This window comes from Pelagimonas sp., from assembly GCF_050633425.1.
Taxonomy (GTDB): domain Bacteria; phylum Pseudomonadota; class Alphaproteobacteria; order Rhodobacterales; family Rhodobacteraceae; genus Pelagimonas.
The window spans coordinates 1-57,671 of record NZ_JBOEGM010000002.1 but is presented as its reverse complement, the minus strand read 5'-3'; the positions used below and the strand labels follow the sequence as shown (position 1 = coordinate 57,671).

The 57,671-nt window shown below is 54.5% G+C and carries 48 protein-coding genes and 1 pseudogene (1 of these 49 running past the window's edge); 15 read left to right on the top strand and 34 right to left on the bottom strand.

The features are described 5' to 3' along the window. The 5 genes from aceF to ACRBB0_RS00245 form a co-directional block, all read right to left on the bottom strand. Window positions 1-446 carry the start of a dihydrolipoyllysine-residue acetyltransferase gene (aceF, locus tag ACRBB0_RS00265; protein WP_431372377.1) on the bottom strand. The gene continues 805 nt to the left of window position 1, outside the view, so the window shows 446 of its 1,251 coding nt (coding positions 1-446); its start codon is at window positions 444-446; its stop codon lies beyond the left edge, outside the window. Between the two features lie 22 nt (window positions 447-468). After that, window positions 469-3,126 (bottom strand): pyruvate dehydrogenase (acetyl-transferring), homodimeric type, encoded by a 2,658-nt coding sequence (aceE, locus tag ACRBB0_RS00260; RefSeq protein WP_431372376.1) that lies wholly within the window; start codon window positions 3,124-3,126, stop codon window positions 469-471. A 231-nt stretch (window positions 3,127-3,357) separates the two neighbouring features. After that, window positions 3,358-4,725 carry a DNA recombination protein RmuC gene (rmuC, locus tag ACRBB0_RS00255; RefSeq protein WP_431372375.1) on the bottom strand — a complete coding sequence of 456 codons (1,368 nt, stop codon included), beginning with the start codon at window positions 4,723-4,725 and terminating at the stop codon, window positions 3,358-3,360. After that, complete coding sequence (gene mutL / locus ACRBB0_RS00250; RefSeq protein ID WP_431372374.1) at window positions 4,722-6,557, bottom strand: DNA mismatch repair endonuclease MutL; 1,836 nt, start codon at window positions 6,555-6,557, stop codon at window positions 4,722-4,724. The genes rmuC and mutL overlap by 4 nt, the downstream gene beginning before the upstream one ends. A gap of 279 nt (window positions 6,558-6,836) precedes the next feature. Further along, a complete protein-coding gene (locus ACRBB0_RS00245) occupies window positions 6,837-8,057 on the bottom strand; it encodes a urate hydroxylase PuuD (RefSeq protein WP_431372373.1) in 1,221 nt (406 codons plus the stop codon). A gap of 101 nt (window positions 8,058-8,158) precedes the next feature. Here ACRBB0_RS00245 and ACRBB0_RS00240 point away from each other — a divergent pair, with 101 nt between their 5' ends. Continuing rightward, complete coding sequence (locus tag ACRBB0_RS00240) at window positions 8,159-9,076, top strand: LysR family transcriptional regulator (RefSeq protein ID WP_431372372.1); 918 nt, start codon at window positions 8,159-8,161, stop codon at window positions 9,074-9,076. Here the strand turns inward: ACRBB0_RS00240 and ACRBB0_RS00235 are convergent. Beyond that, window positions 9,073-10,464, bottom strand: coding sequence for an aspartate aminotransferase family protein (locus ACRBB0_RS00235; RefSeq protein WP_431372371.1), 1,392 nt, complete (start codon window positions 10,462-10,464; stop codon window positions 9,073-9,075). The genes ACRBB0_RS00240 and ACRBB0_RS00235 overlap by 4 nt on opposite strands. 164 nt (window positions 10,465-10,628) lie before the next feature. Continuing rightward, window positions 10,629-11,303 (bottom strand): GntR family transcriptional regulator, encoded by a 675-nt coding sequence (locus ACRBB0_RS00230; RefSeq protein WP_431372370.1) that lies wholly within the window; start codon window positions 11,301-11,303, stop codon window positions 10,629-10,631. 155 nt (window positions 11,304-11,458) lie between these two features. Here ACRBB0_RS00230 and ACRBB0_RS00225 point away from each other — a divergent pair, with 155 nt between their 5' ends. The 5 genes from ACRBB0_RS00225 to ACRBB0_RS00205 are packed head-to-tail and all read left to right on the top strand — an operon-like array spanning window position 11,459 to window position 17,015. Continuing rightward, window positions 11,459-12,544, top strand: a complete 1,086-nt coding sequence (locus ACRBB0_RS00225; protein WP_431372369.1) for a polyamine ABC transporter substrate-binding protein — start codon at window positions 11,459-11,461, stop codon at window positions 12,542-12,544. A 57-nt stretch (window positions 12,545-12,601) separates the two neighbouring features. After that, entirely contained in the window at window positions 12,602-13,951 is a 1,350-nt protein-coding gene (locus ACRBB0_RS00220; protein WP_431372368.1) for an ATP-binding cassette domain-containing protein, read from the top strand. A gap of 48 nt (window positions 13,952-13,999) precedes the next feature. Next, window positions 14,000-14,890 carry an ABC transporter permease subunit gene (locus tag ACRBB0_RS00215; RefSeq protein ID WP_431372367.1) on the top strand — a complete coding sequence of 297 codons (891 nt, stop codon included), beginning with the start codon at window positions 14,000-14,002 and terminating at the stop codon, window positions 14,888-14,890. Continuing rightward, the gene (locus ACRBB0_RS00210; RefSeq protein ID WP_431372366.1) at window positions 14,887-15,705 is read left to right on the top strand and encodes an ABC transporter permease; all 819 of its coding nucleotides are present in this window, start codon (window positions 14,887-14,889) and stop codon (window positions 15,703-15,705) included. The genes ACRBB0_RS00215 and ACRBB0_RS00210 overlap by 4 nt, the downstream gene beginning before the upstream one ends. Continuing rightward, window positions 15,702-17,015: an NAD(P)/FAD-dependent oxidoreductase gene (locus tag ACRBB0_RS00205; protein ID WP_431372365.1), complete on the top strand. Its 1,314-nt coding sequence runs from the start codon at window positions 15,702-15,704 to the stop codon at window positions 17,013-17,015. The genes ACRBB0_RS00210 and ACRBB0_RS00205 overlap by 4 nt, the downstream gene beginning before the upstream one ends. Here ACRBB0_RS00205 and ACRBB0_RS00200 read toward each other — a convergent pair. The 7 genes from ACRBB0_RS00200 to ACRBB0_RS00170 form a co-directional block, all read right to left on the bottom strand. Then, window positions 17,012-17,926 carry a DMT family transporter gene (locus tag ACRBB0_RS00200; RefSeq protein WP_431372364.1) on the bottom strand — a complete coding sequence of 305 codons (915 nt, stop codon included), beginning with the start codon at window positions 17,924-17,926 and terminating at the stop codon, window positions 17,012-17,014. The genes ACRBB0_RS00205 and ACRBB0_RS00200 overlap by 4 nt on opposite strands. Before the next feature lie 135 nt (window positions 17,927-18,061). Then, on the bottom strand, window positions 18,062-18,439 hold the full coding sequence (locus ACRBB0_RS00195) for a hypothetical protein (protein ID WP_431372363.1): 378 nt from the start codon (window positions 18,437-18,439) through the stop codon (window positions 18,062-18,064). A 16-nt stretch (window positions 18,440-18,455) separates the two neighbouring features. Beyond that, window positions 18,456-19,229, bottom strand: a complete 774-nt coding sequence (locus tag ACRBB0_RS00190; RefSeq protein WP_431372362.1) for a DUF6478 family protein — start codon at window positions 19,227-19,229, stop codon at window positions 18,456-18,458. A gap of 102 nt (window positions 19,230-19,331) precedes the next feature. Continuing rightward, window positions 19,332-20,078 (bottom strand): dihydroxy-acid dehydratase, encoded by a 747-nt coding sequence (locus ACRBB0_RS00185; protein ID WP_431372361.1) that lies wholly within the window; start codon window positions 20,076-20,078, stop codon window positions 19,332-19,334. A gap of 153 nt (window positions 20,079-20,231) precedes the next feature. Beyond that, window positions 20,232-21,191, bottom strand: a complete 960-nt coding sequence (locus tag ACRBB0_RS00180) for an MBL fold metallo-hydrolase (RefSeq protein WP_431372360.1) — start codon at window positions 21,189-21,191, stop codon at window positions 20,232-20,234. 128 nt (window positions 21,192-21,319) lie between these two features. After that, window positions 21,320-21,862: a hypothetical protein gene (locus tag ACRBB0_RS00175; protein ID WP_431372359.1), complete on the bottom strand. Its 543-nt coding sequence runs from the start codon at window positions 21,860-21,862 to the stop codon at window positions 21,320-21,322. Window positions 21,863-22,000: 138 nt separating this feature from the next. Then, the gene (locus ACRBB0_RS00170; RefSeq protein ID WP_431372358.1) at window positions 22,001-24,175 is read right to left on the bottom strand and encodes an esterase-like activity of phytase family protein; all 2,175 of its coding nucleotides are present in this window, start codon (window positions 24,173-24,175) and stop codon (window positions 22,001-22,003) included. A gap of 178 nt (window positions 24,176-24,353) precedes the next feature. Between ACRBB0_RS00170 and ACRBB0_RS00165 the strand changes: the two genes are divergently transcribed. Next, on the top strand, window positions 24,354-25,694 hold the full coding sequence (locus tag ACRBB0_RS00165; RefSeq protein WP_431372357.1) for a WG repeat-containing protein: 1,341 nt from the start codon (window positions 24,354-24,356) through the stop codon (window positions 25,692-25,694). Between the two features lie 58 nt (window positions 25,695-25,752). Here ACRBB0_RS00165 and ACRBB0_RS00160 read toward each other — a convergent pair whose 3' ends face one another. The 3 genes from ACRBB0_RS00160 to ACRBB0_RS00150 all read right to left on the bottom strand — a co-directional run bounded on the left by ACRBB0_RS00160 (window position 25,753) and on the right by ACRBB0_RS00150 (window position 29,118). Next, the gene (locus tag ACRBB0_RS00160; protein ID WP_431372356.1) at window positions 25,753-27,714 is read right to left on the bottom strand and encodes a vWA domain-containing protein; all 1,962 of its coding nucleotides are present in this window, start codon (window positions 27,712-27,714) and stop codon (window positions 25,753-25,755) included. Continuing rightward, window positions 27,711-28,244 carry an RNA polymerase sigma factor gene (locus ACRBB0_RS00155; protein ID WP_431372355.1) on the bottom strand — a complete coding sequence of 178 codons (534 nt, stop codon included), beginning with the start codon at window positions 28,242-28,244 and terminating at the stop codon, window positions 27,711-27,713. The genes ACRBB0_RS00160 and ACRBB0_RS00155 overlap by 4 nt, the downstream gene beginning before the upstream one ends. An 85-nt stretch (window positions 28,245-28,329) precedes the next feature. Next, the gene (locus ACRBB0_RS00150) at window positions 28,330-29,118 is read right to left on the bottom strand and encodes an alpha/beta hydrolase (RefSeq protein ID WP_431372354.1); all 789 of its coding nucleotides are present in this window, start codon (window positions 29,116-29,118) and stop codon (window positions 28,330-28,332) included. An 84-nt stretch (window positions 29,119-29,202) separates the two neighbouring features. Here ACRBB0_RS00150 and ACRBB0_RS00145 point away from each other — a divergent pair, with 84 nt between their 5' ends. From ACRBB0_RS00145 to ACRBB0_RS00125, 5 genes are all read left to right on the top strand, one after another. Next, on the top strand, window positions 29,203-30,669 hold the full coding sequence (locus ACRBB0_RS00145; RefSeq protein ID WP_431372353.1) for an NAD-dependent succinate-semialdehyde dehydrogenase: 1,467 nt from the start codon (window positions 29,203-29,205) through the stop codon (window positions 30,667-30,669). A 697-nt stretch (window positions 30,670-31,366) separates the two neighbouring features. Beyond that, the gene (locus tag ACRBB0_RS00140) at window positions 31,367-32,368 is read left to right on the top strand and encodes an ABC transporter permease (protein WP_431372586.1); all 1,002 of its coding nucleotides are present in this window, start codon (window positions 31,367-31,369) and stop codon (window positions 32,366-32,368) included. A gap of 65 nt (window positions 32,369-32,433) precedes the next feature. Further along, window positions 32,434-33,294, top strand: a complete 861-nt coding sequence (gene nikC, locus ACRBB0_RS00135) for a nickel transporter permease (RefSeq protein ID WP_431372352.1) — start codon at window positions 32,434-32,436, stop codon at window positions 33,292-33,294. 5 nt (window positions 33,295-33,299) lie between these two features. Then, window positions 33,300-34,157 (top strand): ABC transporter ATP-binding protein, encoded by an 858-nt coding sequence (locus ACRBB0_RS00130; RefSeq protein ID WP_431372351.1) that lies wholly within the window; start codon window positions 33,300-33,302, stop codon window positions 34,155-34,157. Further along, window positions 34,154-34,900 (top strand): ABC transporter ATP-binding protein, encoded by a 747-nt coding sequence (locus ACRBB0_RS00125; protein WP_431372350.1) that lies wholly within the window; start codon window positions 34,154-34,156, stop codon window positions 34,898-34,900. The genes ACRBB0_RS00130 and ACRBB0_RS00125 overlap by 4 nt, the downstream gene beginning before the upstream one ends. A 191-nt stretch (window positions 34,901-35,091) precedes the next feature. Here the strand turns inward: ACRBB0_RS00125 and ACRBB0_RS00120 are convergent, their stop codons facing one another. Together ACRBB0_RS00120 and ACRBB0_RS00115 are read right to left on the bottom strand one after the other, a co-directional pair. Beyond that, a complete protein-coding gene (locus ACRBB0_RS00120; RefSeq protein WP_431372349.1) occupies window positions 35,092-36,678 on the bottom strand; it encodes an ABC transporter substrate-binding protein in 1,587 nt (528 codons plus the stop codon). A 77-nt stretch (window positions 36,679-36,755) separates the two neighbouring features. Beyond that, the gene (locus ACRBB0_RS00115) at window positions 36,756-37,904 is read right to left on the bottom strand and encodes a mandelate racemase family protein (RefSeq protein WP_431372348.1); all 1,149 of its coding nucleotides are present in this window, start codon (window positions 37,902-37,904) and stop codon (window positions 36,756-36,758) included. Between the two features lie 68 nt (window positions 37,905-37,972). Between ACRBB0_RS00115 and ACRBB0_RS00110 the strand changes: the two genes are divergently transcribed. Next, on the top strand, window positions 37,973-38,809 hold the full coding sequence (locus ACRBB0_RS00110; RefSeq protein WP_431372347.1) for a FadR/GntR family transcriptional regulator: 837 nt from the start codon (window positions 37,973-37,975) through the stop codon (window positions 38,807-38,809). A gap of 95 nt (window positions 38,810-38,904) precedes the next feature. Here the strand turns inward: ACRBB0_RS00110 and ACRBB0_RS00105 are convergent, their stop codons facing one another. Next, window positions 38,905-39,612 carry a FadR/GntR family transcriptional regulator gene (locus ACRBB0_RS00105; RefSeq protein ID WP_431372346.1) on the bottom strand — a complete coding sequence of 236 codons (708 nt, stop codon included), beginning with the start codon at window positions 39,610-39,612 and terminating at the stop codon, window positions 38,905-38,907. Between the two features lie 458 nt (window positions 39,613-40,070). Continuing rightward, a pseudogene (locus ACRBB0_RS00100) lies at window positions 40,071-40,367 on the bottom strand (aldehyde dehydrogenase (NADP(+))); the annotation flags it as partial. Between the two features lie 860 nt (window positions 40,368-41,227). Between ACRBB0_RS00100 and kdgD the strand changes: the two are divergent. Continuing rightward, window positions 41,228-42,130, top strand: a complete 903-nt coding sequence (gene kdgD, locus ACRBB0_RS00095) for a 5-dehydro-4-deoxyglucarate dehydratase (RefSeq protein ID WP_431372345.1) — start codon at window positions 41,228-41,230, stop codon at window positions 42,128-42,130. Window positions 42,131-43,055: 925 nt separating this feature from the next. On the opposite strand, the gene ACRBB0_RS00090 is transcribed toward kdgD, so the two are convergent. Further along, the gene (locus tag ACRBB0_RS00090; RefSeq protein WP_431372344.1) at window positions 43,056-43,448 is read right to left on the bottom strand and encodes a hypothetical protein; all 393 of its coding nucleotides are present in this window, start codon (window positions 43,446-43,448) and stop codon (window positions 43,056-43,058) included. 803 nt (window positions 43,449-44,251) lie between these two features. After that, on the bottom strand, window positions 44,252-44,698 hold the full coding sequence (locus ACRBB0_RS00085) for a hypothetical protein (protein ID WP_431372343.1): 447 nt from the start codon (window positions 44,696-44,698) through the stop codon (window positions 44,252-44,254). Window positions 44,699-45,556: 858 nt separating this feature from the next. Here ACRBB0_RS00085 and ACRBB0_RS00080 point away from each other — a divergent pair. Next, window positions 45,557-45,685, top strand: a complete 129-nt coding sequence (locus ACRBB0_RS00080; protein ID WP_431372342.1) for a hypothetical protein — start codon at window positions 45,557-45,559, stop codon at window positions 45,683-45,685. 233 nt (window positions 45,686-45,918) lie between these two features. Here ACRBB0_RS00080 and ACRBB0_RS00075 read toward each other — a convergent pair whose 3' ends face one another. The 11 genes from ACRBB0_RS00075 to ytfQ form a co-directional block, all read right to left on the bottom strand. Beyond that, entirely contained in the window at window positions 45,919-46,200 is a 282-nt protein-coding gene (locus ACRBB0_RS00075; RefSeq protein WP_431372341.1) for a hypothetical protein, read from the bottom strand. Between the two features lie 111 nt (window positions 46,201-46,311). Beyond that, complete coding sequence (locus ACRBB0_RS00070; protein ID WP_431372340.1) at window positions 46,312-46,497, bottom strand: hypothetical protein; 186 nt, start codon at window positions 46,495-46,497, stop codon at window positions 46,312-46,314. Between the two features lie 47 nt (window positions 46,498-46,544). Beyond that, the gene (locus tag ACRBB0_RS00065) at window positions 46,545-47,666 is read right to left on the bottom strand and encodes an alanine/ornithine racemase family PLP-dependent enzyme (RefSeq protein ID WP_431372339.1); all 1,122 of its coding nucleotides are present in this window, start codon (window positions 47,664-47,666) and stop codon (window positions 46,545-46,547) included. Continuing rightward, window positions 47,663-48,778, bottom strand: a complete 1,116-nt coding sequence (locus tag ACRBB0_RS00060; protein ID WP_431372338.1) for a DUF1611 domain-containing protein — start codon at window positions 48,776-48,778, stop codon at window positions 47,663-47,665. Before ACRBB0_RS00060 ends, ACRBB0_RS00065 begins: the two co-directional genes overlap by 4 nt. Before the next feature lie 153 nt (window positions 48,779-48,931). Continuing rightward, window positions 48,932-49,633, bottom strand: a complete 702-nt coding sequence (locus ACRBB0_RS00055; protein ID WP_431372337.1) for a hypothetical protein — start codon at window positions 49,631-49,633, stop codon at window positions 48,932-48,934. Between the two features lie 103 nt (window positions 49,634-49,736). Further along, window positions 49,737-50,090 (bottom strand): hypothetical protein, encoded by a 354-nt coding sequence (locus tag ACRBB0_RS00050; protein WP_431372336.1) that lies wholly within the window; start codon window positions 50,088-50,090, stop codon window positions 49,737-49,739. A gap of 1,131 nt (window positions 50,091-51,221) precedes the next feature. Then, window positions 51,222-52,010, bottom strand: coding sequence for a FadR/GntR family transcriptional regulator (locus tag ACRBB0_RS00045; RefSeq protein WP_431372335.1), 789 nt, complete (start codon window positions 52,008-52,010; stop codon window positions 51,222-51,224). After that, window positions 51,956-52,948, bottom strand: a complete 993-nt coding sequence (yjfF, locus tag ACRBB0_RS00040; protein ID WP_431372334.1) for a galactofuranose ABC transporter, permease protein YjfF — start codon at window positions 52,946-52,948, stop codon at window positions 51,956-51,958. Before yjfF ends, ACRBB0_RS00045 begins: the two co-directional genes overlap by 55 nt. Next, window positions 52,945-54,003 carry an ABC transporter permease gene (locus ACRBB0_RS00035; protein ID WP_431372333.1) on the bottom strand — a complete coding sequence of 353 codons (1,059 nt, stop codon included), beginning with the start codon at window positions 54,001-54,003 and terminating at the stop codon, window positions 52,945-52,947. Before ACRBB0_RS00035 ends, yjfF begins: the two co-directional genes overlap by 4 nt. Continuing rightward, window positions 54,000-55,526 carry a sugar ABC transporter ATP-binding protein gene (locus ACRBB0_RS00030; protein ID WP_431372332.1) on the bottom strand — a complete coding sequence of 509 codons (1,527 nt, stop codon included), beginning with the start codon at window positions 55,524-55,526 and terminating at the stop codon, window positions 54,000-54,002. Before ACRBB0_RS00030 ends, ACRBB0_RS00035 begins: the two co-directional genes overlap by 4 nt. A 93-nt stretch (window positions 55,527-55,619) precedes the next feature. Then, entirely contained in the window at window positions 55,620-56,570 is a 951-nt protein-coding gene (gene ytfQ / locus ACRBB0_RS00025) for a galactofuranose ABC transporter, galactofuranose-binding protein YtfQ (protein ID WP_431372331.1), read from the bottom strand. Window positions 56,571-57,671 lie beyond the last annotated feature (1,101 nt).

The window sequence follows — 57,671 nt, the reverse complement described above, 5'->3', positions numbered from 1 at the left end:
CGCAGGATACGACCCTTGCGGCCCGAACCGTTGACCTTGTTAAGGTCAACCTCAACCCGGCGGGCAAAGGCCCGAACCGATGGCGAAGCATGCACTTTGGAGAACCCCGCATCCGTGACCGGCGCGGCAGCCACCGGAGCAGGCGCAGCAGCAGCCGGTGCGGCAGGAGCAGGCGCGGCCTTGGGGGCCTCCGCAGGGGCCGCAGCGGCACCCGACCCTTCAAGGATCAGTACCAAAGCGCCTTCACCAACCTCGTCACCTTCGGCAACCTTGATCTCTTTGACAACACCGGCGGCAGGCGATGGCACTTCCATCGTTGCCTTGTCAGATTCGAGTTCAATAATCGGGTCTTCTTCGGCGATGGTATCACCGACGCTGACCAATACGGCCACAACGGGAACCGCGTCGAAATCACCGATATCGGGAACTTTTACTTCAATAGTCATAGTTTATTCCTCCTATCCGCAATCACACAAGACGCGGGTTCGGCTTTGCGCCGTCAATGTCGTATTTTGCCAAAGCTGCTTTCAGGTCTTTCTCGCTCACCACGCCATCGCGGAAGAGATCGACCATAGCCGCCGCTGCGATGTGGTTTGCATCCACCTCAAAGAACCGGCGCAGGTTCACGCGGCTATCTGAGCGGCCAAAACCGTCGGTGCCCAAAACCGTGTAGCGACCCGGCACACAGGCACGGATTTGCTCGGCGTAGTTCTTCATATAGTCGGTGGCCGCGATGATCGGCCCTTTGGCATTGGCGAACTGCTGCGCCACAAAGGACGTTTTCGGCTCTGCCAGCGGGTTCAGACGGTTGTGGCGGGCCACATCCTGGCAATCACGCGCCAATTCGTTCAGCGAGGTCGCCGACCAAATATCCGAGGTCACGCCAAAGTCTTCTTTGAGCATTTCAGCCGCTTTGATCGCCTGAACAAGGATCGTGCCCGAGCCCATCAGGTTCACATGCTTTTTCGCCGGTTTGGCGGTTTTGGACATGCGATAAAGGCCTTTGATGATGCCCTCTTCGGCACCCATCGGCATTTCAGGATGGCTGTAGTTTTCGTTCATCAGGGTTAGATAGAAAAACACGTCTTCTTGATCCTGATACATCCGTTTCATGCCGTGCTGAACGATCACCGCAACCTCATAGCTAAAGGTTGGGTCATAGCTGATGCAGTTTGGAACGGTGCCCGCAAGGATGTGGGAATGGCCATCTTCGTGCTGCAAGCCTTCGCCGTTCAACGTTGTCCGACCAGCGGTGCCACCAAGCATAAAGCCGCGTGCGCGGCTATCGCCCGCCGCCCAAGCCAGATCACCGATCCGTTGGAAGCCAAACATCGAGTAATAGATGAAGAACGGGATCATCGGCACACCGTGGTTGGAATAAGACGTCGCCGCCGCAATCCAATCGGCCATAGCCCCGGCTTCGTTGATGCCTTCCTGAAGAACCTGACCGGTTTCAGATTCCTTGTAGAACATCATCTGGTCACGGTCTTCGGGTGTGTATTGCTGACCCTTGGGGTTATAAATCCCGACCGAGCGGAACAACCCTTCCATGCCAAAGGTACGGCTTTCGTCAGGTACAATTGGCACGATGTTTTTGCCGACTTTCTTGTCACGCAACAGCGTCGTCAAGATACGCACAAAGGCCATCGTGGTCGAAATTTCGCGATCACCCGTGCTTTCCAGCTGGGCTTTGAACTTATCCAACTCAGGGATTTCAAGCGCAGGTGCACCAGTAAAGCGTTTGGGGAATTCCCCGCCCAAATCTTTGCGACGATCCGCAAGATAGGCCTTTTGCGCGTTATTCAACGTGACAAACGGCACTTTGCCTTTCAGGTCTTCATCGCTGACCGGAATGTTGAAACGGTCGCGCATGGCCTTGAGCTGATCTTCCGCCATTTTCTTTTGCTGATGGGTGCTGTTTTGCCCCTCACCGGCGGTGCCCATGCCGTAACCTTTGACGGTTTTGGCAAGAATGACAGTCGGCTGATCCTTGGCTTCGCTCGCGCGTTTGAAGGCATTGTAAACCTTCTTCGGCTCGTGACCGCCACGGCGCAGCGCCCAGATTTGATCATCAGTCCAGTCTTTGACCAGTTCAGCCGTCTCTGGGTATTTGCCAAAGAAATGCTCGCGGATATACGCGCCATCTTTGGATTTGAAGGTCTGGTAATCGCCGTCAACGGTCTCTTCCATCAACTGACGCAACTTGCCGCTGGTGTCATTTTCCAGCAGTTCGTCCCAACCTTTGCCCCAAAGCAGTTTGATCACATCCCAGCCAGAGCCGCGGAAATTGCCTTCGAGCTCTTGCACGATTTTGGAGTTGCCGCGCACCGGTCCATCTAGGCGCTGCAAGTTGCAGTTCACAACAAAGATCAGGTTATCGAGACCTTCGCGCGCTGCCAAATGGATCGCGCCAATCGATTCCGGCTCGTCCATTTCGCCGTCACCAAGGAAACACCACACCTTGCGGTCTGCCATGTCGATCTGACCACGGTTGTGCATGTATTTCATGAACCGCGCTTGATAGATCGCCATCAACGGGCCAAGCCCCATCGAGACTGTTGGGAACTGCCAATAATCCGGCATCAACCAAGGGTGCGGGTAAGAGGACAAGCCGCCACCCGAAACTTCGGAACGGAAGTTTTCAAGCTGCTCTTCGCTCAACCGGCCTTCCATAAAGGACCGCGCATAAATACCGGGGATCACGTGGCCTTGGAAAAACACCAAGTCGCCGCCGTGAATCGCGCTTTTGGCACGCCAGAAATGGTTCAAACCAACATCATAAAACGCAGCGGAAGACGCAAATGACGCAATATGCCCGCCGTATTCGCTGCTCTCTTTGTTGCGGCGCACGACGGTTGCCATCGCGTTCCAACGGTTAATGGTGCGGATGCGCCATTCCATATCGGTGTCGCCGGGCATCTCAACTTCGTCATCTGTCGAAATGGTGTTTTGGTAGGGCGTCGTCGCCGAAAATGGCAGTTTCGCCCCGGCCGCGCGGGCCTGCTGTACAGCTTTATCCAACAGGAAATGGGCACGGTCTGCGCCGTCACGCTGGATGACGTCTTCGACCGCCTCCTGCCATTCCTGGGATTCGACCGGATCAATGTCTTGGGAATGATCTGTCATATGTCCTCTCCCTTAATTGCGCCACTGGCGCGTCTAATTGGTTTAGCATTAAACCAATTGGCGTTTTAACGCGGTATAAGCGAGGTTACCCAAAGCGAGCACCTTCTGCAATCGCGTTGGGATTGTGATGTAACAGGTCACAGGACGTTACGGCAGATAGGTGACTGCATAGCATTCATGCATGACGTGCATGGCTAATAGTTTAACGTTAAACTTTAGGCTATTACCAGCTCACGGCTTGTCGGTCAGGGCGACCACATTTGAAGGCTCATCTTTTGCCAACTCTTCAAAATCGAAATTATCCAATCGACGCGCACGTTTACCGGCCTTGTCAGAGCTAATCTTGATGTCTTCGATATCCTTAGCCGCCTGGCCAAAGTGGCGATCAAGGTTACCAACGCGCGTCCCAAGACGATCAACATCTTGCGACAACAGGCTCAATTCCTTACGGATTGCTCCTGCTTGCTCACGCATCCGAGCATCCTTGAGAATCGCGCGCATTGTATTCAATGTCGCCATACAAGTGGTCGGGGATACAATCCAAACGCGTGCTGCGAATCCTTCCCGAACCAAATCAGGAAAGTTTGCATGCAGTTCCGCATAAACGGCTTCGGACGGCAGGAACAACAAAGCACCATCCGCCGTTTCGCCATCAAGGATGTATTTCTCGGAAATATCTTTGATGTGTTTTCGGACCGACGTTTTCAACATGCGCGCCGCTTCGACCACCTGACTGTCCGTCGACGCATTGCGCAATGCCTCATAGCCCTCAAGCGGGAATTTCGCATCAACCACGATTGGTCCGGGCGGGTTGGGCAAATGGATCAGGCAATCCGCTCGCTTCCCGTTCGACAGTGTTGCTTGCAACGTGTAGCTGTCCTTAGGCAGCGCCTTGGACACAATATCGGTGAGCTGGATTTCACCAAAGGCACCGCGCGTTTGCTTGTTCGACAAAATGTCTTGAAGCGTCAAAACATCTCCCGACAATTTCGTAATGTTTTCCTGTGCCTTATCAATCGTTTGCAACCGTTCTTGTAGGGCCGTTAACGACGTTGCTGTGGTCTTGGCGCTCCCGGTTAAAGCAACACCCATTTTCTCTTGCATTTCGGTCAGGGAACGCGCCGTTTTCATCTGAAGGTCGGCCATATTCTCCTGCAAGCGCACCTGATTTTGTCCAAGCGTTTCGGACAATTTCAACTGCTGCGCTGCCATATTGTCCGACAATGATTGCTGCATATGAGCAAGGTTTTCGCCGGTATTGCGCTGTACTTTGGACAGATCTTCATGCAGGCGCAATTGGACTTCACCCAACCGCTGTTCCATCAAAACCGTGACCTGAGTCGCTGCTTGCGTTTGCTGATGTGCAACCGAATGCAGACTCCCTTCCAGCTGACCCTGCCCATTGGCCAAGTGCTCAACCCGGCTCGACATATCAGTTAACGCATGTGCCAAAGCTTCCGTGGTTTGCGCCGTTTGCCCGGCCCGTCGCACACTGGAAATCAGCAAAAACAGCATCAACAACAGGACACATCCAGCAATCAAAACCATCACCACCATTGGGTCTTGCAGGGAATACGCCTGCCCGCCGAACTCGATCATGTGCGTCCAAACAACCTTTCGATATCGCTGAGCTTCAGCTCAACATAAGTCGGGCGCCCGTGATTGCATTGGCCCGAATGCGGGGTTGCCTCCATTTCGCGCAAGAGCGCATTCATCTCTTCAGCGCGCATTCTGCGCCCCGATCTAATCGAGCCGTGACAGGCAACCCGGCTTAAAATGGCTTCGATTTTTTCCAAAACCAACTGACTTTGTCCAAGGTCAGACAGCTCATCCAGAATGTCGTGGATCAACGCTTTTGCGTTAACCTCTCCTAGGATCGCAGGGGTTTCACGAACCGCAATCGCGTCACCGCCAAAGGACTCGATGGTCAGACCCATTTTGGTCAAATCCCCCGCAACAGACAACAACCGCGCGGCATCATCAGGCGACATTTCGACCACTTCAGGAATCAAAAGCGCCTGCGCGGCAACACCCGTTTCGGCCATTTGATGCTTGAGCTTTTCATAAACGAGCCGTTCGTGAGCCGCATGTTGATCAACAATTACAATGCCATCGTCGGTTTGCGCGATGATGTAGTTTTCATGAACTTGCCCACGCGCAGCCCCTAAGGGGAGCGCTTCGTCTTGGGCCTCGGGCGCTTCAGCTTCTAGGGGTTGCGGCTCAACAACGCGGCCCGAATACCCAGCAGCCAAATCCGAAAATCCCGGTGCTTGGGCTTGATAGGATGCCATACGCGCGCCCGGAGACGGGCGATCCATTTGGTAAACACGCGGCTGCAACTGTTCGGGCTGCATAGCCCCCAGCGTTGCCCCCGCGACCGTGGTCGACGCGCGGTGGCCAGCCTCGGCCAATGCATGGCGCAGCGACGAAACGATCAATCCACGCACAACACCGGGATCGCGAAAACGGACCTCAGATTTTGCCGGGTGAACGTTCACGTCTACCTTGTGCGGATCACAATCAACGAACAAGGCAACAGCCGGGTGACGTTCGCGCGACAGAAAATCCTGATAGGCCCCGCGCAGCGCCCCGATGAGCATTTTGTCACGAACCGGGCGTCCGTTTACAAACAAATGTTGCGCAACTGCGGTTCCACGTGAATAGGTCGGCAACGCCGCATACCCAGTAAGGCGAAACCCCTCGCGCTCGGCATCTATTGCCAACGCGTTTTCCGTAAATTCGCCGCCCATCACGCGGCCCAGGCGGCCCCGCATTGCATCAAACAGATCACCTATTTCGGGTTCAACCCGAAAAGTCACCCGATCTTTTCCGCCAGACACATCGCGCAAGGTGAATCCGACGGACGGCTCTGCCATCGACAATCTCTTGATCACGTCGCTGATCGCCATCATTTCTGACCGATCACTTCGCAGGAACTTGAGCCGCGCCGGTGTCGCAAAAAACAAATCCCGCAACGTAACAACGGTGCCACCATTCAACGCGCACGGTTTGACAGACGACATTTCTCCGCCATCAACGCTCAACTCAACGGCTTCAAAACCTTTGGCGCGGCTTTGGATGGTCAGACGGCCGACCGCTCCAAGGCTTGGTAGCGCTTCACCACGAAACCCAAACGAATGGATGTTAAGCAAATCTGATCCATCAATCTTGGATGTCGCGTGACGCGAGAGGGCCAAAGGAAGCTCATCCCCGGACATGCCGCAGCCATCGTCGCTGATGCGGATCAGGGTTTTGCCGCCATCCGCGATCTCAATCTCAATGCGGCGCGCGCCCGCATCAATGGCATTTTCAACCAGCTCTTTCACAGCGGATGCCGGACGTTCAACAACCTCTCCCGCTGCGATCCGGTTAATTGCGGAATCGTCGAGTTGGCGGATAACAGGGCGCATATTGGGGGCTTGGGTATTCATGCCACAAAACTTAGCAGACGCGTGGCGATTCTGGAACGCATAAAGAACAAACCACGCACGAGAGCATATGCGGGCCTTTGGGCAATAATTGTCCCAAAGTCGCATATCCGCCGCAAGATTATTTCCTTAACACTTGCCAGAGTAAGATGTGTAACGAGCGAACAACAATCAGGAGCAGAAAATGCCGGTATCTTTGATCACCTACGAAGCCATTTCGAACATCTATGGTGCCGCTTTTGCAAAAACCTGGTTCCGCCCTTTTTCGCCAAGTCGTAAAGCTTAACGGCTGTTGGCGGCCGCGTACCAGTCGCGGATCAGAGCACGTTCATCGTCCTCCATCCATGACAAATTCGCGGGTGGCATCGCCCGGCTGAGGCCAGCGTGCATGTAAATCGCACGCGCATTATTTGCGATATGTGCTTCGGTGTCCAATCGGACCCCCTTAGGAGCCCAATGCAGCCCATCCCAATTCGGCTCTTCGGCATGGCACATTGAGCACCGCCCCATAACTATATCTTGAACCTGCTCAAACCCTTCGGCCTGAGCAAACCGCAACGCTGGACCTGAGGCTTCATCTGAAGTCTCGCGCCACAGCGGAGCCGTCGACAGCGCCATTACCAGAATGAACAAGATCACTGTCGCGGCCCATGTCCACCATGGCATGCCTTTGCGCGCGTGCATCGAGTTAAAGAAATGCCGGATTGTAACGCCCATGAGGAAGACGAGACAGGCGATCAACCATGTGTATTCTGTGCCGAAAGACAGCGGGTAATGGTTGGACAGCATCATGAAAATAACGGGCAAGGTCAAATAGTTGTTATGCGTTGATCGCTGTTTTGCAATCTTGCCGTATTTTGGGTCAGGCGTGCGACCAGCAATCAAATCAGCAACAACGATCTTTTGGTTCGGGATAATGATCATAAAGACGTTTGCGCTCATCACTGTGGCGGTAAACGCGCCAAGGTGCAGCAAAGCGGCGCGGCCTGAAAACACGTTGGTGTAGAAGATCGCCATAGCCACCAAAACCAGGTAGAGCGCCACCATCAAAGCCGTTTGGTTGGCGTTCACGAACAGGTTGCACAGCCCGTTGTAAACAAGCCAACCAAATGCCAGCGACGCCACCGAAATCGCAATCGCCTGCCATGCCGAAAGCTCCATAATCGCGGGGTCAATCAGGTAGAACTCGGCTCCCAAGTAGTAAACCAAGGCCAGCAACGCGAAGCCCGAAAGCCAGGTGACGTAGCTCTCCCATTTGAACCAAACAAGATCGGCAGGCATCTGATCCGGGGCCACGAGGTACTTTTGAATGTGGTAAAATCCGCCCCCATGAACTTGCCATTCCTCGCCATCTGCGCCCGTGGCCAAATTGCGGTCGCGGTGTAGCCCCAGGTCCAAGGCTATGAAGTAAAAAGAAGATCCTATCCAAGCAATCGCTGTGATCACATGTAGCCAGCGCACAGCGAACTCTGCCCAGGCACCCATTGCGGCCAAATCATACATCGCGGTTCTCCCTTTTGAACCCTCAGGCTATACGCAAAGGCATTTCAAGTTTACCCATATAATCACAACACACTTTCAATCATGTCCAGAAAAAGAACCGCATGGCTTATATCGATAACATCAAAATGTTCGTGCGCGTCTATGAATTGGGCAACATGTCCGCCGCGGCACGGGATCAGCGCACATCGCCCGCCGTTGCATCATCGCGGATCGCTGAACTTGAGCGGCATTTAGGGGTGCGGCTGTTTAACCGAACAACGCGCGCGCTTCACGCAACAGAACATGGCCGGTTGTTTTATGATGGGGCACGAAGCATTTTGGAGTCGATCTCCGAAGCCGAAGGCACCGTGATGGAGGCCGCGAAGAATCCACGCGGCACCCTGTTTGTCGCCGCGCCATTAGGGCTGGGACGCCGGATCATCGCGCCGGCTATACCGCTTTTTCAAGACCGGTTTCCGGAAATTGATATTCGTCTGCGCCTGTCAGATCGGCTTGTCGATGTCACGGCAGAAGGTCTCGATTTAGCGTTTCATCTAGGGCAACTGGTCGATAGCGATCTCAAAGTGCGTGGGATATCTGAATGTGAACGCGTGCTGGTCGCCTCGCCGGGATATATCGAAAAACGGGGCTGTCCAGCAGACGGAGAGGCGCTGATCCGCGACAGGCATGCCTGTTTGAACTTGCGGTTTCCCGGTGCGCAAGAATTTCAATGGACGCTAGAAACACCTGATGGACCAAAGCGTTACGAGATTTTCGGACCACTTGAAAGCGATGACGGAGACGTTTTGACCGACTGGTCCGTCTCTGGGCACGGCATCATTCTCAAACCTCGTTTTGAGATCGCCCATCATTTGGCCAGCGGTGCGCTGGTTCCAGTTGCCACCGCGACACCGCCCTATCCGGTTCAACTTGCTTGCCTGTCTCCGTCACGCCGCCTGCGCGACCCAAAGGTCCAGATATTCACCGAATTTATGGTCCAATATTGCAAAGATGCCCTGAGGAATGCCGAACAAGTTTAACGCTCAACCATCAGCCCTTGATCCTGCAAAGCCGCCAAAGTCTCGTCTAGGCTAAGGCGCGCGCGCGCGATCAAAATGTCAATTTCGTCGCGCGAAATGACTAATGGCGGCGAAATGATCATTCGATCGCCAACGTGACGCATGATCAGGTTGTTCGCGAAACACCGTTCGCGACAAATAAACCCGACCGTACCGGTCTCCGCCGCAAATGCGGCCCGCTTTGCCTTGTTCGGTGTCAACGCAATGGACCCCATCATGCCAACAATCTTGGCCTCTCCCACCAGAGGGTGGTCCAGCAAGCCTTCGAATTTTTCCTTTAGATACGGACCTGTATCGTCCCGCACCTGATCGACGACCTTTTCTTCTTCCAAGAGTCGCAGGTTTTCCAATGCAACGGCACAGGCCACTGGATGACCGGAATAGGTATAGCCATGATTGAATTCGACGCGGCCAATGACATCTGCAACCTCATCACAAACAATCGATCCGCCAATCGGCTGGTATCCGGATGACAAGCCTTTGGCGATTGTCATGATATGTGGGCGCAGACCAAGTGTTTGGGTTGCAAACCAATTCCCAGTCCGGCCGAACCCGCAAATGACTTCATCCGCGATCAACAAAATCCCATACTTGTCGACAATCTTTTGAACTTCCGGCCAGTAAGACTCAGGCGCGATGATCACGCCGCCCGCGCCCTGAACGGGTTCAGCGATAAACGCAGCGACATTGTCGGGCCCGACCTCCAGAATCTTTTTCTCAAGCTGGCGGGCGCGTTCAAGGCCAAATTCTTCAGGCGACATATCGCCTGCATTGGCCCACCAATTGGGCTCATCGATATGTTCAATTCCGCCCAAGACCCCACCTTGAGCATGCATGCCCTTCATACCGCCAAGACTCATCGCACCAACGGTTGAGCCATGATAGCCATTCCAGCGACCGATGATGACAGTCCGATCGGGTTGACCTTTGGCCTGCCAATAGGTGCGGACCATGCGCAGATTTGTGTCATTCGCCTCAGAGCCGGACCCCGCAAAAAACACGTGGTTTAAATCACCTGGTGCCAGCTCGGCTAATTTCGCGGCCAGGGCAATCGCAGGCACATGCGAGGTTTGAAAGAACGTGTTGTAGTAGGGCAATTCTTGCATCTGAATTTTGGCGGCCTCGGCCAATTCGTCCCGCCCATAACCGATGTTTACACACCACAGCCCCGCCATGGCATCCAGAATGCGGTTCCCTTCAGAATCGGTGAGCCAACAGCCTAATGCACGCGTGATGACACGCGCGCCCTTTTCACCCAACTCGGAGTTTTGCGTGAACGGATGCATGTGATGAGCTGCATCCATGCGGCGCAATTCTTCGGTCGGGGTGTTGGTAGACAATAAGGTCATGGCTGAGGGCTCCGATAGGGTTCCGCTCAGAATATGATCAAATTTTGAACTGTCAATCTTAGCGCTATTCTAAAAGGGCAATTGCGCCAAACGCCTCAGCGAGTTTGGCCGTTTGTGGTGTCAGGGATGTGCTAAAACACGGTCGAAACCGTCAGTGACCGCCTTTAATGCGGCTCCGCAACGATGGACTGGCGAATCAAATCCATGCCCTGCACCACGTCTTCACGCATGGCTTGGGCCGCGGCCTCTGCGTCCTTGGCCTGAAGCGCAATCAACAGTTCTTTGTGGCGATCAGGCAAGTTTCGTGTCCCAAATTGCCCGCATACGATCCGAAGCGACGGACCGAACCGCAACCACAAGCCGTCTACCATCGACGTCAAAATAGGAGAGTCGGCAACGGCGTTTAGGGCCGTGTGGAAAGTGTGATTCTCTTCCAGGTAAAGCTTAACATCGCCGCGCTCAATGGCCTCATCCAGCCGGGCATCAATCGCTGCCATTTGGGCAATTTCATCATTTGTAATCCGTGAAATAGCCCGCTTCGTCAAGATTGGCTCAAGAGCCAGACGTGCTTCGGTTAGCTCAGACACGGCCCCAATATCCAAGACAGGAACCATGATCCGCCTGTTGCCCAAGGCCTGCAGCGCGCCCTCGGCTGTTAACCGGCGCAACGCTTCGCGGACCGGGGTCATTCCGGCACCCAGTTGGACGACAAGCCCTTGAATAGTCAAAGGTTCCCCGGGCTTGAACTCCCCAAACAAAATCGCATCACGCAAATCTCGATAGACTTGCTCATGCGCAGGAAGCCCCGCTGTTTCCACCTTGTTTGCCTCGGAATTCATCACTTTCCGCCTCCCCTGTCGCTCAGCTGTTCGACACCTCTTGCGTCGGTCAATTCTGTGTGGAAGCATCGCCGAAGTTGCTTTGTAACGCAACTTATGATCAAAATATTCACAGACGGGGCGCTCAATGACCCCGCGACCAACGGGAGATTGAGATGACCAAGACACTCACCACCTTGACCGCCACACTGGCTCTGGTCGCTGGATTGGCCAGCGCCGATGAGGTTCGGGTTTACAACTGGTCCGACTATATCGACGAATCTTTGCTTAAGAAGTTCGAAGAAGAGTCCGGCCTGACCCTAATCTACGACGTTTTCGACAGCAACGAACTGCTCGAGACCAAAATGCTGGCGGGTGGTTCTGGCTATGACGTTGTCGTTCCGACCGGCGGCTTTTTGCAGCGCCAGATTCAAGCGGGTGTCTTTCAGCCATTGGACAAGTCCAAGCTTGGCAACTACGGCAACCTGTGGGACGTGATCCAAGATCGCACCGCGCGGTTTGATCCCGACAACACCTATGCGATCAACTATATGTGGGGCACCACCGGCATCGGTGTGAACACCGGAAAAGTCAAAGAAGCCCTAGGGGAGGATGCCCCGATTGACAGCTTGGCTTTGGTGTTTGACCCGGCCAATATGGAAAAACTGGCGGCCTGTGGTGTGCATTTCCTCGATGCCCCGGATGAGCTGTTCCCCGCCGCATTGACCTATCTTGGCATTGACCCCAACAGCCACGACAAAGCTGATCTAGAAAAAGCCGCCGAGCTGATGGAAGCCGTGCGCCCGCATGTTCAGAAATTCCATTCCAGCGAATATATCAACGCGTTGGCCAACGGAGACATCTGTGTTGCCGTCGGGTGGTCCGGTGATGTTTTGCAAGCCCGTGGTCGCGCCGAAGAGGCAAATAATGGTGTCGAGATCGCGTACAACGCCCCAAAGGAAGGCGCGTTGATGTGGTTTGATATGATGGCAATTCCTGATGACGCCCCAAACCCAGAAGGTGCGCATAAATTCCTGAACTTCATCTTGGATGCGCAAAACATGGCGGCCGCGTCGAACTACGTGTTCTATGCCAATGGCAACAAGGCGGCGCAGGAATTCCTTGAAGCGGCATTGATTGAGGATCCGGCAGTTTATCCTTCGCCTGAAGCGCTGGAAACAACCTATATCAAAGACCCATACCCTGCGAAAATCCAGCGCTCGGTCACCCGTCTTTGGACCCGCATCAAATCTGGCGTCTAAGCCTTTGACAGGAACGGCCCGTTCCCTCGTGGAGCGGGCATTTTGCCGGGAAAACACATGGCTCAGACCGTCTTTGCCCCTTGGGAAAATCCCGAGGAAAAGCCTTTGATTGAATTTGTGAATGTCACCAAGCGTTTTGGCGATTTCACTGCAATCGACAACCTTTCTCAGAAAATTTACGCCAAGGAATTCTTTGCGCTTCTCGGGCCATCTGGCTGCGGGAAAACAACGATGATGCGTATGTTGGCGGGGTTTGAGACCCCGACAGATGGGAAAATTCTTTTGGCAGGTCAAGACATTGGCCAAGTACCCCCGAACAAACGCGCTGTGAACATGATGTTCCAAAGCTATGCGCTTTTCCCGCATTTGACGGTTTGGGAAAACATCGCTTTTGGCCTCAAGCGTGAAGGCATGGCTTCGGATCGAATCAGCGCCCGTGTCGATGAGATGCTGCGCCTGACCCGGCTCAGCGATTTTGCAAAACGCAAGCCGCATCAAATTTCGGGCGGGCAAAGACAGCGTGTCGCCCTCGCCAGATCTTTGGCCAAAGCCCCCAAACTATTGTTGCTGGATGAACCTTTGGGCGCGCTTGATAAGAAGTTGCGTCAAGAGACCCAGTTTGAACTCATGGACATCCAAGAGAGCACCGGCACAACATTTGTGATTGTGACCCACGACCAAGAAGAGGCCATGACCGTCGCTAGCCGTGTCGCGGTTATGGATCACGGTAAGATTGTTCAGGTCGCGACACCGGACGTGATCTACGAGGCACCGAACTCGGTCTATGTTGCTGATTTCATTGGTGACGTCAATCTGATCGAAGGCACAGCCGAAGCCAGGCCGACCTCTGTGCTTCAGTCTGCCCCGACGCCGGGACCTGCTGTCGCGCCAACGCCAGCTGCTGAAAAAACTGATGATCGCAAACCGCAACCAAATGCCCGCGGGGTCTGGTTGCATGACACCTTGCTTGAGCCAGTTCTCGGCAAGCGCCCCGAGCCAGCAAAGCCCCCCGCACCGCAAGCAACCCCACCCAAACCATCTCCAATGCCGTCAAATATTCCCGATGGTGGGTTGGCAATACGCTGGTCACATGAGGCCGATCCTCTGGTCGCCAGCAACGCTGACGCAGCTTTGGCAGGCAAAGAGGTCGTTTTGGCCCTTCGCCCGGAAAAGCTCAATATCTCAACAACCAAGGTTGATGCGCCAAACGTGTTACACGGAAAAGTCGTCGACATTGCGTATCTTGGCAATATCTCAACATATCATGTGAAGCTTGAAACCGGCACGATGGTCAAAGCGCAGATTGCAAACACGCGGCGCGTGTCCAGACGGCAGATCACTTGGGACGACGATGTTTGGCTCAGCTTTACGGCCACCGCCGGGATTGTCTTGGAGAAAGACGCATGAACCGCGGCTCCATCCCCGACCTGAACGCAGCTCCGAGGTTTTTCTGACATGCGGCGCGCCACACTGATTGCCATTCCCTATCTCTGGCTTTTGGCCCTGTTTCTGGTGCCGTTTGTCATCGTCTTCAAAATTTCACTGTCGGATGCGGCCATTGCCCGGCCCCCATACCTCCCACTCTTGGAACTTTCCGAAGGCTGGAGCGGTATCAAAGAGTTCTTTGCAGAGCTTGATTTCGAAAATTATACATTCCTGAGCGAAGACCCGCTGTATTACAAAGCCTATCTAAGCTCCCTTCAAATCGCGGTCATCTCAACCGTCCTAACGCTGCTGGTTGGATATCCGATTGCCTATGGCATGGCCCGCGCCGCGCCGGAATGGCGACCAACCCTGCTCATGCTCATTATCCTGCCGTTTTGGACCAGCTTTTTGATCCGGGTTTACGCGTGGAAAGGTATCCTGAGCACCGAAGGCCTTCTCAACCAATTGCTGATGGGGCTTGGCATCATATCGGAACCATTGGTTATCCTGAACACCAACACCGCCGTCTATATCGGCATCGTTTACACCTATCTGCCGTTTATGGTTTTGCCGATCTATTCGGCGCTGGAAAAGATGGATGACTCATTGCTTGAGGCCGCCGAAGACCTTGGCTGTTCGCGCCTGCAGGCCTTTTGGCTCGTGACCTTTCCGATGTCGCGCGCCGGTGTGTTTGCCGGATGTTTCCTCGTCTTTATCCCAGCCCTCGGCGAATTTGTTATCCCCTCGCTTCTAGGTGGTTCAGACACCTTAATGATCGGTAAAGTTCTGTATGAAGAATTCTTCTCAAACCGCGATTGGCCTGTCGCCAGCGCCGTCGCTGTGATCCTGTTGCTGATCCTGATCGTGCCGATTGTCCTGTTTCAGCTCAATCAGCAAAAACAGCAGGAGGCCGATCAATGAGACGGTTTTCCTGGTTCAACACCACCTCGCTCACCCTTGGGTTCGCGTTCCTCTACCTGCCGATGATCATTCTGGTTGTCTACAGCTTCAATTCATCCCGCCTCGTCACCGTTTGGGCCGGATTTTCGACGAAATGGTACGGAGAACTGTTGCAGAACGAAGACTTTTTGCAGGCCGCCTGGGTTACGCTCAAGGTTGCGTTTTTTGCCTCCAGCATTGCCACCGTCCTTGGCACGATGGCGGCTTATGTTTTGGTGCGCGGCGGTCGGTTTAATGGCCGCACGTTATTTTCCGGGATGATCTATGCCCCGCTTGTGATGCCCGAAGTGATCACCGGTCTGTCGCTCCTCCTGCTTTTTATCGGCATCGGTCTGGATCGCGGTATTCTCACTGTGATCCTGGCCCACACGACCTTCGCTATGTGCTATGTCTCGGTGGTGGTCAGCTCGCGGTTGGTGAGCTTCGACCGCTCCCTCGAAGAGGCAGCGCTTGATCTCGGCTGCTCACCGTTTGAGGCCTTTCGCCTTGTGACACTGCCGATAATTGCACCGGCGGTTATCTCAGGCTGGTTGCTGGCTTTCACTCTCTCGCTCGACGATCTGGTAATCGCCTCCTTCACCACAGGCCCCGGTGCAACAACTTTGCCGATCAAGGTTTTTTCCGCCGTGCGGCTTGGTGTCAGCCCTGAAATCAACGCATTGTCGACCATCATGATCGGGATCGTGACACTTGGCGTGGTTACGACATCTCTCATGTCCAAACGCGCAGCGGTGCGGCAAGCCCGCGAAGAACGCGCCGCTGAGCGCCTCACATGAACCGGATATACGAACCTGCCGCCTATGCAGAAAACACCGGACGGTATTGGGCAACGACCCAAAGCGCCCAGACATGGTCCGAGGTCTCGACCAATCTTACCGTTGACACAGCCATTATCGGCGGTGGCTTTACGGGTCTGAATGCAGCCACCACTTTGGCACGATCCGGGGTTGATGTTGCGGTGTTTGAAGCCATGTCGCCCGGTTGGGGGGCCTCGGGGCGCAATGGCGGTTTTTGCTGCCTTGGTGGGACAAAACTCCCTCATTCGCAAATGCAGCGGCGCTATGGGGCCGAGGCGACACAAGAATGGCATGATACTCAGGTAGCGTCGATAAACCACGTTCGCGCGTTGCTTGATCACCACAAGATCGACGCCGACACCCATTCACAAGGCGAAACCTGTCTTGCACATTCCGCCCGTGCCTGGCGAGCTTTGCAAGCCGAGGCAAAGGAAGTAGAAACCTGTTACGGCGTCACGCCGCAGCTGATTTCAAAGCCTGAATTGGCCGCGCATGGGCTAAATGGCCCGTGGTTTGGCGCAATGACGACACCTGTCGGTTTTGCATTGAACCCGCAAAAATACCATAGCGGACTGGCGACAATTGCCCAAGATGCCGGGGCAACCTTGTTCCAAAACGCCCAGGTTTCAGATTTGAGCGAAACCCAATCGGGATGGTCGCTCACCGTTCAAGGCAAGACCATTTCAGCGCGGCGCGTTATTCTGGCGACCAATGGGTATTCGTCTGAAAACCTTCCTGATTGGCTCAAAGCCCGGTATTTGCCCGTACAATCCAGCGTTTTAATGACCCGCCCCCTAAGCAAAGAAGAGCGTGAGCAAGCCGGCTGGTGGTCAAGCCAGATGTCCTATGATTCACGTCAATTGCTGCACTATTTCAGACTGTTACCAGATGGGCGGTTTTTGTTTGGGATGCGCGGTGGCTTGCGGGCGACCCAGGGCGCGCAAAACAAAATCTCGCGCAAAATTCATGCGGATTTTAACCGGTTATTTCCGGGCTGGTCTCATGTTGACGTGACCCATGAATGGTCAGGGTTGATCTCCATCATGCCGGGCTTGGTGCCCTTCGTAGGCGAGGTGCCAAACCATAAAGGTCTCTTTGCGGCGATGGGCTATCACGGCAACGGAGTCGCCATGAGCAGCTATTGCGGACATATGCTTGCCCAACACATGATCGACGAACGCCCCTTGCCAAAAATTCTCAAGCAACCCCCGAGCCGGTTTCCGTTTGGACGGCATCGGCGTTGGCTTTTGGCACCTGCCTATTTCGCGGCTGAAATGTTGGACCTTTAACCCTGCGGGGTCATGCCCGGGCGGGCCTTTCCGCGCTCCATCCCCAATTGCCGCTCGCGCCAAATAATGAGGCCACCCGCCGCCATTACAATTGCGGACCCGGCAAGCACCATATTGGTTGGCACTTCGGCAAAGAAAAAATAGCCAAACAGGATCGCGAATAAGATTGACGCGTAATCAAACGGGGCAAGGACAGCGGCCTCGGCGAATTTATACGCAGACGTCAGGAATATCTGGGCGACACCGCCAACAAGCCCCGACGCAATCAACATTCCGGCCCCGGCAATCCCCGGCCAAGCCCATCCAAAGGGCACCGTCACAAGCGAAAACAAGGTCGCGGTCAGCGAAAAGTAAAAGACAATGGCCGAGGTTTCTTCGGTGGCGACCAATTTGCGAATATGAACATGCGCCAACGCGCGCAGCACTGCCGAAATCAAAACGCAACTCACGCCCAGCGCGGCGACTTTGTCGATATCGTCCAAGGACAAGCGCGGCCACATCGCCACGACCACGCCGACCAGCCCCAAGACAACGGCGCTGATACGAAACAGGCGCAGGCGTTCACCAAGCAAGATCGCAGCGAGGATCAAAGTCAGCATCGGGGCCGCGTAACCAATGGCGGTCACTTCCGGTAGTGGCAGCAATCCGAGTGAGGCGAAGCCAAACCCCATCGCGGATACCCCAATGGCCCCGCGCCAGAAATGCCCCAAGGGGCGCTTGACCTTGAACCCGGTTTTTAAATCTCCGCGCATTGCAAGCCAGCAGACAATAATCGGAATGGCAAAAAAGCTGCGGAAAAACACGGCTTCTCCTGGGGGAACCAGATCAGCTGTGGCCTTGATCAAAGAGGCCATAATCGTGAACAGGAACACCGAGCAAAGCTTCAGTGCGATTCCGCGAAACGGGGACATGTTTGCTCCTTGATGGCATAGCGGCACGGTGGAGCGTTGGGCACACAACGTCAAGTGCGCATGGAGAATGTCGCCACTTTCCCGGACCGCAGGCCAAATACGTCAAACGTCGATCGGCCGAAAAATATTTAAAAATTAGGAAGTTTCAAGGCAGTGTCGGCGAAAGGCACGTTTGAGCATATCCAGTTCCGCCCGCAAAAGATCAACTTCGGCGCGAATGTCTTCACCGAGCACTTCACCTGCAATCAGCGTGAAACTCTCAAGGACCACGTCCGCGTTGGCATCAGTGATCAAAAAGGTTTGCACACCATCACCGACGGCCTCGACAGGAACCGGGATTTGAATAACCCAGCGCCCCGGCTCCTTGGTTTCGGTCATTGTCACGCCACGCACGGGTAAATCACGCAAAGTCACGGCGATTTCTGGCTGCGCCGCGTCCTTTTCGATGGCGGTCAATAGACCTTCCCACTGGCCTTCACGAAAGCGGGTTTTGGTGAGGGAAAAGGCGCTCATGGTGTGCATGCTCCTGTCACAGCTCCGCCCGCTTGCGGCGGCTAAAGGTAAGATCTCGCAAGATCACCTGATTCATTTGCGGGCCTTCAAAAATCAAATCGAGCCACATTTTCTCAACCCGCTTTTCGTTAAGCTTTGTATAGGCAAGATCAAACTCAACAACGATATCTTCTTCGTTCAACGGCAATTCGCGCACGATCTGTTCGGTATTGGGCCCGTGTTTGATATTGAGCCGGGCAAAGATTTCCAACGGTTTTTCCATCTCAACGATGGTCTCAATGCGGATCAGATGTTTGCGCAACAACCCTCGGCTTGCCTCCTCGGGCAGATCAACAGCCAGCGATAAATACGATCCGTCGAAACGAAAAACATCCATGCGCAGCCCAAACGCTGCAAGGTCTTCCTCACGCATATTGCGGATTTGGCGAAGGGTCAGCTCCGAATGCTGGCAGTCGTGAAACAGTGTGACTTCACTCCCAAGCATTGATTTTGATTGGACAGAAGACAAGCCCTGTTCAGGTAAAGGACCGCACCACAACTCGGGTCGCCAGGCCCAATCGGCATCCGCAGGCCGCGGGAAAGACTGATTCCCGATATAGGGAAGCGCAAGGCGCGAGTCAGCCACATGGATTAGCTGGTCGAGATGTTGCTTAAGCTTGCGGGCGCGTTGACGTTGATTGCGCAGCTCAGCCAAATCGGTATTTCCAGCAGACCGCGAGGCGCGTGACCAACGGCGCAAAGCCCCCTGCTCCAGCGAACGATCCAACCAACCTTGCTTTTCGCCACTCATGTTTTGCTCCGCAAATCTGCTAGCTTGGAAAGCCAGCCGCATGGATATCCACGCCCCGACTAACCGGCCAGCTCTTTTGACCCGACAGTAGTATTACAAATCTTAACGCCTGAATAAACGCCCCAAAACGGTTTCTTCCTGCGGTTTTTTGGCGGCTTTCGCGGGATTTGCCGGCTCAGAATGACCACCCGGGCTTAGCGATGCAATCTTGTTGTGCAATTTACCCAACATGCCACCACCATGTGGCCCGGCATAGGCGCTGCCTTTGGGCGCATACAACGCCAATCCAACCAACCGATCCCCCTGCAAAAACGCGCCACGCCAATGCCTGGTATCACCGCCTTTTAGCTGACTATCGCCACCACCGTCCAAGTTGGCCATCGAAAACCCATCGCCGGTTTCGCCACCCAGCAAGGCATGGCCCGCTGTTGCCGCCAATTGTTGAGGTGTCGGAATATCCGAAACCTTGCCTTTCGGACCAACCGTTACGGTGATCAACACCGGTTCAACGGGTTCCCCAATCTTGCCACCCGACAAAATGTGACACGAGGCGATCAAAGCAAAACCGCGTTCTTTAGATGTCTCGACGGTTACGGGATCAATGCAATAGCCGTCGGGGCCGGACACACGCACATCACTGCCCGCCAAAGACACCCGGCTGAGCGGTGGTTTCGTTTTGGCCGGTTTCCCGTCGCTCTTGGCAGATCCATCGCCCAAGATGCCGGACAAAAACCCGTTGGTTCCGGTTTCTTTGGTCGCATCTGGTTTAGAATCTGGAACGCCGCTGGCACAGGCCATCAAGGACACAGCAAGCATAACAGCGCCGCTACAGCGGATCACTCGTCTCATTTGGTCCACCCCCCACTTGATGCCGACAACGGTGATTTGGCACCTTTCATTTTGGAATAACGAAGCCCCGAGGGTCGGACAAGTTAAAACAAAGGTTTAGGCCCCCACCAGCCGCGGCGTCGCGCAGGTGAGGGCCCATAGTGTGATCAGAGATTACATATAATCCCACGGGGCCGGGACAAATCGAAAGCCTTCGCTGGCTTTCTCGACATATCCGACACCGGGGAACGGCATGTGCATACCGGCAATCTTCTGACCGCTTTGCACGACCGAAGCAAAGGCGTCTGCGCGGGTTTTGGCCGCCAGCTCCTGATCGGTGTCAAACCCGATGGTCACTTCTGGGCGCGCCAACTGAACCGGTGCGACATGCACCACGTCGCCCCAGATCAAAAGGCTGTCACCGCCCGATTCCAACATCACCCCTTGGTGACCCAGCGTGTGACCCGGCAAAGGGCGACCCGTCAGACCCGGAGCGAGATCCGCCTCACCGGTGACCAGACGCAGACGATCCTGATAGGCCCCAACAACGCCTGACGCCAAATCAAAGAAGCTCCGAAACTGTTCGGGAGCTTGATCGCGAATATCTTTCGATGTCCAGAAATCCACTTCGGTCTGCGTGACAACCATTTCGGCGTTGGGATAAAGCGCAGCACCATCTTTGACCGCCCCGCCAACATGGTCACCATGCAGATGCGTCACGATCAGCTTGGAAATGTCCGCAGGTTGAATGCCCAAAACACTAAGAACCGAGGCGACGTCGCCCAATGTCGGGCCAAAAATGGCCCCTGTTCCCGCATCAATCAGATAATTTTCACCATTCGATTGCACAAGATAGGCGTTCACAGCAGCGCGGAAATTGGTGGGGTCCTGATAGCCCTTGGTGAGCAAGGCCGCGATGGTTTCCGCATCAACACCATTCAGCATTTCAAGCGGCAAATTGAAGTAGCCATCTGAAATCGCGGTGACAACCATCTCACCTACTTTGAATTTTTGAGCGGCAACAATTTGTGCGCCATGCCCATCGGCGGCCACGGCGATTGGTACGATACCTGCCGTCGTCGCAAGGGCGGCCGCGGCGGCTGGAAAGGTTTTTAAAAAAGTCCGGCGTTTCATAGCAGTGTCCTTCTGCGTGAGTTCACGCGCAAAAGGATAGGTCGTCTTGCCTCAAGGGAAAGAGGTATCTGCAAACATCACCGATCCGTGAGGTTGCCGGAAGATGCACCCGAGCCTCAGAAGGAAACCTACAATGCCAAACAGGCTTTGATCTCGGCCGCATCAAAGTTCGGAACATCGCCCTTTTCGACACCAACAAGATCATCGACATGGATGCCCAGATCCGGGCTGACCCGTGTCACCCAAGTCGACCCGTGTTCGGTAAACTCACGAACCGCCCATGTTTCATACGCGGTTCCCTCCAGCCAAAAATCGACATCTTTGCCAATGACGAAAAAGGCACCGGATTCGCCCGTTTTGCCCGGCGCAAAGGGCCAAATCGCATCAATGCCTTCTAGGAAAGGGTTATAGCCACCGTCGCAATAGATTGACGTTGTCCCGTACACATAGAGCGCGGTGTGGTTTCCGAACTCTTTGTTCTCAACCAGACCAACAAAACCTTTTTCGTCTGATCCCAAAACGGTGATCGTCTCGGTGATCAACGGAACTTCACCGCCCTCATAGACGCCATAGAGAAATTTCGTTCCTGTCGCCGGCGGCGTGTAATCTTGGGCCGAGACCAAGGTCGGCGCGGAAAGCATCGTGGCAACCACACATCCAATTCGCAGCATGAATTTCTCCTGTTTGGGCATCCAAAATCCACGCTAACAGCAAACCACTGTGCCGCAACCTTTTCATCTTCTTTCATGAAAAAACGCCCTGCGGGGGAGGATCCGCAGAGCGCTATCGTACAATCGACGTGAAAAGGCTTAGAGCTTACCGATTGACCAGAAGAAGGTTTCGCCGGAACTGTCATCAACACCGTCATTGTCGGTGCTGACAAAGGCAGAGCCATCAGGCAAAATCGCCAAACCTTCAACCTTGTCAGTGACATAACCGCCAAAGGCCTCGAGGTCAGGGATCAGGTCACGAACCTCTTCCTTGGACACCACTGGCAGATCGCCACCAAGCTGGGCAGGAACCATTTCCGCCGCAGGAACGCGGTAGATTTTCTTGGTCACAACATTTGACCCGATCTGATTATCGCGCTCGATGATGTAGACAAAATCGCCATGCGCAACGATCTCAGACAGACCAACCCAACCGGTCGCTGGCTCAGCTTTGGGGTAAAGAACAGCCCCCCACTCTTTGGTTTCCAGATTGTAAGACACCAGTTTGACGTGGTTCTTAGGATCGTCTTTCCATTCGCGCTGAACCGCCATCCAGAGGGTATCGCCGATCTTGGTAATGCCCTCAAAACCAAACCGCTTTTCGACCGCCATCAGTTCGGCTGGCAGGCCAATTTCCTGCTTATGGCTTTTGATCAAGCCCTCAGACGTCACATGATAGATCGCGTGCGGAATCGCGCGATCAGTGCGACCTTCAGAGGCGAGATAGAAGCCTCCCTTTCCGTCCAGAGTGATACCTTCAAGGTCCAGTTTCTGGGCCGGGGCACCATTGGCTCGGTGAACGCGGATCACGTCAACGATTCTGGCAGGCGTCTGACTTGGGTCGATTTTGAAGATGGACGGCTGGAACCCGTAGAAACTATCGTTGACGGCGTAAATCATGCCATCTTGGTCGGCAACCATACCAGAAATTGCCCCCCAGCCAATAAGCTCATCTGCGCCTTCGGATGTCAGGGTCGGATACTGGGCAGCAGCGTCTTGTAGCTCGTACATCATGACGTGAGCGCGTGGGCCACCGTCGTCGATCAGGTCTTTTTCATTGGCTGATACCAGCAAGCCACGCGCAGGCAAGGCAACGTAACCCTCGGGGCCAACACCAGATGGCAAGATCTGTTTCAGAACCGGATTGGGCAGGTCTGTGACGTCATAGACACCAACAGCAGAGCCGCGCTCGGACCCTACAAACACAAAGGGTGTGTCGCCGAATTTCGCGAATTCGATCGATTCAGGCTCGATACCTTTGCTGTCCGACCTTTTGTCAGGATAATGTCCGATTTGAACCAGCGCGTGCTCAAAGCTTGCACCGCTTTCATACACAACCGTGCCGTCTTTGTTGAAGATCGTCCAGCCGCGCGAACCGCCGTCCATGTCACCTTCGTTGGCGGTGGCAAAGTGATCGGCATCAATCCATTTGACCGCGTCAGGTTCACGAACACGACCAGTCTGGGATTCAGTAAAGATCAGCGCGCCGCGCTCGTCCGTGGCGTCGATGCCTTCCAGATCAACCGCACCAGCGGAGAAATGGTTCAGAATCTCACCCTCTTTGGACACAACAACCAGGTGGTTGTTTTCCTGCATCGTGACAATGATCTCGCCCTTTTCGTTGATATCAACGAATTCAGGCTCAGGATCTTCGGGCGAGACTTCGGCAAGGCCTGTCATCTCAATTTTCTTTAGCGTGTCGCAATCCAACAGACCTTCGTCCGTCAGGCCAACGGTGACAAGATAACCGGCAGGTAGCTGACCGGTACGGCCATCGCCCAAGTCTTCGTCACGTTCGTTTTCAATCGCAACCGCAACAAAGGACCCATCCTTGGCTACTGCGATGCTGTCAGGCTGACCGCCCAGATCACACCGATCCGTTTCGATGCCGTCGGCGATATTCATCGACGCAACAAAGCCAGATGGCGCGGTATAAGATTCCGAGGTGTTCACACCAACAAGGGCAAAAGCACCAGAAATGGCAACCGACGTCGGCTCGCCTTCAAGCGCAATGTTTCCCAATGGCTTTGGGTTGGCGGCATCGGTGATATCAATGCGCCCCAGAACGCCCAAGGGGCTGTCGGTGTAAACCAGCGTGTTGCCATCAGCCGTGGCCGCGATGATTTCTGCTGACGTTTCGGCTTTGCGGTCTTCACCATCTGCCATGTTCAATGGCGTGGCAAAGCTGGCAATCCGGTTGAAATTCATTTCAGCGAGTGCGGTGTTGGCAGTCAATGCAACAACGCTGGTCAAGCAAAGTGTGCGGAAATGCATGGGATCCCCCTGTTATGTGGTCCAAAGGCGGCAATCGCTGGTAAAGGTAACAACTGAATGACAGTTATGTAACTTTGGGTTGAAAGCTTACAAAACTCTCAGTCTTGTCGACTTGAAAACCATCTTGACCTGCGACAAGCTCCTCCAAATTTTTGCCCTTTTTCCTGAGGCTTCCTTGATGAAACTGTTTTTGACCGCGCTTGCCGTTATGGCGACAATGCCCGCATGGGCTGACCCGAACACGATCACACTTCAAAGCCCTGAAACAAATCAATACGGGTTGGTAGACCCTGACGGAAACTGGATCATTGCACCGATCTATGACGGGCCGATCTATTTCCACGAAGGCCTGGCTCTGGCGCGTCAAAACGGCAAGAGCGGATACATCACGCCCGCAGGTGCATGGGCCTACCCAGCGGTTCTAGAGGCAGGCAAACCGTTTTCAGAAGGGTTAGCTGCGGTCAAAGTGAATGGAAAATGGGGATATACGAACACTTCGTTCGCGTGGGCTATTGAGCCGCAGTTTTCCCAAGCAACCGACTTTCAGAACGGCATGGCTAAGGTCAAAACTGACGGCGGGTGGGGGGTGGTTAATCTTGAAAAATGGATCATAAACGCTCAGTTCACCAAGATTGAGTTCCTTGCCGACAGCGACCTTATATTGGTGTCTCGTAAAAACCCAAACGGCCCCAAACCCGCGCAACGTCTTGGTCTGGTCGATCCGGCCAACGGATGGGTTCTGAACCCTGAGCAACACCGGATTGCGCCATTTGGAAACGGGTGGTTCAGCGTCCGTACAGACGCGGGCGAGGGTTTGTTTGCGCCCAACACCGGGTGGATAATTGAGCCGCAACACAAAAGGATCAATGCCCTGAGCGAAGGTCTTGCCGTGGTCAAAACGATGGCCGGACCAAGCGGGCTTATCGACGACACAGGCGCGTGGGTTTTGGAACCAACGTATGAATGGGTGTATTCCTTCGAAGGTGGGCTAAGCGCCGCCTCTCACCAAGGCCTTTGGGGTTTTTTGAATAGCTCCGGCGAGTGGGCCATAGAACCGCAATTTCAAAGTGTCAGGAACTCGTTTTCCAAAGGGTTTGCTATGGCGCAATCTCCTGAAAACCAAAAATGGGGCTACATCGACAAAACCGGCCACTGGAGCTTGCCCCCGAATTTCGAAATTTTGGACGGCGCAGGTTTCTCTGATGATCGAGCCAGCGCCTGTTTGCGCCAAGAGGACGCAACCAAGTGTGGATTCATTGATCACGGTGGGGCCTGGGTGATTGAACCGCAATATAAAACCGCAACACCATTTGAAGATGGCTTTGCCCTTGTCAGCACAGACACGCACAAGCTTTTGATCAAGCCCGATGGCAGCTTATTCGTCAACTATGAGCTGTACGATGTTGATCGTCTCAAGGACCGCGTGGTTGTGAAAACGCATGCCCGGCCGATAGAAACGCATCTTTACCGCTTGGACGGCACTCGGGTCGCATTGGCTCCAGCTCCTCCCGCCCAATAAAGCAGGAACGGCCGCTCCCTGAACGGCCGTCTGCGTCGTCACTGATCCTTGTTTCTGATTACTGCGACAGGCTTTCGGCCAGTCGCATCAAGGTGATCGCCTCTTGGCGGTATCCGTAGGGATCGGTGCCCTTGGCCCCCTGCGCCAATGTGATCGCATCCCCAAAGGACCAATCGCCAATCAAATCCGACCCACGCAGAATCTGGCCAAACCCGGCAATCGCAAGGGCGAAATCCGCATCCGGCAGCGGCGCAGCATCCGCCAAAATCGGTGTTTCGATCAACTGGCTCACATCTTCGCCCGGCTCTTTGTAGCGCAACCGCAAGAACCCTAATTCGTTGCTCTTTGCAAGCTCGGGGGCGGTGCCATAGCGAAGCGGATCCGTAAGCCGCGCCTCCGACCCAACCGGGGTGATTTCGTACACCGCAGTCACCTGATGACCGGCCCCAATTTCACCCGCATCAACCTTGTCATTGTTAAAATCCTCGCGTGCCAGCGCGCGTGTTTCATAGCCGATCAGACGGTATTCGGCGACAAGGCTGGGGTTAAATTCGACCTGAATTTTCACATCATCAGCAATCGGCACCAAAGCACCGGTCAACTGATCCACCAACACCTTTTGCGCCTCGGCCAGCGTGTCGATATAGGCCGCCATACCATTGCCGGTCTGGGCCAGTGCCTGCATCGTCGCATCATCCAAATTGCCGCGCCCAAAACCCAAAACCGAGAGGTACGTGCCGCCGTCGCGTTCCTTGGCGATATAGGTTTCCAACTCATCTGGGTCATGAATGCCGATGTTGAAATCACCATCAGTGGCAAGGATCACACGCGACACCTCACCCTCTTCACTCATCGCTTTGGCGGTGGCATAGGCCTGTTGTAATCCCGCCTGCCCCGCGGTGCCGCCACCCGCGTGCAGATTGTCCAATGCCGCCAAAATCGTGTCGCGTTCTGTGGCAGGAGTTGGGTCCAACACCCGCCCAGCGCTCCCGGCATAGGTCACAATCGAGACGCTATCGTTTTCCGTCAGTTGACCCAGCATCAAACGGAAGCTTTGTTTCAGCAATGGCAGCTTATTCGCTTGATCCATGCTCCCCGAGGTATCAATCAAAAACACCAAGTTCATCGGCGGGCGTTCGGCGGGCATAGCCCCCTGCAAACCAATGTGGACGATTTGCGTGCCGTCTTTCCACGGCGTATCTGTCACGCCAATGCTTGTCTTAAACGGCTGATCCCCGTCTGGGACCGGATAATCATAGGAGAAATAATTGACCATCTCCTCAATCCGAACGGCCCCTTCCGGTGGCAAGTTGCCATAGGTCAATCCGTTGCGAATGATCGACCAACTGGCAGTATCCACATCAATCGAAAAGGTCGAAACTGGTTCTTCTGCGGTAACTTTGAGCGGGTTCGCCTCGGCTTCAGAAAAGCGTTCCGTATTGGCGTCAGGTGCAATTCGCAAATCCCGTTCAGGCCGTGAAAGCTGTTGGGTTGCGGCAAAAGCACCGGTCTTGGCTGCTGCGGCGGGCTCTATCGCCGGTTCAGCCGAAAACGCTATGTCCATATCAGCGTGAAGCGACGTGTCATCAACCTCATCGCCAATAATCGCGGTTTCAGCCCCCCCCGACAACGCGATGCCATCGTTTTGATCCACCGCGGCCTCTTCAACCAGCGGGACGGCGGGGGGCTCATTGCGCTCTGTGACGACCAGATCGGCCCCGGTCGGCATATTGTCCCGCAACACCGGCACAAACACGACCAAACCCAATGCCGCCAAGGCGGTCGATGCAGTCAAAATACCTTTGGTTGAAAAACTCGCCATCATCTTTCGTACTCCTCTAAACAGCCCCGTTTTGGGGTCTTCAGAGGTCAGACGCGCGTCATCTGCAGTTCCTTGGCGGGAAAATTGTAAATCGTCAAAATTTTCCATCGCACGGGCCAAGTTTTCCGCTTTGCGGGCACCATCTGGATCAGGCGTAGCCGCGTCCAAAGCGCGTTTAAGATCGTCGAACTCGCTCATGCCTCGGCCTCCTTCATCGCTTTCAACTTCTTCTTTGCCTGGGACATGCGCCAGCTGATCGTGCCTTCGGACACGCCCAAAATCTCGGCCACTTGCGCATGGTTCAAACCTTCCAGAACCAAGACCAGCGTTTCGCGCAATTCCGGCGGTGTCAGCGCATCCATAGCCAATCGCAGCCAATCCGCGCGCTCTTGCGCTTCGACCTCATCCGCCCGGCGCGACACTTCCCAATCGCCCCAGCCAGTCGCCGCTTTGGCATGAGATATCCGGCGGCGATGCCGATCCCGCGACGCATTAACGACAATCCGATAGAGCCACGTCGTTACTTTCGCATCACCACGAAAATTCGCCAGCTTGGCAGGCAATGCCGCACAGACATCCTGCACCAGATCCTCGGCTTCCGCCCGATTGCCCGTCAATTTGAAGGCCAGCCCAAACATACGGTCATAGACACGGGACAAAAGCGCGCCAAACGCCTCCCGGTCACCGCCTGCCGCGGCATGCGCCAAATCTTCTTCACAGGTTTTCATCCGCATCTCATGACTTAGACGCAGCCCAGCGCACAATCCTTGGATACCTTACCCAAATATTTTTGGGTGCAGGTTACCCAGCAAATTAGCCCAGCAAATCGCGCGTCATATCACTGTTCGGGTTGGCCAAGGCCTCGATCACGTCGAAATGGTGTTTTCCTGTCACAACCTGATGCCCACAGGCCCAAGCCTCGGCAAGCCAGCGCGCTTGGTCCAGGAACACCGGGCGCTCATCACCGCCAACCCAAACTGTGACCGACGCATTGGGTTTGGGTTGAAAAATCGGGCTTTCAGATTGTGCCTCGGCCTCGTCCAAACGCAGTTCTTCGTTCATCGTAAGCTGCATGACAGGCCGCAAATCTGATACCGGTGAAATCGGTTGCACCTTGGTCAACCGCGCTGCAATGTCGTCAGGCAAAACCCCCGGCGCACACATGCGTGCCACAAGATGCCCACCGGCCGAATGCCCTGACAGTCGCACAGGCCCGTCAATTTCACGCGCAGCGACTGTAACCGCATTGGCGATCTGGCGGGTGATGTCAGCAATCCGAACCCGTGGACATAAATCATAGGACGGCATCGCAACGGCCCATCCCTGTTCCTGTGCCCCAGCCGCCAAATGTGACCAATAAGACCGGTCAAATTTCAACCAATAGCCGCCATGTACAAACACGACCAACCCCTTTGGCGTACCCTCGGGCATAAACAGATCAAGCACTTCGCGCGTGCCATGACCATACATCAACCCAAGCCGCGCCCGCCCTGTCAGCGCCTGCGACTTGCGAAACGCATCGGCCTCGGCCTCCCATTTCGCAGGGTATTCGGCACCGCCCGGAATGTAGGGCATGTTGGCATAGGCGTCATCTAGGTCCATCGGCTTTTCTCATTTGGCTATATACATTCACTTCACCAGATGCTCTGCCCCTTGCCAAGCCATAAACGCCTAAGGAAAGTCGCAATGCCCACCACCAATCTTAAAAGCCTGCTCAAAGATCCAACACTGCTTGAAACACGTGCCTATATTAACGGCAAATGGGTCGAAGGTGCGGGCACGCTTGACGTCGATAATCCCGCGCGCGGTGATATTATCGCTCAGGTTGCCGATTTATCGCGCGAGCAGGTCGCAGGTGCCATCGACGCAGCCTATGTCGCGCAAAAAGATTGGGCCCAGTGGACAGGAAAAGAACGCGCAAATGTCATGCGCAAATGGTTCGATTTGATGATGGAAAACCAAGACGACCTAGGTACCATCCTAACCGCCGAACAGGGTAAACCTTTGGCCGAGGCCAAGGGTGAGATTGCCTATGGTGCTTCCTTCATTGAATTTTTCGCCGAAGAAGCCAAGCGGATTTACGGAGAGACCATCCCCGGCCACATGCGCGACAAACGCATTATGGTGATGAAACAACCCATCGGTGTTGCCGCCTCGATCACCCCTTGGAATTTCCCGAACGCGATGATCACCCGCAAAGCGGCCCCTGCTTTGGCGGCCGGTTGCAGCTTTGTTGGTCGCCCCGCGTCCGAAACTCCTTTGTCGGCTTTGGCGCTGGCAGTTTTGGCCGAACGCGCAGGCATCCCGGCAGGAGTCTTCAACATTCTGCCGGCCTCTGACGCGCCAGGGATCGGCAAGGAGTTCTGCGAAAACACAAAGGTTCGCAAATTGACGTTTACTGGCTCGACCGGCGTTGGCCGCATCCTGCTCGCTCAGGCTGCGCATAACGTCATGAAATGCAGCATGGAATTGGGCGGCAATGCACCGTTTATCGTGTTTGACGATGCCGATATTGATGCCGCAGTCGAAGGTGCCATCATCTGTAAGTTCCGCAACAATGGCCAAACCTGTGTCTGCGCCAACCGCATCTATGTTCAATCCGGTGTTTACGACGAGTTCAGCGAAAAGCTCGCTGCGCGCGTGTCGCAGATGAAGGTTGGCGACGGTTTGGAAGCTGGCTCGGAACTTGGTCCGCTCATCACGCCTGCAGCCATCCAAAAGGTTCAGGAACACATCGCGGATGCCAAATCCAAAGGCGGCGAAGTTGTCTATGCTGGCGAAACCCCACAATCCTCTGGCAACTTCCTCGCCCCGACGATCATCAAGGGCGCAACCCGCGATATGGCCATGTCGACCGAAGAAACCTTTGGCCCCCTCGCACCAATCTTCAAGTTTGAGAGCGAAGATGAAGTGATCGAGCTGGCGAATGACACGATTTTTGGCCTCGCATCCTATTTCTACGCCAAAGACCTAAGCCGCGTTTACAAAGTCGCCGAGGCGCTGGAGTACGGCATCGTCGGGGTGAACACTGGCATCATCTCAACCGAAAACGCCCCCTTTGGCGGCGTCAAACAATCGGGCTTGGGACGCGAAGGAAGCCACCACGGTATCGAGGATTTTCTCGAACTGAAATACATCTGTTTGACGGTTTAATCATCAAGCCGGGTCGGGCCCCAAACCCGCCCCGGTTTCGTTTCGCAACATTAATCTGTGACCTTGGCACACCGAGGCTTAGACAATGGAGAACGCTCGGTCCGAAATGCACGGACCGAACGAAAATTGGATGTGGTGCCGTGACGCCTTTGAACATCCAAAGACGTGTTTCGTTGCCGTCCTTTTTCAAAATCGCTTGCAACATGGCGGCGGCTTATCGAACGACCCGCCGATACTCTGACAGTGTCTGACGTAAATTGAACTGCGATTTGCACCGACCGATCTACTTCGCTTGCTTCGCTTTTCTGCCGCTATGTCAGAAGCGTCCTACGGTCGGTGGCAAACGGAGACTCGCCGAAGTCATCATAGCGATGCCGAAAAACCGACGCTCGTGACGTGTGGTGGATCCGGCAGGAAATCCCTTGGCGAACCTAACCAAAAGACGTCGGAATTCGAATGCCACCAATCGTTTTAGGCGTAAGCTGATGAAGTTCTACGTCGTGCAAGGGCGAAAGCTTGGATCAAGCCAAAATCAAATAACGCAACAGAACCTGTTACGCCTTCGGTCGCATCATTGCGCCTCTCTGTCAGACTTGCAAAGCTGACCACCACATGTATATATCTGTCATACAGATATATGAGGGTTGCTAGACGACTCGATCTTGGAGGAGATAGGACTTTGGCAAATCAAAGGTGGATGGCTGGCATTTTCAGGCAACTCGCAACCATTGGCGTCACGTTGTTGGGATTGCTCATACTAACCTTTGTCATTGGGCGCATCATGCCCGTAGACCCAGTGCGAGCGATTGTTGGGGAAGAGGCAACCCGCGAGGTTTATGAAAATGTCTACCGTCAATTGGGCCTTGATAAGCCCATGTGGCAACAGTTTTTATACTACATTCGTGATGTGCTCAGTCTGGATTTTGGGACGTCTTTGCGCACTGGACAGCCCGTCGCGCAAGATATCCTTCAGGTGCTCCCGGCCACCATCGAACTGGCGACACTCGCAATTGTCATTGGTGCCGGCGTTGGCATCCCGATGGGGGTTTGGGCCGCTGTCTATAAAGACAAATGGCAAGATCAAATCATTCGCGTGATCAGCCTCACAGGTCACTCCATGCCGATTTTCTGGACGGGCATGATCGGCCTGCTGGTCTTCTATGCGGCACTCGGATGGGTCGGAGGGTCGGGTCGGATGAGTCAGTTCTATATCGGCGTCGTCCCAGATCGCACTGGGTTTCTGTTAATTGACAGCGCTTTAGCTGGGGAATGGGAGGTGTTCAAAAGTGCAATAAATCACCTCATCCTACCCGCTTCGCTTTTGGGCTATTCGTCCTCCGCCTACATCACGCGCATGACGCGCAGCTTCATGCTTGATCAACTCAATCAAGAATACGTCACGACGGCGCGCGTCAAAGGTCTTAGCGCCCGACGCACGGTTTGGTCGCATGCTTTTGGGAACATCAAAGTTCAATTGGTGACGATAATCGCCTTGGCATATGGCTCGCTTTTGGAGGGCGCGGTCTTGATCGAAACGGTCTTTGCATGGCCCGGCTTTGGTCAATACCTCACCTCGACCCTGCGCATGGGAGACATGAACGCGCTGATGACCTGCGTTTTACTTGTTGGCGTGATCTTCATCACTCTCAACCTGATCTCAGATCTGCTCTATCGCGCTTTTGATCCAAGGACCCGCTGATCATGCCCCTGTCTTTTGAGAAATCCGCAATCCTTGAAACTCCCTCGTCCCCAAAGAGGTTCCCAGTGAGCAGACAAAACCTACAACCGCTGATCAACATCATTGCCTTTTTGTGGCGGCACCCGACTTCGGCATTCGGGTTGATGGTTTTCTTTCTGTTAATCGCACTGGCACTACTTGGTCCACTTATTGCGCCCTTTGATCCCTACACGCAGAATTTGCAGAACACCTTGCAACCACCATCTTCAGAGCATTGGTTCGGCACTGACGAGCTTGGGCGAGACATTCTCTCCCGCATCCTATTCGGAGCGGCGATCACGCTGAGGATCATTTTTCTGGTCACCATTGTCGTCGGCCCGATCGGAATGTTTGTGGGCACTGTTGCGGGCTACTATGGCGGCAAAGTGGACATGGTGATGATGCGCTTTACGGACATCTTTCTATCGTTCCCCTCTCTTATTCTTGCGCTGGCATTTGTCGCAGCACTTGGACCGAGCTTGAACAACGCCATTATTGCCATTTCCCTGACAGCATGGCCGCCCATCGCGCGGCTGGCGCGAGCGGAAACACTCACCTTTCGCAAGGCGGACTATGTGTCGGCTGCAAAAATACAGGGGGCTTCCTCTGCGCGGATCATTTGGAAATCGATTGTCCCTATGTGTCTGCCGTCGGTCATGATCCGCCTGACGCTGAACATGGCAACGGTCATTCTGACGGCAGCGGGCTTGGGCTTTTTGGGATTGGGTGCGCAGCCCCCAATGCCGGAATGGGGCGCGATGATCGCAACAGGACGCCGATACATGATCGACAGCTGGTGGCTGGTAACTTTCCCCGGCGTCGCAATCCTGCTTGTGTCGTTGGCCTTCAACCTTCTTGGCGATGGTCTGCGTGACGCGCTTGATCCCAAACAAATGAACAGGAGGTAGGGCCAATGCCTGAACCAGATGAAGCCCCAATACTCAATGTCGAAAGCCTGAACGTGCACTACCGCGGCGCGGCGACACCGGCTGTTCAGAATGTCAGCTTTACGCTTGGTCGAGAGCGGCTGGGTATTGTCGGGGAAAGCGGCTCGGGTAAATCGACCGTCGGTCGGGCCTTGTTAAAACTGCTCCCCACCGCCGATATCTCGGCCCAGTCGCTTATGTTCCAAGGCAACAGCCTGTTGGCGCTGAGCGAAAAGCAAATGCTGGGCATTCGCGGCAAGAAAATCTCGATGATTTTGCAGGACCCGAAGTTTTCTCTGAATCCGATCCGGCGCTGCGGCGACCAAATTTCCGAGGCCTATCGCACCCATTTCAAGTGCAAACAGGCCGAGGCCAAATCCCGCGCGCTTGAGATGCTGGAAGCGGTGCAAATTCGCAATCCTGAACGGGTCTACCAGATGTATCCGCATGAAGTGTCAGGGGGCATGGGGCAACGGATCATGATCGCCATGATGCTTTTGACCCAACCCGATATGGTGATCGCTGATGAACCGACCTCGGCCTTGGATGTCACGGTGCGGCTCCAGGTTCTGGAAATTCTGGACAAGCTGGTGAGCGAAAAGGGCATCGGGCTGATCATGATCAGTCATGACCTCAACCTTGTCCGCAACTTTTGCGACCGCGTTTTGATCATGTATGCGGGACGTGTTGTGGAAAGCCTGAAAGCCAGCGAGCTGGATCAAGCCCAGCACCCTTACACGCAGGGGCTTTTGGCTGCCCAGCCGCGCATCGGCGGTTCGCGCGCCGACCTGCCCGTTCTGAAACGGCAAGAAAATTGGACCACAGGGAGTGCTGTTTCATCATGAACACTATCGCATTTGATAATCTTTGCATGTCTTTTGGCGCGCTTGATGTCCTGAAAAACGTGTCCTTTGAAGTGACCGCAGGCGAGTGTTTTGGACTTGTGGGCGAAAGCGGTTCGGGCAAGTCCACAACGCTGCTATGCGCCTCTATGCTGCTCTCCTCTTGGACCGGCACCATTCGCATTGACGGCAAGAATTTGCGGACATTGGCACCGATGGAACGGTGTCGGACGATGCAGATGGTTTTTCAAGATCCCTATGGCTCCCTGCATCCCCGTCAATCCATTCGCACAGCGCTGTCCGAGCCCATTCGCATTCATAAGCTAGGTGACTTAGAAAACCGTCTCGAAAGTTCGATGCGCGATGTCGGTTTGCCCACAGAGTTTTTGGATCGCTACCCCCACCAACTGTCGGGCGGTCAAAGACAACGCGTCGCCATCGCCCGCGCTTTGGTGCTTGAACCCAGCATTCTATTGCTGGACGAACCAACCTCGGCGCTCGATGTGTCTGTACAGGCAGAAATCCTGAACCTTTTGCAGCGCCTGCGCCAAGAAAAGGGATTCACTTACCTGATGGTTAGCCATGACCTCGCCGTTGTTGATCACATGTGCGAGAAGTTTGCGGTCATGCAAACCGGTGAAGTCACCGAGGTGCTCGGGCGCGATGTTTTGCAAAACAACGGCGCAACACATCCCTATGCGCGGCAATTGATCGAGGCCAGCCTTGCCTATGAACGCATTGCCTAAGACCAAACTGAAGTAAAAACCGCAAAGACCCCGGTGCCACCTGCGTCGGGGTTTTTTCTTTTACCTGCGACTCAGAAAAAATCCAGCGTATCCAAGCCGCCACCCATTACCACTAAGGACAGAACCCAAAAAGCGCGCCCCAAAATTTGGGACGCGCTTAAAGCTCGATTAATCGAAGCTCAGGGAGAATTTTAGTCGTCTTTCGACACCCCTTCGAACCTTGTGATCCAAGGGTCAACGATCAAGCCGCTCACCTCGTCTTGGAAGGCTGCAGTCACCACGCGCTCAGAAAATGGCTGGATCGCGATCACACGCTCATCAATCAAGTCCTGAACTTCGGCATAGAGCGCACGCTGTTTCTCTGCGTCGCGCTCAATAAGCGCGGTTTCGATCAAGGCGTTGAGCTCTTCGTCTTGGAACCCCGTGCGCCACCCTTGGTAATTTGTCAGGCCTGCATCCTTGCTGTTGTCAGGGTTGTAAACCAACGCACGCAGGTTGCTGTCTGGGTGACGCTGTTGGCCCCCGCCACCACGGCCGACCAGAAGCTCGAATTCACGCGCACGCATTGCGCCATAGATTTGGCTGCCATCGCCCGTGATGATCTCGGCCTTGATCCCTGCCTGCGCGAGCGTGCCTTGAATGGCAGTCGCGGCATCCAGAAATTGTTGAGTGGAAATCACACGAATGCTTGTCTCGAACCCATCGGGAAAGCCAGCCTCGGCCATCAGGGATTTGGCCTTTTCGATATCCAGCGTATAGCCAGGATCGTCTAGCGCGCCGACAATGCGGCTGTTGACCGGACGCTGTCGTTTGACGCCGAAATAGGGCATGATCGCCTGGTTGATACCATCATAGTCGATCAGATACCGCAGCGCTTCACGCAGCTTGGGATGCGAAAATTTATCGTCATCCACTGAAGCGGCAAGATAGTAGAACCCCGCCGATGGAGTCGTCTCAACATCCAGCTCGTCGTTTTTGGTCAGAGCCTTAAGATCAGAGGCCGCCAACGAAAGGCCCACATCCAAATCACCCTGTTCAAGCCCAAGACGCTGGGATTGGCTTTCGGGAAGGTGGCGCATCAGAACGCGCCGCATCTCGGCAGTCTCGCCCCAGAAAGTGTCGCTACGGTTCATCAGAACATATTCGTTCGAACGCCAATCGCCCAAGGAAAATGCTCCAGATCCCGCTGAGTTGTTGATCAACCAAGCCTGCCCCATATCACCATCTTTTTCGTTCTCCATCACAAGTTTGGAGTCCAAAATCGACCCCACGCCCGCCTGCGCCAGATACATCAAGATCATGCGCGGATCGCCGGGTTCCGGCAGGTTCAGTACAAAGGTGTGATCGTCTTCGGCGACAAACATCTCCGATGCATTCTCGGACGTGAAGCCCCGGCTTTTCAGGCCCGAGGATTGCGCCAGACCAAGGTCGAGGTTGCGCCTGAAGCTCCAGACAACGTCATGGGCCGTCACAGGATTGCCCGACGCAAAAGTTGCCTTGGGATCAAGCGGCATCCGCACCGACCGGTTGTCTTCGGAAATCTCCCACCCTGTTGCCAGCCGCGGCTCCAAGGTGCCACCATCAGGCGCGAATTCAACCAAAGCATCATAGAAGTTATTCAGAATCTGAACGGATTCTCCACCGGTGATCGCCGCTGGGTCCATCGTCAACACGTTGCTCATGTCGAACGCAACGATCAGCTGATCCTTGGGCGTTTCTGCCATCGCACTTGTCGACAGTAGGACGCTAAAGGCCACGGATGCCATTAAATGTTTCATGTCTTCCTCCTGGTTGGCACAGTTGATGTGCACTTTTAAGGCTCGTTCTCCCTCAACGCGCCTGTGATCGCCCGCGCTCAGCGCAGGCGGTTGTTTTCGATATGCTCGAAATTGATATCTTCGCCGAGGCCGGGGCGGTCGGGAACGTGGACATAGCCGTCCGCATCCATTGGATCGGAGAGCGAATTCAGGTAGTCGAACCCGTCGTCATATTCCAAAAATGGGTGCAAAAGCCCACGTTCGTACCAGCGGCAATTCTTGGTCGCGGCAACGACATGCAGGTTCATGGCCGTGTTGCCATGCACTTCGCAGTTCATGCCGAAGCTTTCTGCCAGATGCATGGTCTTAAGGGCGGGTGTGATGCCACCGACGTCATTCACGCCAGTGCGCAGAATATCGCAAGCCTCGTTTTTCACCCATTCAGCGCGCGCCCAGTGTTTTCCTGCAGCGCTTTCTGGCCCGATCACTGGGATATCCAATTGTTCCGCCATCCACTTGTAGGAGGACATGGACTGTTCATCCATTGGCTCTTCGATCCAATCAAATCCCAGTTTTTCAAGCCCGCGCCCAAGCTCCAGCGCTTGTGTGCGGCTGTACCAGTGGAAGGCATCAATCATCAGCGAAATATCCGACCCAACGGCTTCGCGCACAGCCGCGCAAGCCTTTAGATCCATCTTCACATCGGGGGACCAACTCACAGGTGGCATCCAAGTGTGCAGTTTGATCCCTTTATACCCCCGCGCCACCAGCTTTTCGGCGAACCGGCCATAGTCTTCTGGCGTCGCCAATCCACCTTCGAGTTCGTCCCCGCACATGATCGAACCATAGGCGAGCACTTTGTCGCGGTAGGCCCCGATCAACTTGTAAACAGGTTGCTGCAGTGTGCGCCCCGCCAAGTCCCAAAGCGCGCAATCAACAACTGCGAGTGTGCGATCGGTCAACTGCGCTGCCGAACCGCGCTGCCAATGAGCCAATTCCGACCAGAGCCGTTCTCGGTCACGGCAGTCTTGTCCGACCAGAACCTTTTTGACGAATTTCTCAATCACATGGGGCCGAACGACCTCGGGCGGGCAAAAGGAATGTCCTTCAAAACCATCTTCTGTGCGCAAGGTAAGGATCGCCTGCTCAACCTGATGTGGTGGCCCAGGGTGTGCATGGCCAGCCGTATCTGAATGACGCCTTGTCGTATGCTCGAAGACCCGGACATCTACATCTTTGATAATCACCGCATTCCCCTTGGATATCTAATTTGTACTTTGGGTAGCGGATTCTGTGCGTTTCTGTCAATATTTGTATGACAGATTTTTTCTTTTGGACCATATCTGTACTTAAGTGGTACATTGCATCAAAAGCGAATCCGCAGGCAGATCGACGCGCTACCCGCCGCATGGCTCAAAGAAAAAGGAACAGGCCAATTTCGATTCAACATGTATCCCCGCTGGTCTCCAGGATCATTTCTGACCTGAAAGAAAGCATCGTCTCGGGAGAAACAGTGGCAGGCACACGACTGCCCAGCGAGGCCGCTTTGACCAAGACCTATTCTGTTAGCAGAACAGTCGTCCGCGAGGCGATCTCAGTGCTGCGAACCGAAGGATTGGTTGAATCTAAAAAAGGATCGGGCGTGTTTGTACTGGATCTGCCAGAGCAAGATAAAAAGCCCTTCGCCGATCTAGATGCCACCCGCATTTCTAGCGCTATCGAACTGTTAGAACTGCGCAGCGCCGTCGAAATTCGCTCAGCAGGGCTGGCCTCCCTGCGACGGTCGGCCGCGCAGATTGAAAGGCTCATCGAAAACCACCGCCAGCTCAAAGCGCTCGTAGAAGAGGGCGCAAGCACGGCTGAAATTGACTTTCAGTTTCACTGCCTTTTGGCTGAAGCCACCCAAAACAAACGTTTCTTCGAGTTTCTGAGCATCATCCGTGAGGGAATCATCCCAAGGGCAAGCTTGGATGAAACGACAAGCGATCGCGTCCTGAAGGGGCCGAACCCCTATTTGGTCAAAGAGCATCAACTGATCTTGGACGCGGTGATGGATGGAGATCAGGCTGGCGCCGAAGCAGCCATGACAACGCATCTGGACAATAGTCTTGCGCGTTATCGTGCCGCCCTGAAAGATACAGGAAACCGGTAAAAGACAGCCCGCAGACCAATTTCTCAAAGCTGTATGAGAGCATTTTCACGTAACAACCGCCCTAAGCGCATAGAGCTTACCCGACAGCGCCCATCCTAGCCTCGTCGTAATTTCTTATAGCGCGCTTGGCTGCCCTTGAGATGCCTGCGCATTGCCGTGCGGGCCCTGTCCTCGTCACCATCAAGAACCGCGTGGACGATGTCGCGATGCTCATGTTTGAGCAATTCCACATATTCCGCAGCGACTGGGACTGCCGCTGGCTCCAAGGCGTGGCGCGGGATCATGAGGACACCGAACATCGACAGCGCTTCAGAAAACCGCTTGTTGCCAGAGGCTTCTGCTATAGCCATATGTACCGCAAAATCTGCTTCGTGGGCCGGCTGCCCGGCATCTGCAAGTTCTTCAAGTTCCTTGAGCTTTGTGAGCAGCAATTCTTCATGATGCGGACTGTGGCGCAGCGCAGCCAGACCTGCAGCCTCAACCTCGATCGCCGTTCGCAACTCCAAAAGCTCAATCATCGAAGACAGCTTTTCGGGATCGGCACTTTCAAATGGCAGGATTGCCGCACTTTCAGGTTCGATCACAAAAACACCGGATCCGCGCCGTGACATCACCAATCCGTTTTCCCGCAGCGAAGCAATAGCCTCACGCACAACTGTCCGTGAGACCCCAAATTCATCCGTCAGAGCGGCTTCGCTGGGCAGGCGATCACCCGACCGAAAACGGCCGGACGAAATCTGCTCTTTAAGCTTATCTCGAACCGCAACGACGAGCGATTTTCCGACCGGTGCTTGGGGTGTCACATTCATACTCTCTTTTATGGGTCCCACTTAAAATTTCGGCAGCAAAGACACAGGGATGGGGCAAGCACTGATCTTCATGCACCCGACGTATATCGTGTTCTGTTGAAATTGGTACATCCAGCGCAACTTTTCAAATGCCGACGATATGCAACGACATAAAAACGATGGGCGCTCAACTGTCATTCAAGACAGTAAGTCAAACGGCCCGTTGTGATAGCAAACGGGACGCAGGAAGCGACGGATCGACAAAGCTCCAACAGACGTCGGGCCGAAATTGGTCGATGCGAGATAAGGCCCGCCATGCACCATGATGTGGCAACCCTCGACCCGTCGGAAATCCGTTCGCCAGTATGCGTACCGCCTTGCGCTCCAGACTGGCATAAACTTCTGATCCCGCGTCGCGCTTGCCGCCTTGGCTCAAGCTGAAGACACCGGAATGGACACGGCATTTGTCAATCGCAGCCTGCCGCACGCGCGGTAACTTTGTCTCCGGCCGCAGTCGAAAAAGCCAACGGAAAGTTTGATGCGCCAAAGACCGCAAAAGGTCCGACGGGGTGCTGAGCACGTTTCAGATCGGGGCGCGGCAGCGGCATCCGACCCGGAAGAGCCGTGTGAAGGCCCGGATCGAGGTATCCACCCGCTCGGATGCGGTCTGTGAATAGACGCAACTGACACGTCGTGCGACCACCTTCGCTTTGCAGTCGCGCCTCGGGAAAACCGGTTTTAGACCTACCAATTTCGGTGATCAGACCGGCTCCAACTTACATCTCAGCCGCGATGGTTTCCAAAAAACTGCCTCCCCCTCAGCGGCGGAATAGCCGAACGGCCTTACAAGCGCGGCTCATCAGATTGGGGGTTCCAGCCGAGCATTCATTGGGCATTCCATGTGCGGATTGAGCCGAGATGACCTTCACCCCGTCGACCCTTTGCTCCGCGATCGAAGGTTTACCGTGAGGCGCTAATCCTTAGCCATATCGCCCTCTTACTAGAATGTCCTATCGGCTCTGCACGAGCAACCGCGCGTTGAGTTTGCGGTATGGGCTCAACCCTTTCCGTCTGTTACGCGCCCAAAGTTATCATATTTATTTTCATGGAATCTCAACCTCCCACAACCAGCCTCAAAGGCATTTTACGGAAGGTATCCGCAGAAAAACTTAACCATTAGACAAATTTGGCCACCAAAACGAACGGATCAAACACAAATTCACCGCCTTTGAGCAACTGAAGCCATTCGCACACGCACTAGAAGTGGTACTTATTGTTGACTTGTATGATTAATATGAGTACCTCGAGCAGCAGCCAAACCAGCGCACAGCGAAACAATTGCGAGCTTCCGAGTACGTCGCGCTGAGCAATAAGAATAAGTGTGGGAAACTATGACGAAAATCGGGACAGCGATGGCCGACCATCGCGAATGCATCTGCGGATCATCTTATCGTAAGGCACAGATGCCATCACCGGCAAAGCTCCTACATGACTTTGGCGCATCGACGGTCATCCTAGCAGCCTCTCCCTCATCCTTTTGTCGTTCGCCTTCGTCCACATCATGGGAATCGCGCCGCGCAGAACAGGATGCGCACTGAACGGCACAACCTAAATCAAAAATGGAGCACTCATGACCCCTCAAGACATCAAGACTGCACTTGGCGCCGGCCTTCTTTCTTTCCCAGTAACGCCCTTCGACGGCAACGGACAATTCAACCGACCGGCCTATGAGGCGCATTTGGACTGGCTATCCGGCTATGGCGCAACGGTGCTGTTTGCCGCGGGCGGGACTGGCGAATTCTTCTCGCTTACGCCCGACGAAGTGCCGAAGATCGTGTCAGCGGCCAAGGCCTCGGCCAATGGCACCCCGATCGTGGCCGGGTGCGGCTACGGCACTGAAATGGCCATCCAGAGCGCGAAGGCGTCCCAAGACGCAGGCGCAGATGGGCTGCTACTGTTGCCCCATTACCTGATCGACGCCCCTCAAGAAGGGTTGTTCGCCCATGCTAAGGCGATTTGCGATGCGGTTGACATCGGCGTGATGATCTACAACCGCGACAATGCCCAATATTCAGCCGATACAATAGCCCGCCTCTGCGACGTTTGCCCCAATTTGATTGGCTTTAAAGACGGGACCGGCGACATAGGAGGGGTTCGGCAAATCACCGCCAAAATGGGGGATCGCCTCACATATTTAGGCGGAATGCCAACGGCAGAGTTGTTTGCCGAAGCCTATATGGGCGCTGGTTTCTCAACGTACTCATCCGCAGTCTTCAACTTTGTCCCCGAGCTGGCCAATCGGTTCTATGCGGCGCTGATCTCTGGCGACCGAGACACCTGCGAAAGTATTCTCAACAGCTTTTTCTATCCATTCATGGAATTGCGTTCGCGGCGCAAAGGCTATGCAGTGTCTGCCATCAAGGCCGGTGTGAGACTGCTGGGCTATGATGCCGGTCCTGTTAGGTCTCCTTTAACCGATCTGACAGCCGCTGAAGAAGAGGTGCTTCAGGCTCTCATTGACGCCCATAGCTGAGGCGTTTTCCCGCGTGCCTTTGGGCAGGACGGTTGAAGAACACCAACAGCGCTGGCAGTCTGATTGCCAGTGCCATGTGTAGAAAATTTGCCCCCCAGCAGGTACCCAAAGCAAGTGAGCAGGCGGGAATTCGACAAGGGCGGAGTAACTCCCGGTCACTCGTGTTGTTGCAAGTGCTGAACCAGGTTGCCCTCGGCAATGTTGAAAAGACGTGGGCACTTTACCACGAGGTTGTCTCGACTCACGAAGGTGCGCAACCTTGATCGGCTTGTGCTGCAATGAGATTGTGGAATAATTTTGCGGTTTTGAAACCTTAATTTGTACTGCAGTCCAAAGGCAGCTTTCGAAAAGCAGCATCGCAACCATCGATCAAAGTCGGCCATGGGCCTTTTGAATACCTCTTATAGTTCAGGCTCAGAGGCTACCGACGTGGTTTCGGTCAGGTTGCGGCCTTCGTCAATACTCCGGACAATCTAGCCAAACACACCGTCTGAAAACAGCAATCGTACTGCTTTCATGGGCCTTCTTTTGGAATCGGCGTTTGAGAAAGCTGGGCGGTTCTTGCATTTGGATTGCGTCGCCCGAGATGGTCGCTTCGCCTGTCTCTAGTTGGGTGAGCAGTGTCTCAATGACTTCAACCAGTCGTCGAAACCTGCCTTTTCGTTGGCCAATTCCGCCAGCGCATTTGAACGCGTGGCCTTGATGTCTTCGACCATGTCGATTTCATGGTCGATACGAATACGATCCTTCTCAGCCTTCTCAATATCCGTCGCCAGCCTTCGCGCGTTTTTCCTTCGTGCCGCGTTGTTTGCGTTCGGATTTGAGGTGCGCAGCGTGGCCGTATTTCAGTCCGACAGCAACAGGGCATTGTGGGCCTCAACACCACGACACTGCTTTTCGCACTCTGCCAGTTGAGCCGCGCGTTTTATCTTATTCTTGCGCTGCGTTTCACGGTCTTTAGACGAGCGTGGTTGTTCGGGCTTTTTAGGGCGGTTTTGCAGCTGAGGCTTTGGCAATGCAGGGATGGCAGTCTGGTTAATATGTTGAGCAGCTTGTGCTCATAGGTGCTGCCATCTTTGCGGTTGATCGTTTCCTTCAGGTCTTTCTGCAAGGCGGTATGCCGAAACTTAAGTTGGGCTACGCTTTCTTTCCCTCCAAGGCGGTAGACCTTTCCGGCCTTTCCAACATTGCCGGAATATTTAGGCGCTCGCCGTGCCTCTCCGAAAACCCGAGCGGATGAGCTGAAACGGTTGTCCGTCCCCTTAACCTTTGTCTGAGCCGTTGAGTATGTTTCGATATGGAAGAATTGATAGGCCAACTTGGTTCCTTTCTCTTGCGTTACAGAAAGACTCGGTGAGGTTCATGAAAGTTCAAAACCGCATTTCGCCCCCAGGATGAATGGCGATTTGAATTAGGTGGAAAATCGATAAGTTGAGTCCGGATGTCCTACCCATAGTGATAGACTGCAGGTAACGCTGAGAACTACGTGTCTGCCCCTAACGCCGGGGAGGCGCTTGATCGTTAAACAATTACTGACGAACGCGTAACCATATTTCGGGTAGCGCAAATCGGTGCATCTTCTAGTTCACTTGCCAAGAAAGCTAACGAACGTTCTTCTGATTTCCCTTTGAGTCGATTGCCCTTCACGGGCTCGACACCCATGGCTCTCTTGTCAATAATCGGGGTGTGGGGCGTCCCCGGCCAAATTCCCATTCATAGCGTGATGGGGCGGCGCAACGCTCTAGGCAGGGCATCGTAACGGCCCACAGCCGACCTCTAGCGACCGCTACTATGCCGCGGTGCAGCTTCACCAGAACGGCCATTCGTGCATTGCGCTGCAGTTCCAGTTAGCGACGTGCGACAATGCGGGATAAAGTTACCATTGGTGCGATCGCGAGTAACGACGACTGCTTGGTGACAGTGCTAGATGGCAGCACGAAGAAAACAGACTTAGTTTTCGGCCGATTAGAAGAGTCCTCCAACACCATAAGGCCCCAGCGCGCAAAAAACCTCTTTTCGTGATAATGCAGATATAGGGAGTATGGCGCGATTTGAGGAGGAATTTGCGCAAATCACATAAAAACTTCCGGCCTCCGAACCGAGAATTCGGCAGGCCCTGAACTAGACAACCCTGACAGACTTCAGCCGGATCAGGTCTCGCAAGCCATTTTCAGACATCAGTTTCTCAAACCGCGCTGAGAAAAACACTGTGTCAGAGAACTTGCTTTCAACCCAAAAATCAGCACCGTTCAGCGCGTCGGCAGTCACGGCAAGATCGTCGTCTTCGGCGGACCTCCCGATATCGAGGCCTTTCAGCAAGTCGGCTAATGTCGGCGAGACCATCGGAATCCGTCCACTGATGAAGGCGTATGGCTTCAATTGTCTTGGCGGCGTGTCCATCGACGTAATCCGCGAGGGAAAATCCTCGGCCGAAAGTTCGTGCCCAAAACGGTTTCGTGCCGCAAACTGCATAAGCGTTTGGCGTTCTTCGGATGTTGATTGGAGGCATTCGTAAGTTGCAAAGGCCGACATGTTCCCGAATATATTGGCGCACCAAACCTGTGCCATTGCAAAATCTCCCCCGGAGGCGTTGCCACCCCCCAATCTGTTTCGTCTAATTTCTACTTTTGGGATATTGTGCGGACAAGCAGAAATTTAGCAAATCGAGATATGAAAAAACCCTGAATTTCAGGACTTTCCGAGAATACGTTTCGAATAAAGCGGGCGCGGTATTGTTGGCGCAAATCACGGCCCATGGCCGCCGCTCGCACGCATTCTTGATGCCGTTATCGCAGCTTCCCAAAGCGGACGCTCAAAACTACAGCGCAGCTGAGCAATCAATACCGAATAGAAACTGAGTTTCCGTGATACTTCGAGTTGTTGTATGAAGTTTGACATCTTCGCGCCTGCAATAGACGTTTAATCAAAAAAACCAATAGGCTGGATTGGAAATTAGTGAATTAAACGATGCGCTTAAGGACAAAAAGCAGTCATTGTCCATTGCCCGCGACCAAGTCGTGGCGGAGTGTCTCCAACCGACCGAAGGCCTCTATATCCTCACGATCTATTTGGAACCCTTAGAGACTTGGGACAAAAAATTTAAGTCACCTGTCCTGCCCGGTGGTATGGACCGGTCATCTTGAGACTTTCGAAGATGTGGGAAGCGTCCTTGAACCCCAGGCAGCTGAAGCCATTGTCAGCATGTATCCATCTGATGCTGGCACCATTCCCGGCGTTGGTGGTTTTGGCGAGCCTCTCTCAGCGGAAGCAGTAGCTAAGACATTTCGGTGCTCTGTGGGTCACAACGAGTGGGTGCTGGTTGGGGCGAGAGTACTTGGGTTATTTGTTAAGAACCCTATGACTCTATTTGTCGCGCGTCGTACGAACCTTCGTCAGTTGCATAGCCTCATAGAAGAGGAGGCCGATATGCTCGGGATAACTGGAGAAACCACCGTACCCGAGGGGATTACTCTTCCACAGATACAACAGGATTTGCCTGGGCTACGGACATTTTCCTTTGTCGATGGCCATTGTTCGGAAATCAAAGATCAGTAATTCGGTCACGGCCCTGACCAGACTTTGGGCCCAAGGTCCTGATGCTGCAGTGCGGTTTTCCTAACGCTGCCGTTGGCGCATAGTTGCAGCATTTTGGTGGGTTGGAGATCGGTAGTACGGAACAAAGCGCCCTTTTGCTGCTGCATGACTAATGGCCGCTTATCTTCTTGAGCTCAGCTAATTGTGAAGAAATGATTTGTGGACCGGCCTTCGGTCAGGTCAGTTCCGACGTTCTAGAAATCATCAAATTCCGGGACATTTCCAATCCTAACAAGGAAGCTCGGTGATCCGACTTCGCCACTGTTTGGGTCTTCCACAATCACATAGGCATCGGCACCGGCACAGTCCTCGGACTGGGCTTCGCGTTCGGCTCTGTTTTGAGCTTCTGCTGCAGTTGAATACTGAAACTGCTTGCCAATCTTCAGGCCTGCTTGCCCGCCACGGCCGGGCTTTTGTTCCACATAAGTCTGGCAGATGTAATGGACTTTTGTTGCGCTTTCGTCTTCTTGTGTCATGGGTAAGTCCTTTTCGAACTTGTTGTTGAACCACTACAGCGAGAACTGCACGCCCAGCAGGAGTGCAATCATATTATGACGGCCATGGAAAACTTTGTCTGATGACTGAAACTAGGGCTTTGTTGGAGTGATCGTGTCTCGTTCGAGGCGCGCATTGCGAAGATAGTCGATTTTGGCTTTTCGCTGCTCTTCTTCTTCTTCGATCATCTTTCGAGCAACACGGGTCGTCTTGTCCATCGCGGTCTCAAGTTTGGGGCGCTGTGCTCTGAACACGCTTGTATTTTTTAGATTTGCCAAGTGGCAATTTCCTTTTCGGTTTCACTTAGATTTCTCAACAAAAACGCTCAAACTAAGGCTAGGTAACTACTTGGGCCTTGGGCACCGCGTTTTGTCGGCGCAGGGTGGTCACCGCTAAGATTTGCGCGCGTGTCAGGCGCAGCCATGGCACGCATCAAAGCGCTATAATTCATCTGAAATCGCATTTCCGATCCAACACAGAGCCTCGCATCATTCGTACCGATGATAAGGTGATCGCTTGTTGCGCCAATAAAAGTATTGCCTTGCGACATCGAAAGCCCTGCCGTGTCGGTGTCTTGGTGTCCAATACCAAGAATTATTCGCGTTGCTTTCGATGTCTCAGGAACAAGGTGAATTTTCGCAACGGAATGATCAGAATGACAGAGTAGTGGTTGCATAGATTTGGCGTTTGTCTCGATCACTTCAGCGACAAGCGTGAAGGCATCTCGAAACATACCTCCTATGTGGTCCCCTGTGATTGGATCGACCCCAAGCAGTATTGCCTCCCCGATACGCAGATCGTTGATCCGGCCAGTTGCACGTTCCTCAAGCGCCCAAGGCAAATTTGCCGAGTTGCCACCGGATACAGTTTGAAGGAACGGACCACACTGCCCCTCGACATCGGTCGCAAGAGCAGACAAATCCCGCATTTGTTGCGTGGTCGGAGCAATGTTGCTCAGACACGCGAAGTTGGCCCCGATACCTTGCAACGCCACACCGGGCATGGCCACCACCTGCTGTGCAATCTCGCCAAGGCTGTGTGGTATGATCCCTTCACGCCCATCCCCCATTTCAACCATCAAGATAACGCCATGAACTTTGTTTTGCTTAAGTGCTGAAGCGGCCAAGGCGGCGATCACAGTCAGCTCTGTGTTATAGCTCGCTTCACAGAAGTAGACGACATCATCGACTTGGCTCAGCATTGGTGTTCGGATCAGAGTAACCGGGCAAGTCATACCAGCTTGGCGCAATCGTATCACGTTGCTCATCCGCGGTTCAGCGAGACCTGCCGCACCACCGTCAAGCATGGCTCTGGCGATGGATGGGTGACCACACACGGCTTTGGTTACCGCAGTCACACCAATTCCGCGTACCTTCAACCTTTCAACAATAGCCCACGTATTGTGGCGTACCTTGCGCAGATCGACATCTATGCGTGGGCACTTCAAATCGCGACCATGGGCGTTTCGTCTTTCTGGCCAGGGAAAGCCGCGACTACCATTGCCAACAGTTCTAATTCTGGTCTGCTCAGGGCATCAGTCACAGGAAGCCCGAGTTTCTCGGTTTGATCGGCAATCGTGTCTGTGATCTCGGCTTCAGACATCCCCTCGTGATTAAGTGTGAGGCCGATGACCTTGGTGTCAGAAAACGCCTCGATCAAAGAAATCTCACGTGCAGGGGTGGGCATTGGCATGTTGGGAAAATCACAGCGAAACGTGCGTTTGGGGGCGTGTTGAAGTATGACGGCGTCCGGCTGGCTACCACGCAAGATAAAGGCAGATGTACAGAACGCGGGATGGCTCAACGCACCTTGGCCTTCAATCAAAATGACATCGGGTTGTTCTGCATCTGAAGCTGAAACGATCGCGCCCTCAAGTTCGCCGCAACAGAACTGCGGCGGTAAGGCGTCCATAGCCACACCATATTTTGCCCCCTGCATCAGGCCAGTCTGGCCAGTACCTACCAAAACAGTTTTGATGCCATTTGCGTTCAAAACACGGGCCAGAACTGTCGCTGTTGTCCGCTTGCCGATGGCGCAATCGGTCCCGAGAACGGCGATGCGAAGCGCATCAACATTTGCGACGCTGCCATCAAATAACCGCATATCTTTGCTTCGTTTGGGTTTGCGTATGTCGCGGATGGTGACCTGTTTCAGCACTGCGGCTCGTGCAATTTCGGCGTCGTCGCTTAGATATTCATGCAGACCGCTGACGATATTCATTCCCCGCCCGATCGCATCCAGAACGACACCCCGATGCGCTGCCGAAAGCCGCCCGGTCGAGGGGGCCATTCCATAGATAAAGGTATCCGGCACGGTTGTTTCGCGGGTGACGGCGGCTTCCAGGTTTTTGAGGATTGGTATGTTGTTGATCGTACCATCAAGAACATACCCGCTATCATCGCCTCTGTGATTGCTATCGATGACCGAGACGATCCTGTAGGCCTCTGAATGGCGCACAAGGCCGTTGGCCGTCTTGCCGTCAATTTTAGCAAAATTTTCTTCGCAAAAGACAATTGCTGTCGGTTGTTCAGGAAGCTGAGCGATGGAAACAGTTTGCAATCTCGTGTCTTTGTTTAACGGCGGCGCTTGTGCACCTCTAACGGGCCGTCGAATTGTACTTGCCGTTTGAAGCTCGGTTTTCATCTTATTTCCTTCTGATGCGGAGGCTGTCGCCCGACAAAGTGTTGCACTGGGTGTCGTGGTGCCATGAGTTCAGTTTTTCAGTACGCACTGCCCCTTGGATTTTTGGAAGTTCCGGTGGCATTCCCAACGGTTTCCAGACCTGTCGAGATGGGCGTTCTCCGGCATGTCAATCACTTCGCAGCCAGCACCAGATGCTTCATATCCCCTTTGGCATTTCCATCCTTTGCCATAAGATGCATCGTCAAAATAGGCGAACTCCGGGATCTCGACAGCTGCGCAAAGTCCGTCTTTTTCGAGATACCCACGTTCGCAGGACCAAGGTTGACCGTAGCCAGACCCGTTCAGGTATCCATTGAGTGGAACAGCAATAGCGGCGCAACTATCATCCACCTTTTCAAACCCGCGCTTACATTTCCACTCGGACCCATAGGGCGCGTCCACCAAATAGCCGTTTTCGGGCACGACAAGTTTTTGGCAGGTTTCGTCGACTTTGAAAAATCCTCGCAAACAGTGCCAACGTTCACCCGAAGGGGCCAAGTAGCCACCATCGGGGACAACCACCGTAACACAATCCGTTCCTCCGACTTGGCGGTAGCCATGAAGACATTCCCACCCAGAACCGTAGGTGCGGTTTGTATCATAGGCGTTTTCCGGCACCAGAATGGCTGCACAACTGTCGCCAATGAGCCGATGCCCGACGTTGCATTCCCAACCGCCCCCATAGGTCTTGGCTCGAGCATTTTCCGGCATGTCTTGGGCAAGTGCAGGCATTGCGAAGATTACAAAAGCAAATATTGGCCCGAAAAAAAAGCGGATGCTTGACAGCGCGACTGCTTTGCAAGTCGTTTGGCCTAGTTGCCGCTTTGCCTTTGATTTATGACCCATCCAGTTCAAGCCCCTCGAGGCAAGCGTCAGCGAGATCACGGTCTGGTTTATCAGATCCCGGACGGGTCGCCCATCCTGTATCCATCATTGCTTTCCGACGGCTAAACCCAGAAAGATCACGAAGGATTGCGAGCTTTTCTGATCGTTCTGGATCAGCCTCTGAGTTATCAAGGCAAAACGGAATCATCGCCAAAGTTACTTCGTCAGCCGCCAAGTTCTGTGCCATGGTTTGGGCGTTGCTGTTTGTCGTCCAGCCGCCCCAAGAGAAACCAAAGACAGAAACCGCAATCGCACCACCCAAAGCCCCGTAGAGGCTGGGTTTCGTCCATTCTGGAAAAGTCATTTTTTGATCCTTTGGCGGAGAAAGCGCCGCCTCACTTTTTTGCCATGACAAATCATTGTGCCAGGGCTGTTCCCAAGTCATTTGATCGGCAGAGTGCCATCCATGTCCGGACGCAGGCCTTGGGCTATAACTGCTGCCACAGCGAATGAACCTCAGGCATGCTCAATGCGGTCGTGCGCGAAAACATCGGCAACCTTACCAAACATCATGACATTGCAAGGGGCGTGACAGTTGAATTTTGATGATAGAAGAGCGAAATCTGCTCTGGCAGGCGATACGCCTTTGCCGAAGAAGACCACAACTTTGTATCGTGTAAGTAGTCGAGTTGCGCCTGAATTGCAATGAAGGTTGACCAGGTCTTGTTTCTTTTACCGCCCAAGGGCCTAAAATGAAGGGTGCGAACGAACCGTCGACCAGGTTTAGCCGCAGGTCACCGGCCAATTGTGGCGCCAGCTTAGTCTATTGCCGAGTGGCAGCATTGGCTCAACTGCCAATCTTTGAAAATGGCACTTTCTGTGCGGAGCCGACCTTGTTGGCTAGCCAGCATCGAAGCCAGCACATATCACAACTTTCCTCAATCGGAAGTAACATCCACGCAGGTGCAGCTAATCTCCGCTTCCGGCCCACGCCTGCAGAGGGTGCCAACAAATGCACCCGCAGAATGAAGGTCCAAGATGGGCTGACTGCAGACAACCGGTCTGCAGTGCCACCACCCCCTGAGAAAAACCTTACACTGCACCACCACAAGGCGGCATTGAGACCAACCTGTGAATCCGGCATTCTCGCTGCGAGAGCTCGCAGAACAAATTTCGCCGCGCGCGCATGCTCATCCAAGCAGCGAGGTGGCGTCAAAAAGCCGCCATTCGGTTCAATCGCCGCGAGACGTTACCAAGAAACGAGCAAAACGTTGGGCCAGGCCGCTATGACGTTATGACGTTATGACGATGAGAGGCCACATGCAGCGCTTTGTGGCAGCGGCAAACGGTCCTGCCGGTGGATTGGGCTTGTCCCCAAAAGCCCGGCATTTCGATTAAGCCGCGTCGGAAAGTTCATAAACACGAAAGGTCTTTGGCTGTCGTCGTGCCCGTGCTAGTTGCACTGCGCGCCGGCCCGTCCTGGTGGGTCGGCCTATTAGGAAGCAGGCGCATGTTGTACCCGTTTCAGGGTTCGGGCAAAGCTCTCATCAATCACTTCGGTCATCAACCGCCGTGCATCAACCGAGTTGCCCGTCGAGATAGCATCGGCCATTTTCCGATGCTTTTGCGCCACGGCGGCCTGGTTCTTCAAAAACGCTTCGCTGCCTTCCGCCATGAACAGGGAAAAGAGCGCAGTTTGCACCATATCACCCAGCGACAGCAGAAACCGGTTGTTGGATGAGCGCAGCACTTGCTTGTGGAATTCGTAGTCGGCGACAGCAAAAACCGTGCGGCTGGCGGCCGCCTCCATCTGGTCGCAATAGGACGACAATGCGGTGTTATCCACAGCGTTCGACAACTCTGCCGCCTTGGCGGCTGCGGCAGGTTCAAAGATCAGACGGATGTCGAACAGCTCCTGATAGAATTGCTGCGGGTTCTTCAATGCCGCGTGCCAGAGCAACACATCCTTGTCGAACATGTTCCAATTCTCTGGTTCGTGCACGCGCGTGCCGACCTTGGCGCGGGATTGGATCATGCCTTTGGCGATCAGCGTTTTCTTGGCCTCGCGCACGACGGTTCGAGACACGCCGAACATCTCGCAAATATCAGGGTCCAGCGGGATCATTGTATCCACCGGGTATTCGCCCGCGACGATGGCCAGGCCAATCTGGTCGACAACAAAATTGGTGTGGTTACTCGCCCGCTCTTGTCGCCCTTCCCGGGTGACCGTCATGAGGGTGCGGCGAAGCCAGTCGCTGCCTTTTTGCGTGCCGTCGATGCCCAAGTCAGTCCCTTCTGAAGGAGGATAAACGCAAAGAGCAAAGCACCGATCACAATCTTTGTCCACCAACTGGACAAAGTTCCATCAAAGACGATGTACGTTTGGATCAGCCCCATGATCATGATGCCAAAGAAAGTTCCCGCCACGAACCCGTATCCGCCGGTCAGCAACGTGCCTCCGATTACCACAGCGGCAATGGCGTCAAGCTCGACCCCGACGGTGGCAAGCGAATAGCCCGCCGAGGTGTAGAGAGAATAGACGATGCCCGCCAGCCCGGCCAGCCCGCCCGAGATCGCATAGATCCCGATCGTGGTCGAGGCCAGCGGCACGCCCATCAGGCGCGACGCCGCGGCACCGCCCCCCAATGCATAAACGTTCTGGCCGAACCGGGTGCGATGGGCGACCAGCATACCGACGACGAACGTAACGACCATGATGCCGCCGATCAGACGGAAACGGCCCCCATCCGGTGCTTTCCAATAGACGGATTGGAGCCAGTCATAAAAGGAATGGTCAATCGGGACCGAGTCAGTTGACAGCACGTAGGACACACCGCGCGCCAGAAACATACCTGCAAGCGTCACGATGAAAGCGGGCATTTCCAGATAGTGGATTGCAGCGCCCATTGTGGCCCCAAAGGCGGTGGTAATGGTCAGGACCAACGCAAAAGCAAATAGTGGGTGGATCGAGGTGTCTCGCAGGATCACCGCTAGGAAGACCCCGGTGAAAGCAATGACCGATCCCACCGACAGGTCGATCCCGCCAGAGAGAATAACAAATGTCATGCCTACCGCAACGATCCCTAAAAACGCGTTATCCGTCAAGAGGTTCGCGACAACGCGCGTGGACAGCATCGACGGGTATTGCCAGGCGCACAACGCATAGGCCAGAGCAAAGGTCACCAGCGTGATGACCAGCGAAAGATGGGTCGAGCGGATCATTGACTGTCTCCTTTTGTCGTTAGTCTTTGCCCCTTCGCGGAGCTATCTGGCTTGGTTTCCAGCACGGTGGCGCGCAGGATATAGAGAAAATGCGACACTCGCGGTGACTGGATCACCAAGATCGACAGGATCAGCATTGCCTTGATCACCAGGTTCAGCTCAGGCGGCATGCCCGAGAGCAGGATAACCGAGTTGACCGACTGAATGATCATCGCGCCGATCAGCGAAGCGATAATGGAAAACCGCCCCCCCAAAAGCGAGTTGCCGCCAATGACCACCGCAAGGATCGCGTCAAGCTCGAGCCACAAACCCGCATTGTTGGCATCGGCACCTTTGATGTCGGCGGCGACGATCACACCGGCCAGCGCAGCACAAATGCCCGAGACAACGTAGACGCACAACAAGAGGATACGCGAGTTGACTCCCGCCAGCTGGGACGAGCGCTCATTGATGCCAATCGCTTCGATCAACATTCCCAGAGCCGTCCGCCGCACCGCAAAAGCGGTCAGTCCGCCGAGAATCAACCAAACCAGAATCGGCGTCGGGATCCCCAACACAGTGCCCGCGCCAAGTCGGATCAGACCTTCATTGTTGAAGGTCAGGATCGTGCCCTCGGTGATCAGCTGTGCGATGCCGCGCCCAGCGACCATCAGCACCAGCGTCGCCACAATGGGCTGAATCCGAAGCACAGCCACCAAGAGCCCGTTCCAGGCGCCGCAAAGCCCGCCGACGATCAAGGCACCGATCAAAGCGGTGCCCCAGCCGTGGCCGTCGACGACGAGCGATGCCGCCGTCGCCCCGGCAATCGCCATCACTGCCCCGACCGACAGGTCGATGCCCTTTGTGGCGATCACAAGCGTCATACCAATCGCCACAAGCGCGGTGGGTGCGCCCCTGTTCAGCACGTCAATCAGGTTGCCGAAAAGGCGGCCATTCTGAAACTCGATCCGAAAGAACTCCGGAAAAACCATGACGTTCAACAGCAGTACTACCGCCAGAATCACAAGTTGTGGCATGATCCGCCGCAGGGCGGGAAAACGATAAAGTGAGCTCATTCTGCGGCCTCCGGCCTTAGGGACGGATTGTCGGCAATGGCATGCACGATATTGTCGGCGGTGATCTCGTCTCCGGTCAGCTCGCCCACCAATTGCCGGTCTCGCAGAACCAGAACCCGACCGGAATAAGCCACCAGTTCTTCAAGTTCTGACGATGTGACCAAAAGTGACATGCCGCCTTCGCGCAACCGCTCAATCAAGGCAATGATCTCGGCATGGGCACCAATGTCGATGCCGCGGGTTGGCTCATCAAGGATCAGGAAGTTCGGTTCAGTCGCAAGCCAGCGTGCCAACAACGCCTTTTGCTGATTGCCGCCTGACAGTAGCCGGATCGGCATATCGAGATTGGCCAGCCGGATATCAAGCGCTTTGACGTAATGCTCCGCCAGCTCATTGACCTTGGCGCGGGGGATCGGTCGGGTCCAGCCCTGCCGGGCCTGAAGCGCGATGATGATATTGTCGCGCACGCTCAGATCGCCAACGATACCCTCGGTTTTACGATCCTCGGGGCACAGCGCAAAGCCGAGGCCAATCGCGTCGCGCGGGCCAGAGATGGTGACCTGTTTGTCGCGCAACTTGATCTTGCCAGTGTCGGATTTGGCCGCGCCAAAGATCAGGTTCGCCGTCTCGGTCCGGCCCGAGCCAAGCAGCCCGGCAAGCCCGACCACCTCGCCCTCATGCACGGTCAGCGACAGCGGCTCAAGCATCCCGCTGCGGCCCATCCCCTCCAGCTCAACCAAGGGCGCGCCGACGGTCTTCACCTCGCTAGCGGCATGGGTCTGTGCCTCAAGCTGGCGGCCCAGCATCAGCATGACGATGTCCTTTTGCGTGACGTCCTTCAAAGCCCGGTGCCCAACCACGCGACCATTGCGCAGCACTGTGGCGCAGTCGCAAAGATCAAAGACCTGATCCAGGAAATGCGTAATAAAAACAATCGACAATCCGCGATCTCGTAGTTTGCGGATGACCGAAAAAATCAACTGAATTTCATCCCGATCAAGGCTTGCCGTGGGCTCATCAAGGATCAGCACCTTGCCCGACAGCTCAACGGCACGCGCGATGGCAATCGCCTGCTGGATGGCGACAGAAAAGCTCGAGAGCGGTTCTGCCGGATTGATGTCGACACCGTAGTCTCGCAGCAGCCGGGCAGCCTCTTGGTTCATCTTGCGACGCGCCACGAAGGGGCCAAACATCGGTTGACGACCCAGAAAGAGGTTCTCGGCGACCGACAGATTGGGCAGCAAGTTGACCTCTTGATAGACGGTCCCAATCCCCAGATCCTGACTGTCTTTGGTCGAACGCGGGTTGACCTCCACCCCGTCTATTTCGATCACTCCGCCATCGCGGCGGTACGCGCCGGTCAAACACTTGATAAGGGTAGATTTTCCCGCGCCATTCTCGCCCAAGATCGCGTGGATTTCACCACGTTTCAGGTCGAGGTTCACATCATCCAGAGCGATGGTGCCCGGAAAATACTTTGAGATCGCATGCGCGGATAGAACGGGTGTATTGGGTGCAGACATTGAAGCCTCGGCGTGAAAAGTGTGGCGGATGGCCCCATAGGGAGAACCTAGGAGCCATCCAAACCGACCAACGGTCGGGCGTAAAGGCTTGGTTCAGTAACCAAGACCTTTCTTCACCTCATAAATCGCCGCGTTGTCATCAGCTGTAGTGAACAGCTTGGACTCGGTCTGGATCCATTTCGGCGGGACGGCACCATTTGCCAAATAGGCTTCCAAAGCATCCAGAGCCGGTCCTGCCATGTTCGGCGTCAGCTCAATCGTGGCGTTCATCTCGCCATTCGCGATGGCCAAATGCGCATCAGGCACGGCGTCAATGGCAACGATCTTGATGTCGACACCAGGGGCAAGGCCCGCCTCTTTGATCGCCTGGATCGCACCAACGGCCATGTCGTCGTTATGGGCATAAAGCGCGCAGATGTTCTCACCACCCTCGGCCTTCAGGAAGCTTTCCATGACCGTTTTGCCCAGCGAGCGGGTGAAATCCCCGGTCTGGCTGCGCACGATTTCAAGGTTGTCATGCCCTGCAATGCCCTGCTCGAACCCATTCTTGCGGTCAATCGCCGGAGACGAGCCGGTGGTCCCCTGCAGCTCGACGATGCGGCAATCATCGCCGGCCATCTCAGTAGCCAGCCACTCGCCAGCGACCTTGCCCTCATGCACGAGGTCCGAAGTCACCGCTGTCAGATACAGCTCGTCGGGCGCATCCACGGTACGGTCCAGCAAAATCACCGGAATGTCGGAATCCTTCGCTTCTTCAAGCACTTCGTCCCAACCGGTGGCGACAACGGGCGCAATCAAGATCGCGTCCACACCTTGCGCAATGAACGTGCGCAACGCCTTGATTTGGTTTTCCTGTTTCTGCTGCGCATCGGCAAATTTCAGGTTGATACCTCGACGCTCAGACTCTTGTTTCGTGACTGTTGTTTCTGCCGCGCGCCAACCGGATTCAGAGCCGATCTGCGAAAAGCCAATGGTAAGTTCGGCCATTGCGGCCATAGGGGTGAGCGCAATCGCGCTCGCTAAAAGTGCGGATTTCAAAGTCATAGTGACCTCCCAAGTTCTCCTCCAAAGTCAGGATATAAAGTATTACTTTATTATTTTTGTAAACCCGGCTTGTACATTTCAGGCTGAATGGACGCTCCGTTTGAACTGCATCGTCCAACAGGCGACGACAGATTCCCAACTCCAAATCGGATTTAAGTGCTTGTCCCATAGTCAGCTTTTGGGTTTCAATGCTTGGATTAGAAGGAGGTATATTTTGGAGAGCACCCACTTTTAAATTTTCGATACACCCGGCTGTAACTAGCGTCGCAAGTCGCGAATCGCGGGGTCAAACATTGGGCACATCGAAACAAGGCTGAAGGGACAAGACCTCAGAGCGACCTCGCAAACGACGCCCTGGATCAGGCCCAAATACGAGCCATGCATACCGTTCTAGTGAGGCCAAGTGGGCATTTACTCCGTGGTCGAATGGGATCCCATTCTCTCCTGAGGCACGCCTAAACGGACCGGCAGCAACGTCTGATTTGTTCGCGTCTCTATTGGTCGAAGCAACTTGCACCCCAAAAGACGATGTTGGTTTACACGAGTACGAAGCCAGTGAACGACTGCTTCCGCGATCACTCCGCATTGGTCTTGTCGGTTTGTAATTCTGCGTTCTGGCGACCTTGATGCCATTCTCCCGTTATGACTAGAATTACGAAAATGATCAGGGAGATCATTCTTCCGAGACACGCGACCGATCCACCCGAGCACGGCTTGTAGACTTAGACGTAGCTTTTCGCGGATTTGCGCCCATATCATCGCGCTACCGACGGCTCATCGGGCGGCTCCGCCACGCGCGAAATCCCTGCGACGAGAAATGCATAATGCGGCAGAGACATTTAAAAGACCAAACTTCTTTCCAGGCATCGATGAAAACCAACCTCACCGGCTTTGGCCTGCAAAGAAGATTGTCGCCTTCATCGGGGAAACGACCCACTGGGGCCTTTCTTAATCCTCTTTAGGTCAACACGTCCCTCTCCTCACGCAGCAGGCGGACTTCCTTGCGCAGTCGTTTTTTCTCATTCTGAACGTCCACGTGCGGACACAACATCAGTTCGTCGTCCTAATTCTTCTGGACCCACTTTTTCACCGTCCAAATCT

Bases quoted from the DNA above. Each gene is read 5' to 3' on its own strand.
- aceE (WP_431372376.1), bottom strand. From the start codon at position 3,126: ATGACAGATCATTCCCAAGACATTGATCCGGTCGAATCCCAGGAATGG.
- rmuC (WP_431372375.1), bottom strand. From the start codon at position 4,725: ATGATCGAGTTCGGCGGGCAGGCGTATTCCCTGCAAGACCCAATGGTG.
- mutL (WP_431372374.1), bottom strand. From the start codon at position 6,557: ATGAATACCCAAGCCCCCAATATGCGCCCTGTTATCCGCCAACTCGAC.
- ACRBB0_RS00245 (WP_431372373.1), bottom strand. From the start codon at position 8,057: ATGTATGATTTGGCCGCAATGGGTGCCTGGGCAGAGTTCGCTGTGCGC.
- ACRBB0_RS00240 (WP_431372372.1), top strand. From the start codon at position 8,159: ATGGCTTATATCGATAACATCAAAATGTTCGTGCGCGTCTATGAATTG.
- ACRBB0_RS00235 (WP_431372371.1), bottom strand. From the start codon at position 10,464: ATGACCTTATTGTCTACCAACACCCCGACCGAAGAATTGCGCCGCATG.
- ACRBB0_RS00230 (WP_431372370.1), bottom strand. From the start codon at position 11,303: ATGAATTCCGAGGCAAACAAGGTGGAAACAGCGGGGCTTCCTGCGCAT.
- ACRBB0_RS00225 (WP_431372369.1), top strand. From the start codon at position 11,459: ATGACCAAGACACTCACCACCTTGACCGCCACACTGGCTCTGGTCGCT.
- ACRBB0_RS00220 (WP_431372368.1), top strand. From the start codon at position 12,602: ATGGCTCAGACCGTCTTTGCCCCTTGGGAAAATCCCGAGGAAAAGCCT.
- ACRBB0_RS00215 (WP_431372367.1), top strand. From the start codon at position 14,000: ATGCGGCGCGCCACACTGATTGCCATTCCCTATCTCTGGCTTTTGGCC.
- ACRBB0_RS00210 (WP_431372366.1), top strand. From the start codon at position 14,887: ATGAGACGGTTTTCCTGGTTCAACACCACCTCGCTCACCCTTGGGTTC.
- ACRBB0_RS00205 (WP_431372365.1), top strand. From the start codon at position 15,702: ATGAACCGGATATACGAACCTGCCGCCTATGCAGAAAACACCGGACGG.
- ACRBB0_RS00200 (WP_431372364.1), bottom strand. From the start codon at position 17,926: ATGTCCCCGTTTCGCGGAATCGCACTGAAGCTTTGCTCGGTGTTCCTG.
- ACRBB0_RS00195 (WP_431372363.1), bottom strand. From the start codon at position 18,439: ATGAGCGCCTTTTCCCTCACCAAAACCCGCTTTCGTGAAGGCCAGTGG.
- ACRBB0_RS00190 (WP_431372362.1), bottom strand. From the start codon at position 19,229: ATGAGTGGCGAAAAGCAAGGTTGGTTGGATCGTTCGCTGGAGCAGGGG.
- ACRBB0_RS00185 (WP_431372361.1), bottom strand. From the start codon at position 20,078: ATGAGACGAGTGATCCGCTGTAGCGGCGCTGTTATGCTTGCTGTGTCC.
- ACRBB0_RS00180 (WP_431372360.1), bottom strand. From the start codon at position 21,191: ATGAAACGCCGGACTTTTTTAAAAACCTTTCCAGCCGCCGCGGCCGCC.
- ACRBB0_RS00175 (WP_431372359.1), bottom strand. From the start codon at position 21,862: ATGCTGCGAATTGGATGTGTGGTTGCCACGATGCTTTCCGCGCCGACC.
- ACRBB0_RS00170 (WP_431372358.1), bottom strand. From the start codon at position 24,175: ATGCATTTCCGCACACTTTGCTTGACCAGCGTTGTTGCATTGACTGCC.
- ACRBB0_RS00165 (WP_431372357.1), top strand. From the start codon at position 24,354: ATGAAACTGTTTTTGACCGCGCTTGCCGTTATGGCGACAATGCCCGCA.
- ACRBB0_RS00160 (WP_431372356.1), bottom strand. From the start codon at position 27,714: ATGAGCGAGTTCGACGATCTTAAACGCGCTTTGGACGCGGCTACGCCT.
- ACRBB0_RS00155 (WP_431372355.1), bottom strand. From the start codon at position 28,244: ATGAAAACCTGTGAAGAAGATTTGGCGCATGCCGCGGCAGGCGGTGAC.
- ACRBB0_RS00150 (WP_431372354.1), bottom strand. From the start codon at position 29,118: ATGGACCTAGATGACGCCTATGCCAACATGCCCTACATTCCGGGCGGT.
- ACRBB0_RS00145 (WP_431372353.1), top strand. From the start codon at position 29,203: ATGCCCACCACCAATCTTAAAAGCCTGCTCAAAGATCCAACACTGCTT.
- ACRBB0_RS00140 (WP_431372586.1), top strand. From the start codon at position 31,367: ATGGCTGGCATTTTCAGGCAACTCGCAACCATTGGCGTCACGTTGTTG.
- ACRBB0_RS00130 (WP_431372351.1), top strand. From the start codon at position 33,300: ATGCCTGAACCAGATGAAGCCCCAATACTCAATGTCGAAAGCCTGAAC.
- ACRBB0_RS00125 (WP_431372350.1), top strand. From the start codon at position 34,154: ATGAACACTATCGCATTTGATAATCTTTGCATGTCTTTTGGCGCGCTT.
- ACRBB0_RS00120 (WP_431372349.1), bottom strand. From the start codon at position 36,678: ATGAAACATTTAATGGCATCCGTGGCCTTTAGCGTCCTACTGTCGACA.
- ACRBB0_RS00110 (WP_431372347.1), top strand. From the start codon at position 37,973: ATGACAGATTTTTTCTTTTGGACCATATCTGTACTTAAGTGGTACATT.
- kdgD (WP_431372345.1), top strand. From the start codon at position 41,228: ATGACCCCTCAAGACATCAAGACTGCACTTGGCGCCGGCCTTCTTTCT.
- ACRBB0_RS00085 (WP_431372343.1), bottom strand. From the start codon at position 44,698: ATGGCACAGGTTTGGTGCGCCAATATATTCGGGAACATGTCGGCCTTT.
- ACRBB0_RS00080 (WP_431372342.1), top strand. From the start codon at position 45,557: ATGCTCGGGATAACTGGAGAAACCACCGTACCCGAGGGGATTACTCTT.
- ACRBB0_RS00075 (WP_431372341.1), bottom strand. From the start codon at position 46,200: ATGACACAAGAAGACGAAAGCGCAACAAAAGTCCATTACATCTGCCAG.
- ACRBB0_RS00055 (WP_431372337.1), bottom strand. From the start codon at position 49,633: ATGCCTGCACTTGCCCAAGACATGCCGGAAAATGCTCGAGCCAAGACC.
- ACRBB0_RS00050 (WP_431372336.1), bottom strand. From the start codon at position 50,090: ATGACTTTTCCAGAATGGACGAAACCCAGCCTCTACGGGGCTTTGGGT.
- yjfF (WP_431372334.1), bottom strand. From the start codon at position 52,948: ATGATCCGCTCGACCCATCTTTCGCTGGTCATCACGCTGGTGACCTTT.
- ACRBB0_RS00035 (WP_431372333.1), bottom strand. From the start codon at position 54,003: ATGAGCTCACTTTATCGTTTTCCCGCCCTGCGGCGGATCATGCCACAA.
- ACRBB0_RS00030 (WP_431372332.1), bottom strand. From the start codon at position 55,526: ATGTCTGCACCCAATACACCCGTTCTATCCGCGCATGCGATCTCAAAG.
- ytfQ (WP_431372331.1), bottom strand. From the start codon at position 56,570: ATGACTTTGAAATCCGCACTTTTAGCGAGCGCGATTGCGCTCACCCCT.